Raw genomic sequence first — 57671 nt, forward strand, 5'->3', positions numbered from 1 at the left:
AATACTTATCCATAGTGATCCTGTATATTTTCTATATAGCTGCAAAGCAACCCCAAAAGTTAACAGCAATATAAAGTAATCTATAGTTACTGCAAATGGCTCATTAAAGATTATTGAATTCAATACCATCACCGCAATTGGCACACAAATAAAGATGAGCGGTTGCAAAATCAACGAGATGATAAAGCGAAACTTCTTATGCAATTCTTCAAATATCATTCCGCGAATAAAAACTTCTTCTGGAAATGCCTCATACATAAATGCTGTCACTGTATTGATTAAAATGGCAATTATAATACTCGGTGTCAAGTTAAATCTGACATTTTCAATGCCGCCAAATAAATAAGCTGTTAAAATTCCTGACACGAGTAAAATAAAAGGTAACGCGATACCAACAATCATCTTTGATGAGAATTTAACACTTTTCAAGCCGATGTTTTTGAACAACTCAGGGTCTTTCTCTTTGAGTATATAAAGTACACAAAGAGTTAACCCAGTAAAAATCACTCCTTGCAGAAGCATGCCTATTTGTCGATCCATGCCTTGCGTCCTTATCAAATATTGTCCGAAATTACCCGAAACAAAGAGAAATAATGATACAAGTACAAAGTATAAAAGTAACCGACTAATACTGAATTTTGACGTGTCCATTTGAGCCCTCCCCGTATGTCTATAAGTATTCTCAAACCATGCTTCGACAATCTCAAAGTATTTCTTTTGCTTTATAAATCCTTAGTGACAGTCCCCACGATAGGAGATAGAAAATAAACGAACTAGCGGCCAGCATACCCCAGAACAAGCCTATACTACTGGGTGTTATGACTGAAGAGCGAATCAAATAATCATATGAATAGTAAAGACCATAGACACCTGCAATGACCGATAAAATATATAGAATCACGAATGTGAATATAGATTTCTTCTCTGCTAATTTATAGACCAATGGAAAAAATAGGCTGGCGGAAATTGTCATCACTACAAAACTGCCGATCACTTCTTCCCATGTGGACATAAGAGATGGAGGAGAAGTAAATATAGTGCTCGGTATAAACGTAATCAATAAAACTACCGCTGCCACGATCGAGATATTAACGAGCAAGCTATAATACCGTGCGCTTACGATTTCCTTACGAGTAAAAGGCAGGGTGTTCCAAAGTCTGTGGCCATTTGCCAGTTCATCATAATAAAAAGTGTTCATTATAATGATGGCACTTATGAGAGCAATGACAAAAATAATATCCTTATTGAAACTCATAAAGAAGACAAGCATCGCGAAATAGAGCAGCCACGATAGTTTATGGATAGCCAAGTCTTTTTTAATTAATAGCAACATCACAATGTCCTCCTTCCATGTAATACATGATTTCTCCAAGGCTTGCCTTTTCTATTATAGTTTCTGCTTCAAAAATCTCTTCTACTGCTTTACGATTGGATGCGAGCCCTTCAAAACTGCTAGCTGTTTTTTTAATGGAAAGGAAAAACTTCTCGATATCGCTGTCAAGCAAGTCTAACCCGCCGCGTACGACAACATAATTGTCTTGTATGTCATGTATTTCTTTTGAAAAGATAATATTTCCTTGTCGAACATACGTAATATAGTCTGCAATTGAAGATAGATCACTCATGATATGGGTGGACAATACGATGGATTTTTCTCCGTCTAGCATGATGTCCTGTAAGATGTCCAGGATTTCTCTTCTGAAAACAGGATCAAGTCCTGCTGTTGGTTCATCCATAATAAATAATTCCGCGTGATGGGAAAGGGCAATAGCTAGTGTCGCTTTAATCTTCATCCCTTTCGAAAAAGTTTTCAACTTCTGTTTTAGCGGAAGCTTAAACATATCGCAATACTGGTAGAATAGCGCATCTTCCCAACGTGTGTAACAGGGAGCGATCAGCTTTTTCTGAGCCAACAACGTCAGCTCGTCATAAAGTACATCCTTACTGAATACGAAACCAATGCGATCCTTAATGCTTTTTTCATGTTGAGTATATTCTTCTCCAAAAATACGGACCATTCCCGAATCAGGTTGCATCAGGTTTAATATCATTTTAATCATCGTCGATTTACCTGCGCCATTTGATCCAATAATACCTGTGACAAATCCCTTTTTTATCTTCAGAGAAACATCTGATACACGAAAGCGATCATATGATTTGGTTACGTTTTCCAACTCAATAACATGCTCCATTTTTATCTACTCCTCGTATAGAATCGTTAGTAACTCTTCCAATTCCTTTAGTGACAATCCGATCTCCTTGCTGTTCGCGATAGCCTCTGTCAGCATTTCCTCTACTGCAGTGAACTTTCTCTCTTTAATCAGGTCGATATTTTGCTCTGCGACAAAAGAGCCTTTTCCAATGATGGAATAGATATATCGTTCTTTTTCTAGTTCTTCATAAGCACGTTTTGTCGTTATTACGCTAATATGCAAATCCTTTGCCAACTGTCGCATGGAAGGAAGTGAATCACCTTCTTGCAATTCACCGGATAGAATTTTCTTCTTTATCTGGTCTTTAATTTGATTATAGAGAGGCTCTTTAGAAGTGTTGGAAATCAAAATTTGCACGTCGGTTCTCCTTTCTATATAAATATTCAACTTTTAACTAATGTACATATACATTATATACACAGCGCGCATGAAGTCAATGAATAGTTTCATTTTGCTTTTCATCGGGGGGGTGGAGCATAAGATAAGGAGCAATCAGTTACTGAGAGTATAAAAAGCTTTTTGAATCAGCCTCTAGAAAAAGTACTGTTTTGTACGCTGCCTAGCTAGCTTAAGAATATTTTTACAAACTTTTAATTGTGTGAGGACCTGGTACCTAATAAATAGAGCCATTAAATATGGTATTTACTGATCGTACCAATGAAAAGTCCTAAATTGTCGAATAATGCTGTTGTACAATAGGGAAATATGAAAATTCATTGACTGTCATAGAAAAATAGTAAATAATGAAGAGAAACTAAACTTTTTTATCATTATACAATAATAGGTATTTCAGATTACCTTGTAGAGCATATTTCCCTTTTGTCACGGGTTTTGGGAGGTGGGCGGATTGTTTACACCACCAGACTACCAGCAATACACAGAAGTAGCAGGGACTTATTCGTTGAACGTGATCCTGCTCTCCTTTCTCATCCTCGGCTTTGCTTCCTATACGACGATTGCGCTCTATGACCGCATGCAGCAGGCGAGTTTCTTCAGGCGGGAAGTGTGGCTTGTGTTCGCTTCGCTGGCGCTTGGTTTCGGCATCTGGGCGACGCATTTCGTGTCGATGAACTCGCTGCTGTTTCCGATTGAAATGCATGTCGATTATCCAATCAGTTTTCTTTCGCTGCTTCCTGCGATCATTGCTTCCTTCCTGGCTTTCCAGCTCGTACAGGGACCGATGAAACCCTGCTGGCGACATGCAACCGGCGCGGCGCTGCTTGCAGAGGGAATGACGGCCATGCATATCATCGGCATGGAATCGATGAAGATGGACGCCATCTATCGTTTTGATTGGAAGTTGATGGTGGCTGCGAATATTATCGGCGGCTTGTTTGCCTATTTCACGCTGTGTTTGATCAGCAACCCGAATCGCTCCAAGGCGAATCGAAGGCTTGCGGTGTTCTTCCTGACGATCGGTCCTGCCATGATGCATTATATCGGGCTGTTCAGCATGACGTATTTTGTGGAAATCGGACAGCCGCTGGCGGATGAGTCGATCTCCCATATGCATTTCCTGAATGCCGTCATTGGCATCGGGGTCGGTCTGTTGCTGTCAGGTATGCTGCTGACGACATATATTGATGGGTATGTGGACCATTGGCTGAAGTATTTTGATGTATTGACGAAGTTGCCGAACCGGCGGAATTGGGAACGCCAGTTGTCGGATGAAACAGCGGTCGGTGATTTGGCCATCTGGAATTTCCCGGATCTGCAGCGGGTCAATCAGCTCTACGGATACGAAGCGGGGGACAAAATCCTTCAGCAAATCGGGGAGCTGTTGGCAAAATGGAAACCGAAGTTCGCGCAGTTGTATCGGGTCAGCGGAAATCGCTACTTATTCTATGTTACACAGGCCGGCCGTTCCGCTGACTTCTACAAAAGCTTGGTCATCATCCAGCGCGAAATCGATCAGCTGCTGCCCATCAAAAGGCAGGAGATGCGCTATACCTGCGCCCTATCGAAAGCGGATCAGCGTAAAACGAAGAAGCAGCTGTACAAAGAAGCGCTGATGGTCGTTGAGCAGGCATCCATGACTCGTAATTGGGGCTTGATCACATTCGACCCTGCTGTTTATGGCACGTCCTATGAACAGGAAGTGCTGCGCGACATTTCGAAAGCGATGGATGAAAAGCATCTGTACCTGGCCTATCAGCCGAAAATTGCGGGCCGGACGGAATCATTCATTGGCGTAGAAGCCCTGCTCAGATGGGACCATCCGGAAATCGGTCCGATCTCACCCGCTGTCTTCGTACCGTTTCTTGAGCAGGACGGCCGGATGGGTGAGGTGACGGATTGGATTATCCGCGAAGTGTGCAGGCAAATCCATCATTGGGACAGGCAAGGGGTCGATGTGCCGCAGGTAGCGATTAATATTCCGGGCGAATATATGACGGAGCCGCATTTGCTTGATGTCCTATGGAAAGAAACGAATTCCTACAGCATCGACCCGGGCCGTATCGAACTGGAGATTACGGAGACGAGCACAGCTAAATCGATTGCGCTCGCGACGGCTGCGACGAAACGTTTCAAGCGCTACGGGTTTGCGGTGGCTCTCGATGATTTCGGGACCGGCGTCTCTTCGCTGTCCTATCTGCAGCAGCTGCCGATCACGACACTGAAGATTGACAAGTCGTTCACGGATGTTGTGCCGGCCTCGCCGAAAGAGTGTGCGGTGCTGAACGCCATCCTCGCAATCGGACTGTCGATGGAACTGCAGATCATCATCGAAGGCGTGGAAACGAAAGAGCAGGTCGATTTCTTGCTGGACCTTCAGCCGGACTTGATATTCCAAGGTTTCTACTATGCAAGACCGATGGCCAGTGAACAGCTGATCGAGTGGATCGCAAAAGCGCAGGAATCCCGCGGGCTGGTGAAAATCGACAAATCATGAGATAAATGAAACAGTTGCCAGATTTCTCTTTATTGTCATAGATTGATTGGTTGTCTGTATGGTATAGTAGTCCTATAGCATCAAATGAATTTTGCTACTATGAATTTTGAATAGATAGATAGACCATATCGTCTGAGAGGGTGGAAGAAGTTGGCGAACGATTCAGGTATTTTATTGGAAAGCGGTACGAATGAGCTGGAGATTGTCGGGTTTGAAATGGGAGGCAATCGTTACGGGATCAACGTCATCAAAGTGAAAGAAATCATCATGCCGTTACCGATTACGCCGATTCCCCATGCGCATTTTGCAGTGGAAGGAATCATTCAGTTACGCGGCGAAGTACTGCCGGTTGTGAGTATGGAAAAAATCTTAGGGATGGCGCCTTCAGCGAATCCACAGGATGAAAAATATATTGTGGCTTCATTCAATAAACAGACGGTCGTCTTCAAAGTGCATAACGTCACGCAGATTCACCGGATTTCCTGGAACCAGATCGAGAAGCCTTCAGGGATTTACGCGGCAGAAAATTCCCAAGTCATCGGCGTCATCAAATTGGACGGCGAAATGCTGCTGCTGCTGGATTTCGAGAAAATCATCTTGGATATCAATCCGGAAGGCGGCATCAATGTCGAGCAAGTGAAGAAACTCGGTAAGCGCGAGCGTTCCGATAAGCGCCTGCTAATCGCGGAAGATTCCCCTTTATTGCGTAAGTTATTGAATGATACGCTGACGGAAGCGGGCTACGGCAATCTGGATTTCTACGAGAACGGCAAAGATGCGTATGATTATCTGGAAAGTATTGCGGATCAGGGCATCGACGTCCAGAAGGAAGTGCAGCTCGTCATCACGGATATCGAAATGCCGCAGATGGACGGCCACCACTTCACGAAGCGAATCCGTGAAAATTCGAAACTTGCGGAGCTGCCGATCATTATTTTCTCCTCGCTCATCACAGATGACCTGAAGCATAAAGGTCTCAGCGTCGGGGCGGACGATCAGGTAAGCAAGCCGGAAATCGCGGAGCTTGTGCTGAAGATTGATAAGTTTATATTGTAAGATGAAAACGCCCATGCATGCCGTAACGAGTTCGGAACATGGGGAGAAAACAGTAAATAGTATACTAATTGGGGACGCAATTCGCATTTGAATTGGTGTCCCCATTTTTGTTGTTGTATCAACGTTAGGGCTTCCGCTTCAAAAGAATGGGCATATTCATTAGCAAGGCGATTCGTAGCACCGCATAATAATTATGTGCCATTGCGAATTATGTGACTAATAAGTATGTTGATTGGTGAACGGAAAGTTATTTCAGAAATAACTGAGAACATGGAAGAGTGTCGATGGTTTGCAGTAATATAGAGAGATAAGAAGTTGGTTTATTCAACAAACGGGCAAATGATTCTGGGGGTGTGGAAATGAAAGGAATAATGGGATTATACGTTATTTTAATTGCAATATATTTTGGGAACCTAACAAATATCACATTGTTTAATGCCGAATGGAACGGTATAGCGATGTGGCTTAGTACAGGGTTATTTATAGCAGGCACAGCTTATTATTTAATGAGCCGAGAGTCCATTAAGAAAAAATAGCGATTACTGCAATCGGGCCAGATTATTGAAGAATAATCACAAGGAAATATAAACAGCTTATAGAGTACTTATTGAGAATATTATTTAAAATATGGCATAAAAACTGGAAGGTGAAGAAGTGAAAGAAAATAAAAAAATGCTCATATACATAACTATTCCATTAATCTATGGATTTGTATCTAACACCTTTATGCTAATAATACCTCCACTTTTGAGCCAAATTGTCTTTGGGGTCTTTTGGTTTTGGGTAGGTATGAAGTTTTCTTGTTTAAGTGGTCACAAAGTTAAACGTTTCTTTATTGGTAATAGTATTTGGTTACTTTCATTTTTATTATATTTATGGCAATTTGTACTTTTACATGATGAAAGTAGAAACATATTTTTAGCAGGTATTAGTCAATATTACATGCTACCATTTATTTGGTCGGGTATTAAATTGTCATTATTGTTTACAGGTATAATTAATGGAACAACCATAACGATTATTTCATATCTTTCAATGTTATTGGTATTTACGGTTGGTTTTATAGTAGGAAAGATAAAAGTGTGATGGAGGTTGTGAAAAAATGTACTTCAATTAATGGGCGCTTTTACGACATAAAGAAGGGTCGATTATTCAATAACGAGTTATTTTCTAAAAAGGGATTGTATATGTTTGCAGTTTTTCACTCTATTCTATCTGATAAGGTGATAGAATAGAATAAGCAGCTACATATCAGCGGATGGGCGGTTGGCACTCCCTTGTGAAAGGGGGTGTTTACATGGTGACATATGACGCAATGAACATGCTATTCCAATTCGGAATGTTCCTCGCAGCAATGGCAACAGCGATTGTGGCGATGATTGCTCTATTCATCAACAGAAAAAAGTAACCACCCTCCGCTTTCCGACCAAGTTAGCAGGGTAGTTACTCTTTTGTAAAGACTCTAGTTGTATTGGCCGACCGCACTTCAAGCGGATGTCAGCTGCGTTGACTGGGTGTTCACGCACCCGGTCTTCTTTAATATATCTTCACTTTACCACAATTATGCTGAAAAATACACTTGTTTAACCATTATAAGTTATTGTTCCTTGCCATTAGTGAGTAATCTAGGATCGGGCACGATTTTCGAATAAATCTCAATAGATTATGGCAAGAAAAAACGCAACGACAACACTGTGCGTTTTTTAATGCAATTTATCCTGTTAATTATGATGCGAATCGTATGCTGATTAGGATAGAAATTGATGTGCGTTTTAGAATTCTCTCCCCATCAACCCAACCCGCTAATCCATTCCGGGTTGGTGTTTTTTATTTGTTAGAAAAATGATTAACATAATGGATATCACCATGTTAGAATGATGAGAAGGATTGGAATATTCAGTTTTCCGAATTTTCTTTCGGGAAATATGGGAGGTGGCTGTACGCAGTATGACGGCTAAAATTAAGGAGTACGTACATGCGGGTATCATGGGAATCATCATTATAGCAGTGCTGTTCATTTTTGATTTGCCTAAAACGTCTATTATTACTCTCATTATCGTGATCCTGTTAATCATGGCCATGCAGGTGCTGTTTCCCCGCAAGAAGAAAGTGGGGAAGAAAAGGGAAGTCATTACCAATATCGTGCACTTTACGGTGTTTTGTCTGGTAATTTATGTGTTTGATCTGCCGCTGATGTTATATGCCGTGATGGCGATTTTATTCATTTCGAATATTTTACTGTCATTGTGGCTGGTTGAAGAATAGGTTTTAATTTCTGTTGGAAAATTGATGGAGGCGATGGTAATGGCGACAATAGAAGACTTTTTACAGCTGGATATGCGTGTAGGAACTGTGGTGAAAGCGGAACCGTTCCCTGAAGCGCGGAAGCCGGCAATTAAATTGGAGATTGATTTTGGCGAAATAGGCATCAAACAATCCTCCGCTCAAATTACGAAACGATATGTGCCTGAAGAACTAATCGGGACGCAAGTAGTTGCGGTGGTGAATTTTCCGCCGAGACGGATTGCGGGGTTCAAATCGGAAGTGTTGGTGTTCGGCGGTGTGCCGGGGGAAGATGACGTGGTGCTGTTGAGACCGGATCAGCCGTTGGAAAATGGGACACCGGTTGCTTAAATGAAAAAGGATAAAAATCACAGAGAGAAGTGATCGAATGAAGCAGCAGATCAATGAGTACGGCCAGCCGGTCGGAGAGGGGCTGACAGACTGGAAACAAAGAGAGTTCCCCGGTGATATGCACTATATAGGAAAGTATGCGATCATCACGAGATTGACCTCCGCGCATACAAAAGAGCTATATGAAGTATATACAAATTCCGACCCTGCCAATTGGACCTATTTATCCGACGGGCCGCCTCAGGAGTATGCGGCATTCGAACAGAATATCTTATCGAAGATCGCAAGTGCAACCAATGTTTTTTATGCAGTTTTGGATAAAGAGACAAACAAGCCGCTCGGTATCTTCAGTTTGATGCAGATCGATCAGGCGAACGGCGTCATCGAAGTCGGAAGCGTGAATTTCTCGGATGCGCTGCGGAGAACGAGGATCTCGACGGAAGCACATGTTTTATTGGCATCGTATGTATTTGACGAATTACAATACCGGCGCTATGAGTGGAAATGCGATTCCCTGAATGCTCCTTCCATCCGGACTGCGAAACGGCTCGGTTTTACCTATGAAGGGACGTTCCGGCATGCCGTGATCTATAAGGGGCGCTCGCGGGATACGGCCTGGTTTTCCATGCTGCAGGAGGAATGGCCGGAGCGGAAGCGGGCGTTCGACAGGTGGCTGGCGGAGGAGAACTTTGATGAGGACGGAATGCAAGTGGAGCAGCTGGAAGTGTTCGGGTATGGGGAAAGAGGATAAGTAATGAGAAGGCAGGAACAGCGACTTCACGTACACGCTTGGTTGTGGGGCATAAATAGTAATCCACTCTTTCTATCAAAAAAGCGTTTTCCCATAAGAGGGGAAACGCTTTTTTGAATTAGCCTATTTAGCTCATTTTTCATAAAATTAATTCTTCACCAAATTTTTTTTAGCCAGTGCTTCTTCACCAGCTTTTAAAACTTCGATAATCTTGTCGATATCATAGACGCTGCCTTTCCATGTGCCGCCGCTTACATTCTGCAGGGCAGCCCACAGACGGGTGTCGTCAGGAAGGCCGGCAGCAGGTGCTATATCAGGATTTTGGGTCCGGCCTTCGAGAACTGCCGCGCCTTCTTCAGGGGTCAGCTCAGATTCGCCGGTCCCCAGGAAGTGAAGATGGCCTTCCAGTTTTAAGGAGTCAATGCGGATTTCGATGATATCACCGTCACGCAGTTTGCCGATTGGTCCGCCAGCCAGTCCTTCCGGCCCGATATGGCCGATGCAGGCGCCGGTCGAAACGCCGGAGAAACGAGCGTCGGTCAATAGCGTGACATATTTGCCGTAAGATAAATGCTTAAGGGCGGACGTCAGTTGATACGTTTCTTCCATCCCCGTGCCAAGCGGTCCGCAGCCTGAAACAACCATGATATCGCCTTTTTGGATATCGCCGTTTTTAATGGCGGCAATCGCTTTTCGTTCGCTTGAAAATACTTTAGCAATATTTTTATGATAATATATTCCGTTTTCATCAATTACTTCAGGATCAATGGAAGTCGATTTGATAATTGAACCTTCTGGAGCAATATTGCCAACCGGGAAAGTGATTGTTGAACTCATGCCGCGTGCCTTTGCCTGCTGCGGATTCATAATGACTTCTTCCGGCTGAATGCCGTCGGCTTCGATTAGACGCTGTTTCATCTTCACTCTGCGCTCTGATTTTTCCCACCATACCAAGTTCTCGCCGAGCGTTTTGCCGGTGACGGTCATGACAGTCAAGTCAAGCAGGCCAAGATCTCTTAAATGAAGCATAACTTCCGGAACTCCGCCTGCGAGATATGCACGGATAGTTGGATGGTAATCCGGCCCATTCGGTAGAACACTGACAAGCCGAGGAGTTTCCCGGTTGACTTGAATCCAGTCCTCGACAGTAGGAATGGTGAGTTTTGCTGCATGCGCAATTGCCGGAATATGCAATAGCAGATTCGTTGACCCGCCAAAAGCAGCATGAACGACCATGGCGTTGCGGATCGATGCATCGGTGAGGATATCTTTTGTCGTAATTCCTGTGTTCTCCATGTAAATTACAGCTCGAGCTGATTGTCTCGCCATTTCTTTCCAGATTTCCTGGCCGGATGGAGCTAAGGCGGCATGAGGAACAGATAATCCCATCGCTTCGCTGACAACTTGTGCAGTTGCAGCAGTGCCTAAAAATTGGCAACCACCGCCTGAAGTGGCACAAGCTCGACAGCCAAGTTCAGATGCTTCTTTAAGAGTCAGTTCGTTATTGGAATAACGGGCACCAATCGTTTGGATTTTTCCGGCATCCTCACCGAAAAGCGGTGGCAGAGTAACACCGCCCGGAATGATGACGGTCGGCAGGTCATGCATTGCAGAAAGAGCCAGCATCATGGCTGGCAAACCCTTGTCACAAGTAGCAATGCCAATAACGGCTTTCCGTGTCGGCAGTGAGCGGATCAGCCGACGATAGACGATCGCCGCGTCATTGCGGTAAGGAAAAGAATCAAACATGCCGTCCGTCCCTTGGGATCGGCCGTCGCAAGGATCACTGACATAAGCCGCAAAGGGCATGCCATTCGCTTTTGTCACTTCACGCGCAGCTTCCTTCATCAGTAAATCCACTTCCCAATGTCCGGTATGGTAGCCAAGCGCAATCGGATCGCCGTTGCTGTCTTTCATTCCCCCTTGTGTACTCAAAAGTAAAACTTCCTTGCCAAGCAGCTTCTCCGGCTTCCAGCCCATTCCAACATTCTGCGACAAACCGAACAAATCGCCGCTTGGTGAAGTGCGCAGCATTTTATCCGTCAAAGGTAAACTTCCCTGCGCACCGAGGGCAGTCGTTTTAATATCATACATATCAACGGTCGGTGTCTGTAATAAGTCATCTAGGGATAAATTCATTAATATCTCTCCTCTTTTGAAGCGCTTACAAATTTTGTGTAAGCACGAATTGATTAGTAATATTTAAAGTAAATCCTTTCTGGGAAAAGAAATAGAATGCAGAAAGCCTTTCCATCGCGCAGTTTATTAAATTAATTCATTTAGTAGAACACATGTATAATCCAACGGTTGATGAGTCAGGCGATTAAAATCATTTGTTGAATTTATTTTATACATAGCTTTAATCTAGAATATAAAACCAGGTCCTACTATTACGAACATATTAAACCACATTTCTCCAAAAAACAAGCGTATTTAATGAATAAAATGCGGCGCTGAAAAGTGGTAATGTGTGCGCCGTGCAAAAAATGGCCTTGATTTTCTCAAGCACTATGCTCCAAATTACAAGACATCTGAAAGAGGTGCAGAAGGGCCTGGAATGCCGGTTGAAATAGCAAAAGTTCTATATTGATGATAAGATTTGGTATAGGGATTTATCCATTCTTTACGTGAGAGATAAACCACAATAAGTGCAAAGAAAAGGATGAGTTATATGCCAATTATACAATCAGTAGAACGGGCGCTTGGGATTTTGGATTTATTCGATGAGTATGATAAAGAACTGAAATTGACAGAAATAACAAAGCGGATGAATCTTCATAAAAGCACAGTCCATTCTCTGCTGAAGACACTGCAGAAGCACCATTATATTGAACAGAACAATGAAAATGGCAAGTATTATTTAGGAATGAAATTGTTTGAAAGAGGCCATTATGTTATCCAAAATTTAGACCTGCGAGCATTAGCGAGGGAATCTTTGCTTACTCTCGCTAAAGTCTCAGGGAGAACAATTCACCTTGTTATTTTAGATGGCAGAGAAGGAATATATATCGATAAGGTTGAAAATCCAAACGCCGCTATTTTATATTCTAGAATTGGCAGAAGAGTTCCGATTCATAGCAGCGGAGCCGGTAAAGCCCTTGTGGCATTCAAAGAGCCTGCTGAGCTGGAAAAAATACTGGATGGCTACGAGTATACTAAGCAGACAAAAAATACCTTAACCGATAAAGAAACTTTTTTACAAGAATTGAAGACGATTAAAGAACAAGGATATGCGATAGATAATGAAGAAAATGAACCCGGGGTATGCTGTGTGGCTTTGCCAATCCGAGATTATACAGGGCAGGTAATAGCGGCGATCAGTAGTTCAACTGCTGCAAACCATTTGACAAATGAAGAATTGGAGAAGATTATTGAAAGCTCAAAAACAACTGCCGACGAGTTGTCCAGAAAATTGGGATATGATTTTCATTCTATACTGATTAACTGATTATCATATTCCTTTTTTTTATTTAAAAAAGGAATACGGTAATTCATTTCAGAGGGAGAGGGAACTAATATATTGCGGACACACAAAGGCTAGTTGATATGTAAGTTGAACTATTGGCAAAACTTCGCGTTGCTCAGGGGTAATATGAAAAATCTTATGTTCCACTGAATAGGGTTGATCATATGCTTTGAATCGATTTCCCTCTCAAATTACCACTCTTTTACAATATTAGATAAATATTTGGTTATACATACCTAAAAATAAAAAAGTTTTATTAGAATGTTCTAAATAAATTGAAATATTTTTTAGTAGAGTTTATAATCATCATATATTAGTAGAAAAATCATTTATAATGTTAAATTCTTTGACTTCATGAAAGCGATTACATAATTTTATTCAAAGGTTTCCAATTTATTTGGGAAGATTAGGGAGAAATTGCAGACTCCTAAGGCTTCTAATTTTTTAGCGCATTAACAGAACGGGGTTCTATAATGTAGAACAAAGACAGACTACATAATTTTCCGTTAACCATATTGGTTAACTGTATATATTATTTCACCAAGGGAGCGATCGGCGTAAGGATTGCAGAAACTTGGGAAAGGCTGGGAAAAGGTACGGCAAAAGGTGTCGAATTGTCGGTTATATAGTTTAAATTTCATCTAGAAATTTTGACTTTATTTAAACTAGAGGGGGTTATGGAGACGGGACAGAAAATCGAAATACATTTTTCAGAGAAAGGGTGCATGTGTGCAAAGAAGTAAACGGTATGTTGATGTCCTTGATGAAATCATCAGATTAAGTTATTGCCTCAATAGGAATTGATCAGTAAATACCGACTTACCCTAAAAAACGAAGAAATGAAAGGGATGAATTTTATTGAAAAGAAAAGTTAAAAATCTATTAACGTATTTTATAGCTCTGGTTTTTACTATGGTTTTGTTGACCGATACCGCTTTGTCCGGAATGAGGGCTTCAGCCGCAGAGAATGCCAATGCTTCCTCACAAGAGGTTGTACCGTTAAAAGAAGTCTACAAAGACCATTTTAAGATTGGTAATGTGATCAATCCGGCTGACTTAAACAATGCAGCGAAGTATGACTTTATAAAGTTCCACTATAACGCGCTTACTCCTGAAAACGCTACGAAGCCGGACTCGGTATGGCCTAATGCAAGTGGCCAACCGAATTTCACATCAGCTGACAACATGTTAGCCAAAGTGAATGCCGATGGTTTCTATACAATAGGACATGCGCTCGCATGGCATAATCAGTCGGCCGGCTGGCCACCGAAAGACCTGAATCATGAAGAGGCAAAAGATAGCTTGGAAAGGTATATTTCGACAGTCGCCGGGCACTTTAATGAAAATAATAAATTCGACGCCTGGGATGTAGTTAACGAAGCATTCAGAGATAATCCAGAAAATCCGACCGACTGGCGGAACGCGCTTCGCTCCGGCATCAATCCGATGGAACGGCCGTCCAGATGGTTTGAAGCTTACGCTAACGGCGGAAATGGATGGGATTATATGTATGATTCCTTCGTATTTGCACGTGAGGCTGCCCCGGATTCAACTCTGTATTATAATGACTTTAACGACGAAGAACTCCCTAACAAAGCAATCGCGATTGCCTCAATGGTCAAGGAGCTCAACGCGAAATACGCAAAAGAACACCCCGAGGCAAACGGCAGAAAATTGATCGAAGGCATCGGGATACAGGGACATTACAACACACGACTTAATGTAGATAATTTGGAGGAAGTTTTAAAAATCTATAGCGAAACGGGGAGTGAGATTAGCGTAACTGAACTTGACGTACAACTCAACGGCACAACAGCCAATATTCTCCCTGCCGAAGCGGAATTGAAAGAGCAGGCGACGGTGTACGCCAAGCTGTTCATGCTATATAAGAAGTATTCCGATTCTATAGAACGTGTTACATTCTGGGGTGTCGCCGATAACAACAGCTGGCGTGCATCAGGTCACCCACAGCCATTCGACTCTAATCGTGCACCAAAAGAAGCATATTGGGCAATAATAAATCCGGAGGCCTATCTTGGACTCGAAAAGTCGCCTCCAAAGCTCACATCGTTTGACTTCGGCGGTGAAGAGTTCAACGTCGCAGATAAAACAGAATTTGATGTTAACGTGCCAAAGGACGTGTCAAATATTGATTTCACTGCAGCGAACGTAGCATACGATTATCCAAAAGATAATGTTGTCGTCAGTGTTGCGCTCAGCCCTGAAAATGGCGAAGTGAAAGCTGGGGAGCCAGCCGTGGCGACGGTAAAAATAGCCTGGAAGGAATCCTCGGATATATCGACGACGTATACAATAAACTTTGGACATATGAGCGCCGAGTGGGAGAAAGACCAAAACTATCCGGATACGGGCTACCGTTCATCCGTCAATATCCGCTTCAGCGATGGTAAAACGGAACCCAAACTATTTCAGTCGTTTACTACTGCGGACAACGGTAAATTGGCAACGCTCAACAGCAAAGAATTTAAGGCTTTGCCAAAACATACAAGCGGAACGCTCACGATCAATACTGACAATAATATAAAAGCGGATTATTTGAAAACAGTAACGTTGAAGAAATCGGTGTGGGATCAAAACTGGAAACCGATTGCTCCGACACGTGTTACAGATTTAAGTAAGCCGGAAAATTATTATAAACTGGCCAAAACGATTGAATCCGGTAAAACTTATATCGTTGTTCCCGTTAACTCTGGCCAGGCTTTAACCAATAAGAACGAAGCAGCCGTCAACCCGTCAGGAAAACGAGGGTTTGCGGGTACTCCTGTCACCATAGAGGACGATATTATTGTAGAGCCGAAGCTGATCCAGGACAATATGAGATTTATCTTTAATGAAAGAACCAGTCCTGATCCGGGACAATACACAAGTGCGAATGGATATACTGGCTACACAATGTTAAGTCTGGTTCACGGCGGCCTTGTCGCCCCTGGTATCATGTATCGGGATTTGGGCAGCGACGATACGCTTGCTTTACGCTCGGATGCAACGATTGCAAACAGTTCATTAGATCAAGCGGTATGGTTTAACACGGGAATCGATCCCAAGACAGGCCAGACGACCATATTCTCACATACTGGATCCAGTGATCTCACTTATGCACTGTACGGAAACGAGTATGGTTTCGTCACAAAGAAAGTCGATTCACTGGAGGACGATCCAGCACTTCGTGTGAAGTTGTATGAGTTTGTATCTAATTATTTAGACGAAGACATTGCGAGTCTGGGCACAGAAATTTCTCCGGCAGAGATGATTGTGAATGACCGCGACGCTAATATTCCAATCAAGGCGGATGTCCCGGACGGTTCCAAAGCAGTATTGGTTAAGGACGGGGCTTCAGTAGCTTCTGCAACATTTGCAAACGGCCAGGCAATAATCTCTGTTAAAGCCGGCGATGTTAATGGAGAAGCGAATTATGCTGTTGTTGTCTATCATGGTTCCAAAATACTTGGCGCCAAAATACTTCAAGCAGTGACTGTCGACAGTGCGACACCGTCGGCTGCGGTAGAGAAGCTCAAGGGCAATCAGAACAGACTGACAGTTAGCGTTACAGAACGATATTCCGATGGTTCCACAAAGAAGGCTTTCACTGAAGAGGTACTTATCAGCAACAACGCTGCAGGTGTCTATCAAGTGGGTCCATATAAAGTGTATGTGGATACCAAAGGAAATGACAAAATTCGTGAATGCTATATTGTGAAGTAATAATTAGCAATTTACCTTGATTGTTCACGCACCAATATAAAATCCCACTCAAAAGCATCCAGATCGGCTTTGAGTGGGATTCTTTTGTTCACCCTGAATGATGAAAAAAGAATCCGTTTCTGATAGCATGATTGCGACCAAATAAAACATAAGTTGAAAATACTATAAGAGATTGAACTGCTTAAAAAGTTATGCGAGAACGGAGATGAAGCCATGACCAATTATATTTGTTCTGTATGCAATCAAGTCTATCTAATTGAAGAAACCCGTTGGAAATGCGAGTGCAGCGGAGTTTTGGATTTGTTGAAACCGGAGACGGGTTCGGAAAGAGTTCATTGGACCGATCAGCCGTCGATGTGGCGCTATGTCTCTTCCATGGGGGCCGGTGAGGAACTGGTGGGCTGGCCGTCCGTTACTCTCGGCGAAGGACAGACGCCTTTGCTTGTATTCGATGAAGAAGTGCCGGATACATTTGTGAAAATGGAATATATGATGCCGACGCTTTCATTCAAAGACCGGGGTGCTGCGGTATTGGTCACTTTGGCGAAACAGCTGGGTGTCAGGAAGATGATCGCGGACAGCAGCGGGAATGCGGGGACGGCGATCGCTGCGTATGCGGCACGTGCCGGGATTGCCTGTGATGTCTATGTGAGTGCACATACTTCTCCTAAGAAACTGGCGCAGATTAAAGCGCACGGCGCGGAAGTCAGAGCCATTGAAGGCACGAGGGAAGAAGTGGCCGCGGCGGCGCAGTCAGCTGTTTTGGAAGAGCAGGTTTTTTATGCGAGCCATGTGTATAATCCGTATTTTTATGAAGGGGCGAAAACATACGCCTTCGAGATTTTCGAGCAGCTGCAGAAAGCGCCTGATACCGTACTGGTTCCTGTTGGGAACGGAACATTGGTGCTCGGTGTGTATTACGGTTTCAAAGAACTTTTGGAAACCAATAAAATTGGCCGGATGCCGAAGATCGTAGCCATCCAGGCTGAAAGATGCGCACCGCTTGCGAAAGCATTTGCCAATCAGGAACCGATCGCAAAGCCGGTTGTAAATGAAGGGACTTTGGCAGAGGGAATCGCCATCGCGGCGCCGGCCAGATCGAAACAGGTGCTGGAAGCGATTCGCGAAACCGGGGGAATGATTCTTACGGTCGGCGAGGAAGCGATACTGGAAGCCCGCGATACTCTTGCGAAGAGAGGGTTTTATGTAGAAGTTACTTCAGCTATTAATTATGCCGGATATATGGGGTATGCGAAGGCGAAAGATGAAGTGGTCGTCATTCCTTTGTGCGGTGCGGGGATTAAGTCGGATTAGAAATCGTTACTTCTGAAATAGTGAATTTTAATTGAGTATACGAGGTAATGCTAGTTTTCGAAGCGGATGAAATGAAAGAAAAAGTATGGATTGATGGTATAAAGCATAAACGAGAAGATGTTTATTGGAAAAAAGGCAAGTAGTTACTGAGAGATGCCTTTAGAAAGCGGGATGGTCCAAGCTGGCCGTCTATCGAAATAAAATAGTGTGAAAAGCCTGTTTCCCTGATTGCGCTGCGATCTTCGAGGCAGGTTTTTATTTGTTATCATACAATCTGGGGAAATTGAACCTATTTCCATCGGGGCCTCGTCTAATGGCTGAACGGGCAGAAAGGGGGCAAGGGATTGGACAGGGAAGAAAAAGATTTCGTCCTGGAGAAAGTGATGGTCGAATACGGTGACGAACTGGTGCGGCTGGCCTACTCCTATGTGAAGGACGCTGATACAGCGAAAGATATGGTACAGAATACGTTCATCAAATGTTATGACCACTTGGATGGATTCCGATATGATGCTCAAATGAAAACATGGCTCTACCGCATTACGATCAATGAATGCAAGGATTATCTGAAAAGCTGGAGCTATCGAATGATCCAGGTGAAAATTATGATCCAGTCAACTGCAAAGTCCGTGTCACCTTCAGTTGAAAAAACGGTGATGGACCACTACGACCGCGCAGCCTTGAAGGAAACGGTCTTTTCGCTTCCGAAAATGTATCGGGAAGTGGTGTATCTCTATTATTATGAATCGCTGAAGACAGAAGAAATAGCTGATGTGCTGGACCTTCCGTTGAATACGGTGAAAACACGGATAAGACGGGCAAAGCAGAGATTGAAGCTGAAGATTGAGGAGGCTGGACTGAATGGAAGATAAGCGGATGAAAGCCTGGTCTGATCCCGAATTACGGTTTACAAAGGCGGACCGCGATCAGGTATTTAAAAAGATTCAGAGAGTGGATGGAGCAGGCGGTCGAGAGAAGAAACAGAGCATGTTCTTTACGGGCCTTGTTCCGCTGACGGTTTCATTGGTTGTCGTAAGTATCTGTCTGATTCTATTCCTTCCATCGCTGCTTCAATGGAATGTTGCGGACCAGGCTGCGGTTTCTATGAAAGATCAAACAGCCCTGACCGGTGCGGCTGCGGGGAATCAAGACGTGACGACGGTGTTGTTTTCGATAAAAGACGAGGAGGACAGAGTGCCTGTCAATCTTTTATTTGCGTATCATCCAGATGGGGGAAAGTTGAAAGTATTATCGATTCCCCGGGATACGTATGCCTCGATCCAGCGTAAAAATGAAGCCGCTTCTTTTGATAAGTTGACGTTTGCTTATGCTGATGGCGACGGGGCTGAAGGTATTAGGGCGACGGTGTCCGGCTTGTTAAATCTGCCGGTCGATTATTATGCGGTCATGGAGATGGAGGACTTTTCGATGATGATCGAATCTGTGGGCGGGATCGATTACGATCTGCAGGGAGATTTGCGGGTAAGGGCGATCTCCCAGGCTTCATTCGAATTTCACAAGGGGGCAAATCAATTGAACGGGGAAGAGTTCCTGGCGTTAGTGATGGATGCTACGGTCGGGAATAGCCTGGGTGATGAGAAATTTCTGCAACTCATGTCGAAAATGATCACGAAGATGGCAGATGGAGTTGCACTGGCACAGTTCAAAACGGAAGGGAATATTCCTGCTGATGAAATCCTGGTTGACCCATTGAAGATTCATTCCATACAAACGGTATCCATGCTTGATGGGATACAGGATACTACCAAAGGCGGGAAATACTATATAGCGTTTGAGGAGGACTTTTTACAAACAGTTTCGGAGGAGCTAACTGTATTTAAGTGAAAAACGGGCAAATAAACACGTTCAGGAAACTGACCGTGTTTATTTGCCGTATGATCAGGCTGCCAAAGTCTCTGACCACTCCGAAAAGCCCATGAACTTCCTCAAAACATTCCACACCTCAGTCAATCCGCCTCCGCCCATACGGAAAAAGTCCTGTTTTCTGCTGCAATCAGACAGCGGTACAGGCGCCCCTCTTGTAATCTGCTAAAATAAGAGAAAAACGTATACAGACAGGTGAGGACATATGACAGAGCGTATTTTGATCGTAGAAGATGAAGAGAGCATCGCGCGTGTATTGCAGCTAGAGCTGGAATTTGAGAAGTATGAGACGGGTGTTGCGCATACCGGGACGGACGGATTGATTCTGTTCCGGGAAGAGAAATGGGATTTGGTGCTGCTGGATCTCATGCTGCCCGGGCTGAACGGGCTTGATGTGCTGCGCAGGATCCGTTCCCATGACGAGCATACGCCTGTCCTTTTATTGACGGCAAAGAATGATGTCGAGGATAAGGTGAAGGGGCTGGATCTCGGGGCGAATGATTATATTACGAAGCCTTTTGAAATTGAGGAGCTGCTGGCGAGAATCCGTACGGCGCTGCGCATTGCGGGGCATGAGCCCGGGGAAGCTGCGGATCCGGATTTGCTGGTGTTGGGCGATTTGTCGCTGCATCAGCTGTCGCGTGAAGTGCACCGGGGAGAGCAGTCGGTCGAACTGACGCCGCGGGAATTTGATTTGCTGCAGCATCTGCTGAAACATCCGAATCAAGTCCTGTCGCGTGAGCAGCTGCTGGATGCGGTGTGGGGTTATGATTATTTTGGAGATACGAATGTGGTCGATGTCTATATCCGCTATGTGCGCAAGAAGATTGACGGCGGTGAGGCATCGCTGATCCATACAGTGCGCGGGGTCGGCTATGTGCTGAAGGAGCCGGTGCATGAAGCTTAAGACGAAGATCCATCTGTTTTCGACGGTGCTGATGCTGTTCATCCTGGCGCTCAGCAATAGCGGGATTTATGTGATCTTTAAGCAGCTGGCCTATACGACCGAATATCAGCAGCTGATCCATCGTTCGAAGGAGCTGACGGAAGGCCTGAGCCGCGTGCATGATGAAGAGGAAGTCAGCGATGTGCTGCGGACGTACATCAATCCGGAAAGTATGCTGCGGGTAACGGATGAAGAAGGGAAAGAGATCAAGACGCTGGTTTCGACAAAAGAGCTCGAGAATTATGAGCTGTCGTTTGATGAGGATGACTATTCGATCGGCCAGGTCAATGGCGCGGCGGTGATGATGACGAAAGTACCGGTGATCTGGCTGGACGGGGACGTCGCCTATATCGAGATTGCCCAGATTTTGCGGGACTCGAGCCGCAGCCTTCATTTACTGAAATTCATCCTGCTCGGGGTGACGCTGCTGGCGATGATTCCGATTACGCTGTCGAGCATGACGCTCGGTAAAGTGGTGACGCAGCCGATCTTTAAGCTGATTGCGACGATGCGCGCGAGCAGGAAATCGGGAAAATATGAGAAGCTGGCGGCATTGGACGGCAAAGACGAGCTGGCGGAGATGAGCCAGACATTCAACGAAATGATGGAGCAGCTCGAGCAGAACTATCAAAAGCAAGAGAAGTTCGTGTCGAATGCTTCCCATGAGCTGAAGACGCCGCTGACCATTATGGAAGGATATGGGCGCTTGCTGAAACGGCAGGGCTTCGACAACAAGCAGGTTGCGGACGAAGCACTGACGGCGATTCTCAATGAAACGGCGCGGATGAAAGAGCTGATCGAGCAGATGCTGCAGATGGCGAAAAGCAAGGATCCTCTGGCCTTCACGTTTGCGCAGGCGGATGTGACGCAGATTGTCAAAGAGACGGTGGAGCCGTTGCGTGTCGCTTCGGGACGGACCATTACGTTCGCGGATCCGGGCAGGCTGCCGGTTTCAACGGACGAAAAGCGGCTGAAGCAGCTGCTGTTTATTTTATTGGATAATGCGAGAAAATACAGTGACGGGGAAATTCAGGTGCGTGCCTGGCAGGAAGAGCGGGCGGTCGTGATGGAAGTACAGGATCATGGAGAAGGAATTGACGCACAGCATCTGCCTCATCTATTTGACCGATTTTATCGGGTGCAGGAAGACCGTGCCCGCAAAACAGGCGGTACCGGACTTGGTCTTGCGATTGCGAAAGATCTGGCGAACGGGATCCGGGCGGAACTGCAGGTGGAAAGTGTGCGCGGAGACGGGACGACTATGCGGATCACGCTGCCTCGCTGATTCTCAGGGAATTCTAATGATTGCGGAATATAATGGAAGGAAATGAGGTGACGGATGATGAGTTGGTGGAAGAAGCCGTGGATGCTGCCGCTTTTATTGGCGGTGGTCATTGTGATGGGAAGCAACTGGTATATCAAGCAGATCATGCATCAGGACGCTGTGCCGAAAGAGGAAGTGAAGTCGCGTCTGGAGTCGATGTATCAGGGGTCGGTCGAGCAGCTGACAGAAGGGGCTGACGGCTATGAGGCGGAGATACGCAGGAACGGCGCGTTATACAGTGCGACGGTCGACCATAAGACGGGCAAGGTATTGGCGCTGACTTTATTGAGTGAAGCGGAACCGGAAGTGGCGGTGAAACCTGAACCTGAAGCAGAAAAGGCCGAGCCTGCTGGTGATGTTGCACCTGTGGAGAAACCTGCCGCGGTGCCATTGCCGAAATCGGAAGAACAGCCGAAACCTGCACCTGCGCCTGAACCTGCACCAAAGCCTGCAGAAAAACCGGTTGCGAAGCCACAGCCAAAACCAGCGCCGGCACCAGCACCAGCACCAAAACAGTCCGTGCTGCTGACATCGCAGCAAGCTGCAAATATTGCACTGAGGCAGTTGAACGCCAAGGTTCCTGTGGAAGTGGATGACATTGATTTCGTTGAGACACAGCAGGGCGGCTATTATTTAGTGGAGCTGGAGCTGGATACCGACGCCGATCTGGATGAGGTGGTCTATCAGATTCATGCGATCTCAGGCAAGGTCATGTCGGTGGAGTGGGATGACTAGGAATGGGAAATTCCTCCTTTACTGAGAATCTCTCATCATTTTCTAATGAAGTCCTTCCTCTTTTCTCAGAAACCCGGGGTACAGTGGGGGTAGAGAAGAAAGGAGGAGAATTCGATGAATAAATGGATGGCGTTTCCAGCTTTGGCGGGTATCTTAACAATCGGCGGAGTGGCGGCTGCAACAAGCAGTCCTTCAGCTGAACCGGTGGAAGAGCCCGTATTGAGTCACGAAGAAGTGAGCGGAATCGCACAGCAGCACGCCTCTGGCGAAGTCACGGAAGTGAAGCTGGACCGCGAGCAAGGCCGGGTAGTCTACGACATCGAACTTTCAGATTCAACCATCCAGACAGACATGGAGGTAGATGCGCAGACAGGCGATGTACTGAAGATCGAGAAAGAAGCGGCGGAAGTGGAACCTGAAAAGGGAATCCGGCAACCGGCAAGTTTTGATCAACCGGCAGAGCTGTCTGCGTCAACCAACCATACGCTGACCGTCGTTTCTTCATCTGACGAACAGCCTGCCCGGTCCTTGCTGACGAAAAAAGAAGCGATCGAAATTGCCAGGCAGCATGCAGTCGGCAAATTGACCGATGTGGACATTGAGAAGGAAAAAGAAGACGGTAAAACTTTTTATGAGATTGAACTGGAAGACGAGTTTTTCGAGTACGAAATTTTGATGGATGCCGAAACAGGCAGCATCATTTCATTTGAACAAGACTGAAACCACCCACAAACTATCAGTCAGCGGTAAAAGCATACAAACACACACATAAAACACAGAAGGCTGCGCGGGGAATGAATTCCTTGGGCAGCTTTTTCATTGCGCACAGTATCTGGGGCGGCTGAAGCTCATAAACACCCGACAAGTGATCATTGCGGCTGTGCAGGCGCTCATACTTCCCGGCCGTGCGCTCATACCGGTTCCGCAGGCGCTCATAGACAGCTGCTCCGTGATCATACACTCCTTTTAAGTGATCATGGAACGATGTTTCACCCTGAAAGACGGCAGTTTCAACTTGGAAAATGAAAACTCACTTTAATTTCTGCTACACTGAAACTAAAAAGAGGTGGAGTGCATGAAGATACTCATAGCGCCCGACGCGTTCAAAGGCAGCCTGACGGCGAATGAAGCGGCGGCTGCGATGCGGGCGGGTGTGGAGCGAGCCATGCCGGAGGCGGAGACGATATGCCTTCCTGTTGCAGATGGCGGGGAAGGGACGATGGCTGCGCTCGTATCAGCAACAGATGGAAATGTTAAGACATTGACAGTGAACGATCCGCTGGGACGGCAAACCGAAGCGCAGCTCGGAATTCTCGGCGACGGAGAAACTACGGTCATTGAACTCGCGCAGGCCTCCGGTTTGCTGTTGCTGGCACCCGACGAACTCAATCCGATGCACGCTTCTACATATGGTACGGGCCAATTAATTCGGCAGGCGCTCGACGATGGGTACCGTAAATTGATCATCGGCCTCGGCGGCAGCGCGACGAACGACGGAGGTACCGGTTTACTCGAAGCGCTGGGTGTGAAATTCTCCGATGCAGACGGAAATTTGCTGCAAATGAAAGGTTCGGCACTTCCGCAGATTGCGGGCATCGACTGCTCGCAGCTGGACGGACGTTTGAAAACGGCAGACATTCGGATTGCTTCCGATGTACAAAATCCTTTTGTCGGTGAAAACGGCGCTTCCTCTATCTTCGGCCCGCAAAAAGGGGCTGATGAACAGATGGTCAAAGCGCTGGACGACGGATTGCGTCATTTTGCCGATCTGACGGAACAGCAGACAGGCATGCGTCTTCACGATTATCAGGGAGCAGGAGCGGCGGGCGGCAGTGCGGGCGCTTTGCTTGCTTACTGCGGAGCAAATTTGGAAAGCGGCATTGAAGTCGTACTGGAAACAGCCGGCTTCGCGAAACATTTGGCTGCCGCAGATTTCATTCTGACGGGGGAAGGCAGGACAGATCTGCAGACGCTGGAGGGAAAAGCGCTGATGGGCATTGCGAAAACCGCGAAAGCGAATGAAGTGCCGGTAGCCGTCATATCGGGTTCGATTGAGGAGCAGGCGCGGCCGCTTCTGGAGCAATGGTTTTCCGTTCTGTGTGCTTTGGATGAAGGCGGACATCCTGCAACAGAGCTTATGGCGGACGCTGCAAATCATCTCGCCGCGAGGACCGCGGAACTGATGCCGAATTTACCTGCAGCTTTTCAGTAGTCAATTGCTATTATAATATAGTATAGTACAAGAACCTTGTTCATTTTCAGGCAAGGTTTTTTGTCTTGCCAAGCATAGACTGACGGCAGGCAGGGTATATAGATAACAGGAGGTGGTCAAATGTTTGAAAACGCTTTAAATTGGCTGGTGGGACCGGCGAATAATTTTATTTGGACGTATATTCTAATTGGACTATTATTGGCAGCTGGTCTGTATTTCACGATTCGCACGAAATTTGTACAAGTGCGTTTGTTCAGAGAGATGTTTCGTTTGATTGTGGAAAAGAAAGACAGCAATGACGGTGTGTCACCGTTCCAGGCATTTACGATCAGTGCAGCTTCACGTGTAGGAACCGGTAACGTCGCAGGGGTAGCTCTGGCGATCGGGATCGGCGGGCCGGGCGCGGTGTTTTGGATGTGGATCATTGCGTTCATCGGGATGGCGACCGGATTCATTGAGAGTACGCTCGCACAGGTCTATAAAGTGAAAGACGGCGAGACGTTCCGCGGTGGACCGGCGTATTATATGCAGAAGGCGCTCGGAATGCGGAAACTCGGTATTGTCTTCGCGGTATTACTGACCATTTGTTTCGGATTCATTTTTAATGCGGTGCAGTCGAATACTATCAGCCAGTCCTTTATGGATGTTTTTGGGATTCCTGACTGGACTGTCGGAATCGGCTTGATCCTGCTGACTGCAGTCATCGTGTTCGGCGGCGTGCAGCGGATCGTGAAAGTGACGCAGACAATTGTTCCTGTCATGGCGACCTTCTATATTATTGTCGCGCTGTTCATTGTCATCATGAACATTACGCAGGTTCCTGCGATGTTCATGCTCATTATCGAGCACGCTTTCGGCATCAAGGAAATGGTCGGAGGCGGTATCGGTGCGGCGATCATGCAGGGTGTCCGCCGTGGTTTATTCTCCAATGAAGCTGGTATGGGTAGTGTGCCGAATGCGGCAGCAACGGCGAACGTCTCACATCCGGCAAAGCAGGGGCTCGTTCAGAGTCTCGGCGTGTTCTTTGATACGATTATTATCTGTTCGGCAACGGCATTCATTATTCTGCTAGGCGGGCTGTATGAGTCCGGTGAAACGAACGGAATCTTGCTGACGCAGGCTTCCATGGCGGTGCACGTTGGTGCGTGGGCTCCTTATTTCATTGCCGTCGCGATCATGTTCTTCGCGTTCAGTTCCATTATCGGCAACTATTACTACGGTGAAACGAATATCGAATTCATCCATGCGAATAAAGGCTGGAAATATGCGTATCAGATACTCGTGCTCGGGATGGTATTTCTTGGAGCGGTTGCGAAGGTGCAGGTTGTTTGGGACATGGCAGATCTGTTCATGGGGCTCATGGCAATCATCAACCTCGTCGTCATTGTCCTGCTCGGTAAAGTTGCCTTCCAAGTGCTCGACGATTTTACCGTACAGAGAAAGGCAGGGAAAAACCCTGTATTTAAAGCTTCCACCATACCGGGACTAAAAGGTGCGGAGTGCTGGGAAGATACACCTGAAAAACCGGAAGAGCGATTGCGGCCATAAAAATCCGTCTCGATATCCATATGCCATATAGCACAGAAAACAGCTGTGATTTTATTTTCCGTCAAGGCATATAAAGTTTGATTTTGATAAAATATTTACCTGTAAAATGAAAGGATCTTAGTTCAGAAGGTACATTCTGAGCTGAGATTCTTTTTATGCTTTACAAGTTTAACCACTACATGTTAGGGTATTACTTGTACATAAGACACTATATATAGTATTTTCGATGAATCGGTACCATCAACGGTTTAAAAGGGAATCCGCTTAAAAACGGAGCTGCCCCCGCAACTGAGGGCATGGACGACTGTCTGGATTATACCCACTGCCCTCTAAGGCGGGAAGGGAGACAGGAGGACGATGTGCCAGCCAGGAGACCTGCCATTCTATCCGCAATACATTCTTCGGGGAGGAAGAATGGAAGCAACAGGCAAGGAACATTATCTGCCACTAGACTTCCATTTATTACCATTAGACTATAATGGCTCCCGGATGATTGGGAGTCTTTTTTAATACATAATTCATAAAAGGGAGCGAATGACATGGCTATAATTCACGAAACGGCTGGTCTTAATCTATTGCTGGAAAATCTGGAAGAAGAATTCGGAAAGAAAAAAATAGAGGCGCTGATCGAGGCAAGCGAGCGTTATCAAGAGCGTCATCCCGATAGTTCAGCATCTGACTGGACAAGCGCGATGGTGCTGGAATCATTGAGCAGAATCGATGAAGCGAACGCGTATTGGACTTTCGTTGCCGCACGTATTTACTTGTATGATGTGTATGCGAAGCAGAAAGCGCTGCGTGGTACGGATGTCTATAACGACTTTGCGAAAAATGTAGAAAAACTGGTTGCGCAGGGTCTTTATACTCCAATCCTTACTGAGAAGTACAGCCATGATGAACTGCAAGAGATCGGTCGTTTACTCGAGCCTTCACGCGACTTGTTATTTACCTATATCGGATTAAAAACGCTGGTGGACCGCTATGTGACAGTGAACTTCTCCAAGCAGCCGGTCGAGCTGCCGCAAGAACGCTGGCTGATCATTGCGATGACGCTGATGCAGGATGAAACGGAAGACCGCATCCACAAAATCGGCGAAGCTTACTGGGCGATGAGCAATCTCTATATGACGGTTGCGACGCCAACGCTTTCGAATGCCGGCAAGATGCACGGCCAGCTGTCGAGCTGCTTTATCGATACAGTGGATGATTCACTGCAGGGTATCTACAACAGCAACACCGATATCGCAAACCTGTCGAAGTTTGGCGGCGGCATTGGCGTCTATATGGGGAAAGTTCGTTCACGCGGCGCGTCCATCCGCGGATTTGAAGGTGCTTCAAGCGGAGTGCTTCCGTGGATTAAGCAGCTGAACAATACGGCAGTTTCTGTCGATCAGCTCGGTCAGCGGCAGGGCGCGGTGGCAGTGTATCTGGATGTCTGGCATCAGGATATCTTCACATTCCTTGATCTGAAGCTCAATAACGGGGATGACCGTCTGCGCGCGCATGATATTTTCACAGGCGTTTGCCTGCCCGATCTGTTCATGGAGAAAGTGGAGTCACGCGAAGACTGGCATCTGTTCGATCCGCATGAAGTGCGCACGAAGATGGGCTTTTCATTGGAAGACTTCTATGATGAAGAAAAGGGCAATGGCTCATTCCGCAAGAAGTACGAGGAATGTGTGGCGAATGAAGACCTGTCACGCGAAACCGTATCAGCGATCGAAATCATGAAACGGGTCCTGCGCAGTCAGCTGGAAACAGGCACGCCGTTCATGTTCTATCGCGATGAAGTGAACCGCAAGAACCCGAATAAACACGAAGGAATCATTTATTCGAGTAATTTGTGCACAGAAATATTGCAAAATATGTCAGCCAGCACACATGAATCGGTGACATTAGAAGACGATCTGGTCGTCACACGCACGAAGCCGGGTGACTTCGTTGTCTGTAACCTGTCATCGATCAATCTGGGGAAAGCGGTAGTTGCAGACGTATTGGACCGCCTGATTACGATTCAGGTCCGTATGCTCGACAACGTCATCGACCAGAACCAGATTCCTGTCGTCCAGGCGCAGCGCACAAACGCCCGCTATCGCGGGATCGGGCTCGGCACATTCGGCTGGCACCATTTATTGGCACTGAAAGGCATTCAGTGGGAATCCGATGAAGCAGTGGATTACGCGGACAAGCTGTATGAAAATATCGCCTATCTGACAATCAAGGCATCAATGGAATTATCGAAGGAAAAAGGCGCCTATCCATTGTTCGACGGCTCCGACTGGCAGACAGGCGAGTACTTCGAGCAGCGCGAATACGATTCGAATAAATGGCGCGAGCTGCGCATGGATGTGGCGATCAACGGCATGCGCAATGGCTATCTGATGGCAGTCGCGCCGAACAGTTCGACATCGGTCATCGCAGGCTCCACCGCTTCAATCGATCCGGTATTCAAGCCGTTCTACCATGAAGAGAAAAAAGATTATAAACTGCCGGTCATCGCACCGGATTTGAACCATAACACGTATGATGTCTATCGCCGTTCCGCGTACATCGTTGATCAGCGCTGGTCCATCAAGCAGAATGCTGCACGTCAGCACCATATCGACCAGTCAACTTCATTCAACATCTATGTACCGAACTCCATCCGTGCATCCGTCCTGCTCGATCTGCATATGCAGGCCTGGCAGTCCGGCATGAAAACGACGTACTATATGCGTTCCACAGCTTCTGAAATCGAGGAGTGCGAGTGGTGTCATTCCTGATTGCGTACGCTTCCTGGAGCGGCAATACGGAGGAAGTGGCGGAATTGATTGAGGAAAATCTGACCCGCGAAGGCATCCAAGTCGATACACACCGCATCGGAATCGGCGTTCTTCCGGATGTGAATGAATACGATGCCTTCTGTATCGGTTCATTCACCTGGGAAAAGGGCGCCACGCCGGATGAAGTGAAAGACTTCGTAGCGGACATCGGCTTCAAGCCGGAGCCGGTCTACGTCTTCGGAACAGGGGACACGCAATTCGGCGGAGATGAATTGTTTTGTCATGCGGCTGAAAAACTGGCGCGCTTTTATCATTCACCTTTTGAACCATTGAAAATCGAACAAAGCCCTCGCGGCATGCAAGAGAAATTAGTAACGAACTGGACGAAAGGAGTGCTCGACCATTGGCGACACTTACAAGAGTAAAAGTACTGAACCCGGCAAATCCAAATAAAGCAACAGCCATTTTCGGCGGGGAAGCTAGCGGCATCCTCAACTGGAATGATATCGCGCACCCTCATTTCTATACATTGCGCCAGCGCATCCGTTCGCTGTTCTGGACGGCGAATGAAGTGGATATGACACAGGACGTCAAGCAATTTTCACGTCTTTCCAAAGAAGAGCAATCCGCATTTTTGAAAATCATCGGATTGCTCGCTACACTTGACGGCCCGCAGACTGTCATCGCAATGAAAATTGCTGATTTCACGACGGATCCGTCTGTAAAGTCAATCATGGCAACGATTGCTGATCAGGAAAGTGAGCATAATCACAGCTATGCGTATGTGCTTTCATCGGTCACGAATCTTGATAAACAGATGGCTTCATTCGAAATGGGACGCACAGATGAGGTATTAATGAAGCGTAATGAGCGGATCGTGGAAGTGTATAATGATTTTGCGGAGAACCCGACAATCGAGACAGTACTGAAAGCAATGGTCTATACCACGCTACTCGAAGGCCTGTTCTTCTACAGCGGATTCGCATTTTTCTACAACTTGGCGCGCCACCAGAAAATGGTCGGCACGTCGACGATGATTTCCTATATCAACCGCGATGAACTGCAGCACGGCAAGGCAATCAGCGATATCTTCCGTGCGGCGCTGGCTGAAAACCCGGGGTACAACACCGACGAATTCACGGACTGGATCTATGATCAGTTCCGCCATTCCGTCGAACAGGAAGTCATCTGGAGCCGTTATGTGCTGGGAGAAATTGATGGTCTGGACCTCGATGAGATGGAAGGCTATATCAAATACCGCGCGAATAAAATGCTGCGCATGCTCGGCCTGAGCGAGATTTATCCAGAGTTCACGGACAATCCGATGAAATGGATCCGCGCATATGTCGATAACTTCGACGATACGAAGACCGATTTCTTCGAGCAGACGAGCCGGCAATATGTGAAAACTAGTGATTTGAATGGGTTTGATGATTTGTAAGCTATGGGAAGTGAACGCGGCTTTAAAGGTAACGGGTAGAAAATATTGAATAGCATAACAAGCAGGGACACGAATCGATTCTGGATTGGTGTCCTTGTTTTTGTTTTCTTGCTAGTTCTATTGTTAATCGTCTTTTAAAACGTTGACAAAGGTGTTCTTTGTTTGATTTGTTGATAGCTCTTTTCTTCCATGAACCGAGCCTATTACCTTAAACCCTGTGAACTTATTTAGATGTCTCGAACAATTGTCTATTGTTGAAACCTTTCTAGGATAGGGATTGAGCATGCAGGGAGATTTATTATCTGGAATGTAATGTGGCCATTATTCACTTCCAAAATAATTTGCCCATCATCTTCGCTATTGTCAATTAAGATAAGATTATCTACAAGGTAAGCATATTGATACAGATTATCAAATGAAGTTTTATCGCGTCTTATAATATCTTCAGTAGCGATATGGTGTCCTCCATTTCTCACACGCATTGCTACACGTTCTATATTTTGATTCACATGGCTGAGAGCCACATAAAACATGGTTATTTCATAACTTTCTCTTAATAGCATTCATTCCGGCTAATGTAGTCTCAATTGAAAAACTTTTACCTTCTTTAATATATTGGCGAACAGATCGAATAACTTCTTTACCAGCCGATATTCTTTTCTTTTCAGGGGTGGCAGGATCCATCCTTCTCGCAATAGCATCTGGATCTATGTTGATATCTAAGCCGATTTTGTCGATAATGAGGCTGCGTAATGTACTTTTACCGCTGCCATTGTTACTGGCAAACACGTATAGCGAGGGTTTATTTGTACTCATTAAGATTCACCAGTCTTCTTCAATGGAACTACTTTTCCGTTAGGGTATTCTTTACATAACACGCCGTCTTTTTCATAAATGATATATGTGTCGTTTGCCTTGGCATCAATTCTTGCGCGCTCGCCTGTCATTTTAACCCACTGTCGAGCCAACCATACTTTCTCTTTTGATTGGGATTAAGACCATCTTTCATTTGGCTCACCACCTTTATTTTCATCATATCATACTAGAGAAGAGCTGCACGGTAAAGGAATTACAGTGGAGGTAGTATCAGTAATTCACCGACAATCCGATGAAGTGGATTCGTGCGTATGTCGATAACTTCGACGACACGAAGACGGACTTCTTCGAGCAGACGAGCTAGCACCGGTGGAATGATTCAGAGAACTGAAGTCTATCACAGCATACTATCACAGCATAAGAAAAGAACAACTTCTGATTGAAAGACATCAGAGGGTGTTCTTTTTCTATGTCTATTACGACGAAAATGTTAGCTATCATTATCAAGATGCTGAGTGGAATGATGTTGGAAATGATCATCATTTTGGATAGAGGAGAAGAGACGTGCGGGATGACAGCTAAATATGCATAGGAAGGTCCGCGCTCATTGAATACGCACCAGCGCTCATGCCATACCCGCAAGTGATCATTGAAGGCCGCGGGGTGATCATTGCCGACCCGGCGGTGCTCATACACGGTATGCGAGTGATCATACCAACCCTGCCAGCGCTCATAGCCCCGCCGCGCAGCCGCCAACATCCTAATCAAAACAAAAAAACGAGCGGAAATTAATCCGCTCGCCCATTCACCCAACTTATTTCTGTGCTTCTGCCGCTTTATGCATTGTCTTGTTCTTCGCAAGATTTACGTGCCAGCTAAGTGCTTCTTCCAAGATGTGTGGAGTTTGTCCGCCAACTTGTTCTTTCGCACGGTTGTAGTAATCACGCAGCTCATCCTTGAAATCAGGGTGTGCACAGTGCTCGATCAATGCTTCTGCTTTTTGTCGTGGAGCCAGGCCGCGAAGATCCGCATAACCTTGTTCCGTAACAATCACGTCTACGTCATGCTCTGTGTGGTCTACGTGTGAACAGAAAGGTACGATCGATGAAACATCTCCACCTTTTGCGTACGACTTCGTTACGAAGATCGCAATACGCGCGTTACGTGCGAAGTCACCGGAACCGCCGATACCGTTCATCATGCGTGTACCGCTGACATGTGTAGAGTTCACGTTTCCGTAGATGTCCAGCTCAAGTGCTGTGTTGAATGAAATGATGCCCAGACGTCGGATCACTTCCGGATGGTTAGAGATTTCCTGTGGACGGAATACTAACTTATCACGGTATTTACCGATATCTTCTTTCAGGCTGTCCAGACGTTTCTTGGAAAGAGTCAAAGAAGTAGCGGAAGCGAATTTCACTACGCCGTCGTCGATCAAGTCGAAGATTGCGTCTTGAAGTACTTCGGAATATACTTCGATGTCTTTGAACTCAGAAGTTCTCATGCCGTCAAGTACTGCGTTTGCTACAGAACCAACACCTGATTGAAGAGGCATCAATGTTTCGTCCATGCGGCCCTTCTTGATTTCGTCACGGAAGAAGTCGAGTAAATTGTTAGCAATTTCCTGTGTCTCTTCATCCGGAGGAACGATTGGGGATGGAATATCCATCTTCTCTGTAATAACGATTCCGCGTACTTTTGCAGGATCTACTTTGATTCCCGGAGTACCGATCTTATCCGTCACGCTATAGACAGGAATCTCTTTTCTATCGCCTTGGTATTCAGGAATATAAATATCATGAAGTCCTTCATATTCAGCAGGTACGTTAACATTTAATTCAATGATGACATTCTTTGCTTCCTGTACGAAAATCGGTGAGTTACCTACAGAACCAGTCGGAATAATCTGGCCGTCTTCCGTAATTGCAGCTGCTTCAATAATTGCATAATCAATCGGTCCGATCACGCCTTGGCGCACCCATTCAGACGTATGGGAAAGGTGTTGGTCAATATAGAAAGATTCGCCGGTATTGATCTTGCCGCGCATCACCGGGTTGCCCTGGTAAGGAATACGCATGTTGATCAAGTTTTCTCCAGCCATCAGCTCATCTACGTTCGGTCCGAGAGAAGCACCTGTGAAAACGTTTACTTTGAACTTTTCGTTTTTACCTCTTTCAGCTAATGCCAATGGAACCGCTTTCGCATCTCCTGACAAAGTAAAGCCACTCATACCTAAAGACATGCCATCCTCGATCCAAGATGCTGCTTCTTCAGCTGTAACAATTTTGTCTTTCAGTGCTTCACAACGAAGAACTTTGTTTAATTCGTTTGACACGGTATCATCCACCTAACCTTTCATTTTAACTATAATTCTAACACCTATCTAAATAAAATCAACATAATATTATGAGAAGTATAGTGAAATTGTCAGAATGTGAGATTTTTCTCTTGAAGCCGGTGCTGGATGTGTATTTCATGCTGTTTTTTTGCAGAGTGTGAATATAGTTGCCGTGGTCTTCGTTTCTTGACTTGGCGGGAAGTTTAATTGAATTATGTGTTTGCAGTTTAAACTCGCTTCGGCGCTGGGGGATTGCCTTACGCTATGAGCCTACTGGCGAAGAGCATGCCAGCAGTCTCACAGCCACGGCCGACCCCGCAGATGCGCCTTCGCTAGTGTGGAGAAGGTATATCATGCTGCTTTTTCGCAGAAGCAGATTTAGTTGGTGTACGTTCCAGTTTTTCGACTTTGCAAATGCACTGATCACAAGAATCTTAGCCTTTGCAGAATAATAAGTAGTGCATGAAATACCTCACCTATCGTAATAGTCTCAAATAATATGCTCATACTTCCACTCACATAAAAATTATTGAAAAACCAGCCTAGTGTACCGGAGTGGAAGGCGGCGACTCTGGGAGGATTAGCCCGACAGGTGAGACGACTTGCGGGAGCTTGCGACCAAGTCGGCTCACCGCGGGCCCTCCAGAACGCGTCCGCCTGGAACGCAGGGAAACGGTCTCCCTCTACTCACCCGCACTTTCACGCAAACAAACTGAATGAAGCAACACAAAGCAGGGTGTTTTGACGGGAGAAAAGGGAAAACCCTAATAGAGTTTGCCGGGAAACGGCGTATACTTAAGAAGTAGATAGCAGAGTACTAGATTTCATGACATAAGTCTTACGTGATAAAAACAAAACTAGGGAATACCCTTAGTTTAATTCCGATTAATTAGTTTATTTTAGGGTAAGTTGATGAATATGTCTGTGTTCATTTGAAGCGACATTCTGAGAAGGAGTGGAAATGTTCGATGAAAAAGAGATTTGGACTGAATTATTTTAAACCTGTTGAAAGTTACTCTGGGAATTGGTCGGTGCTTGAAGAAAAGAACCGTGACTGGGAAAACATGTATCGCCAGCGCTGGTCGCATGACAAAGTGGTGCGTACAACACACGGCGTAAACTGTACAGGCTCCTGCAGCTGGAAAGTGTTCGTCAAGAACGGCATCATCACATGGGAAAATCAGCAGATCGATTATCCATCCTGCGGTCCCGACATGCCGGAATTCGAACCGCGCGGCTGTCCGCGCGGTGCATCATTTTCCTGGTATGAATACAGCCCGCTTCGCGTCAAATATCCATATATAAGAGGGAAACTGTGGCGCATGTGGAACGAAGCACTTCAGGAAAAGCAAGATCCTGTTGCAGCCTGGACTGCGATTGTCGAAGATCCCGCAAAAACGAAAGAATACAAAAGTGCACGCGGTAAAGGCGGGCATGTCCGCATTCATTGGCGTGATGCGACGATGCTGATCGCGGCGCAGCTGATTTATACGGTGCAGAAATATGGTCCCGACCGCGTGGCAGGGTTTACCCCTATTCCCGCGATGTCGATGGTCAGCTACGCATCCGGTGCGCGTTTCATTTCATTACTGGGCGGCGAAATGCTGAGCTTCTATGACTGGTACGCGGATCTTCCGCCATCTTCTCCGCAGATTTGGGGCGAGCAGACGGATGTTCCTGAATCGAGTGACTGGTTCAATGCCGGTTATATCATCATGTGGGGTTCGAATGTTCCTTTGACGAGAACGCCCGATGCGCACTTTATGACTGAAGTACGCTATAAAGGAACGAAAGTAGTTTCCGTGGCACCGGATTATGCGGAAAGTGTCACACATGCAGATGACTGGATCGCGGCAAATCCAGGAACCGATGCAGCGGTTGCGCAGGCAATGACTCACGTAATCTTGGACGAGTTCTATGAGAAGCGCAAAGAGCCAACCTTCTTAAACTATGCCAAACAGTACACAGATATGCCGTTTTTAATTCTATTAGACCCGCATGAAGATTCATATAAAGCCGGACGATTCCTCAGAGCAAGTGATCTGGGCCAGCAGTCGGAACACGCAGATTGGAAACCGGTGCTGTTAGATGAAGCGAAAGATGAAATCATTGTGCCGAATGGGACGATGGGACAGCGCTGGGAGAAAGACGTCAAGTGGAATTTGAAGCTGGACAATGAAGACGGCACACGTGTCGAGCCGGCTCTTTCTGTCGAAAAACATGCAGCAGAATGGAAGGAAATTCATTTCCCTTACTTTGATCAGCGGGGCAACGGCACATTCAAACGTCCGATTCCTGCAATGAAAGTACAGTTTGCGGACGGAAGCGAGCGTCTGGTGACGACGACATATGATGTCATGCTGAGTCAATACGGAGTCAACCGGATCGACAGCGAGCTGGAGGCGACTGGATATGATGATGTTACTTCTATTTATACTCCGGCCTGGCAGGAATCAATCACGAATGTGAAGCCTGAACTGGTTACGCAAATTGCAATGGAATTCGCCCAGAACGCCATCGATACCGGCGGACGTTCGATGATCATCATGGGGGCGGGGATCAATCACTGGTTTAACAGTGATACAATTTACCGCGCAATCCTGAACTTAGTCACATTGACTGCATCACAGGGAGTGAACGGCGGAGGCTGGGCGCATTATGTCGGCCAGGAGAAATGCCGCCCGATCGAAGGCTGGAGTACGATTGCCTTCGCGAAAGACTGGCAGGGCCCGCCGCGTCTGCAGAACGCGACTTCGTTCTTCTACTTTGCAACGGATCAGTGGAAATATGAAGAGGCCGGCGCTGACACACTCATGTCCCCGCTTGGCGGAGAGGCGAGATACCAGCATCCGGCGGATTACAACATACTGGCAGCAAGACTTGGCTGGCTGCCGTCATACCCGCAGTTCAACCAGAACAGCCTGAAGCTCGTGGAAGACGCGGCGAAGCTTGGCAAGACGGAAACGAGTGAAGTCGTCAGTCATGTTGTCGATCAGCTGAAGTCCGGCGAATTACAATTTGCGGCAGAAGACCCGGGCGCTCCGGAAAACTTCCCGCGGTCGCTCTTTATCTGGCGTTCCAATCTGATCTCGAGTTCAGCAAAAGGACAGGAATACTTCATGAAGCATTTGCTTGGAGCATCCGACGGCTTGCTGGCCAGCCCGAATGAAGACATGAAGCCGGAAGAGATGGTCTGGCGTGATGAAGTGGAAGGAAAGCTGGATCTGATGGTGGCACTGGATTTCCGGATGACGGCCACGCCGCTGTATGCGGATATCGTCTTGCCGGCAGCGACATGGTACGAAAAAGTGGATCTTTCTTCCACAGACATGCACCCGTTCGTCCACCCGTTCAATCCTGCGGTCAATCCGCTGTGGGAATCGCGTTCGGACTGGGATATTTACCGGTCAATCGCTGAAACATTCTCAGAACTGGCGAAAATTCATTTGCCGGGCGTCTACAAAGATTTGGTAACATCACCGCTTGCGCATGATTCGATTCAGGAGATTGCCCAGCCGTTCGGTGAAGTGAAGGACTGGAGTAAAGGCGAAATCGAAGCAATTCCGGGCAAAACCATGCCGGGTATGACGATTGTCGAACGTGACTTCACGAAGATCTACGATAAGTACATTACGCTCGGGCCTTTATTGTCGACAGGGAAAACCGGCGCGCACGGAGTCAGCTTCTCGGTTGCCGAAGAGTATGAAATGATGAAAGGCATCAACGGCGTCTATGAAGATGACACGATTAAAAATGGCCTGCCGAAACTGTTTACGGCGAAGCACGCGGCAGAAACGATGCTGACTCTGTCTTCCGCCACAAACGGACGTGTGTCACAGCGGGCATTTGAAGCAGCGGAAGCAGACACGGGAGTCGAGCTGAAGGATATTTCAGCCGACCGTGCAGCCGAGCGCTTCACATTCGCGAACATCACCGCGCAGCCGCGTGAAGTCATTCCGACGCCGGTCTTCAGCGGTTCGAATAAACTCGGACGCCGCTACTCGCCGTTCACGACGAATATCGAACGGCTGGTTCCGTTCCGGACATTGACGGGCAGACAGCATTTTTATTTGGATCATGAATTTTTCCTTGGATTCGGGGAAGCACTGCCTGTCTATAAACCGACACTGCCGCCGATGGTGTTCGCGGATCGTGATAAGGAGATTGTCGGAGGTCAGGATACGCTCGTTTTGCGTTATCTGACGCCGCACGGCAAGTGGAACATCCACTCCACTTATCAGGATAATCAGCATATGCTGACATTATTCCGCGGAGGTCCTACGGTATGGATTTCAAATCTGGACGCCGAGGAGCACGGAATCGACGATAACGCCTGGCTCGAGGTCTATAACCGCAACGGTGTCGTCAATGCGCGCGCTGTTGTCAGTCACCGGATGCCTAAAGGTACGATGTTCATGTATCACGCACAGGATAAGCACATTCAAATGCCGGGCTCGGAAATTACCGAGCAGCGCGGAGGAAGTCACAATGCACCGACGCGTATTCATATGAAGCCGACTCAAATGGTAGGCGGCTATGCTCAGCTCAGTTATGGATTCAACTACTACGGACCTATCGGAAATCAGCGAGATGTGTATGTCGCGGTCCGCAAGATGAAGGAGGTCAACTGGCTTGAAAATTAAAGCGCAGGTTGCAATGGTGATGAACTTAGACAAGTGTATCGGGTGTCATACGTGCAGTGTGACATGTAAAACGACATGGACGAACCGTGAAGGTGCGGAATATATGTGGTTCAACAACGTAGAGACGAAACCGGGGATCGGCTATCCGAAACGCTGGGAAGACCAGGAAGTCTATAAAGGCGGATGGCAGCTGCGGAAAGGGAAACTTGAGCTGAAATCCGGCTCGAAGCTTTCCAAGATCGCACTCGGGAAGATCTTCTACAATCCGGATATGCCGGAAATGAAAGATTACTATGAGCCTTGGACGTATGACTACGAGAAACTGACAGCTGCGCCGGATCAGAAGCATACGCCGGTTGCGCGTGCGAAATCTGTCGTTACGGGCGAATACATGGATCCGGAATGGGGTCCGAACTGGGAAGATCAGCTGGCAGGTGCTCACATCACAGGCCCGACTGACCCGAATATCGAGAAGATCGAAGAAGAAATCAAATTTAATTTTGAACAGGCATTTATGATGTACTTGCCTAGACTTTGTGAACACTGCCTGAACCCGAGCTGTGTTGCATCCTGTCCTTCAGGCGCAATGTATAAGCGCGATGAAGACGGTATCGTGCTGGTTGACCAGGAAGCTTGCCGCGGCTGGCGTTACTGCATGACAGGCTGTCCTTACAAAAAAGTCTACTTCAACTGGAAGACGAATAAAGCGGAGAAATGCACATTCTGTTTCCCGCGTGTCGAGTCTGGACTTCCTACCGTCTGTTCCGAAACATGTACAGGCCGAATTCGCTATCTGGGCGTTTTGCTGTACGACGCAGACCGTGTGCAGGAAGCGGCGTCTACACCGGACCCGAAAGATTTATATCAGGCACAGCTTGATCTGTTCCTTGATCCGAACGATCCGGACGTCATGGAGCAGGCGATCAAAGATGGTATTTCCGAAGATTGGATTCAGGCAGCGCAAAGTTCTCCGGTCTATAAACTGGCTGTTGAATATAAGCTGGCATTCCCGCTTCATCCGGAATACCGTACACTCCCAATGGTTTGGTATGTACCGCCGCTCAGCCCGATCATGAACTATTTTGAAGGGAAAGACTCCATCAAGAATCCGGATATGATTTTCCCGGCGATCGAAGAAATGCGTATACCGCTTCAGTACCTGGCGAATATGCTGACGGCAGGAGACGTGGAAACGGTGAAAGGAGGCCTGCAGCGTATGGCGATGATGCGTTCTTACATGCGTGCGGTTTCTTCCGGCAAAGAGTTCGATGAATCAAAACTGGAGCGTGTCGGCCTGACCGCTTCACAGACGAAAGCCATGTACCGCCTGCTTGCGATTGCGAAGTATGAAGACCGCTTTGTGATCCCGACGTCCCATAAGGAAGGCCAGATGAACGTCTACCGTTCGCAGGGATCTGCCGGTTATGACGGCATGGGTACGTACGGCGAACAGGCACCGGCACAAAACCCGTATTCCTATTCAGTCATGGGCTCGGATGGAGGTTGTGACGGCTGCGGACCAGTAACTCCGGGAGCTTCTGTGAAGACAGGCAAAGAAATTTATGAAGAGAATTTCTATGGGGGGATCTGGCGTGATTAATCTTGATCTTCTATATGAAAAGAAACAGATTTTCGGTTTTTTCTCGAATCAACTGAACTACCCAGAAAAACTGACGTTTCATCCGTCAGTCTGGGAGGAATTCGTACCCGCTGATGCAGCGGGTTACGAAGATCTTCAAACGTACTGGCGGGCGATGCAGACGTACAGTCTCGACGATATTCAGGAGCTGTACACCTATACATTTGATTTTCAGAAAGACGCGACACTCTTTATGACTTTCGTGAAATTTGAGGATTCTAAAGAGCGCGGGCAAATGCTGGCACGGCTGAAAGTGCTGTATGAAATGTTCGGGTTAGAGATGCCGGACGAGGAACTGTCTGATCTGCTTCCATTGATGTGTGAATTTATTTACGCAGCGGAATGGAAGGGGGATCCGCGGGCGCAGCAGAGTTTTTCCATGCTGCTGGCGGTTATGGAAGACGGCAGCTATTCTTTGATGAAAGCGCTGGAAAAGTATGAAAGCCCTTATTTTCATTTAGTTCGGGCACTGCGGGAAACTTGTAAATCGTGCATTCAACGGGAGGTTCCAACCAATGACTAGTCAATTTCTCTGGGTCATTTTTCCTTATATCTGTATTGCAGTATTTATTGTAGGCCATATTTTCCGTTATCGGAACGATCAGTTCGGCTGGACAGCCAAGTCAAGTGAATTCATTGAGAAAAAGCAATTGATGATCGGCAGTCTGCTGTTCCATATTGGAATATTTCCTGTAATTCTGGGTCACGTCGCGGGTCTCGGGATTCCGAGAGAATGGACTCGTGCAATGGGCGTCAGTGACCATATGTATCATATCGGCGCAGTATGGGGCGGCGGATTCTTCGGAGTTGTCACGCTGGCCGGAATGATTATCCTGACGGCACGCCGGTTCACGAAATCAAATGTCCGTAAGCTTTCATCCAATTCGGATCTGATTGTCAATTCTTTGCTGTTGTTCATTGTTTTCATCGGTGTCTACAGTTCACTGATCACGAACACGATGACGCCGGGGTTTGATTACCGTGCAACGATTTCCGTCTGGTTCCGCTCGCTGCTCATTTTCCAGCCGGAAGCTGCCTTTATGTCAGCGGTCCCTATAGCGTTTAAACTGCATATTCTGACAGGATTCCTCATTTTCGCGATGTGGCCGTTTACTCGTCTCGTCCATGTATGGAGTGTACCGTTGAATTATGTAGGCAGAAGTTATATTCTATATAGAAAACATCAGCCGACGAAACATACACCTCGATGAGCGAATGATGAATAATAGGAGAGCGTGCTATGAACGGACAACAGAATTTTCATTTTCATTCGGCGATTGAACAGCTGAAGGAGACGCTGAAAGCAGACTTCATTGGACTGGCGCTCGTGGATTTCAGCAAGTACCGGCATGAGCTGAAGTGGCGTTATGTCACTGGAAACTTGAGTTTGAGCTATCGGAGAATTGTCCTTACGTCAGGAAAAGGGATTGCGGGACTGGTTTTTAAAACAGGTAAGCCGATGATGGTGAATGATGTGAGTGAACATGTAGAGGCGAAAGATCTTTACAATTATCCCATTCTCATTTTCGAAAAGCTGAAGAGTTTCGGCGCCATTCCTTTATTCCAGGAGGATCATGTACAGGGCGTGCTGCTGGTCGGGTACCGCGAATCGAAGAAGATGACTGCAGAAAGATTTGAACACTTCAAGCAGGCTGTCGGTTCGCAATTCGGACCGTTTTATCATAAGGAGCGAATGAAAGATGACATTATCGAACAGTGAAAACCTAACAGATTTGCTGCAGAAACTATATGAGCGCACAACAGAAGCGATGTTCTTTTTTGCGGCAAACGGTGAGATCCTGTCGATGAATGAAGCCGCCAAAGAGATCGTCGAACCGGAAATTTACGAAAAAATGCTCGAAGGGGAAGCAAACTCCATTTGTCTGACCTGCCGGGGATTTACAAGTGAAGACGAGCAGATGACCTGTGTTTCCTGTTTCATGTCGAAGCCTCAGGAGACACTGACTTCATTCCAGCTGTTTCTGGAGACAAAAGATCTTGGTCTGCAGCCTTTCAGCGCAACCTATCAAGTGATTGATGAAGCGCAGGGGACTTCTGTATTGATGCTGCGCAACTTAACACGCCAGACACAGACAGCGGAAGTGCTGAATCAGAAGATGCGGATGCAGCAGGTGATTCAGGCGCAGGAAAATGAACGCAAGCGCATCTCCCGGGAACTGCATGACAGTGTGGCGCAGGAAATGCTCAGTTCGCTCGTCGATTTGCGCGTCCTGAAGTATATGGATGTCAATGACAAGGCACTGGAAAAACTGCGTCAGACAGAAGGTTCCTTGATGCGTTTATTGGATGAAATCCGACATTTATCCGTTGAATTGCGTCCGGCGGTTTTGGATGATTTTGGACTTGAAGCAGCTTTTCGCACCCATATAAAAGGGCTGGAGAAAAATTACGGTCTGATCGTGCATTTGAGTTCCGATCTGAAGCAGAAACGCTATGAAGGGGAAATTGAAACCGTCATCTACCGGATCGGGCAGGAAGCTATGCTGAATGCCATGAAATATGCGGAAGTGGAAGAAGTGTTCCTGACCTTGAAAGACGAGCAGGGGATTTTGCAATTGGAGATAGAGGACGAAGGAGTAGGCTTTGACGTCAATGATTTTGCCCCTCAAGGAACAGGACTCGGTCTTTTCGGAATGAAGGAACGCGTGGAACTGGTCGGCGGGAATATAACGATTGTTTCCCGTGCAGATGAAGGGACCAAAATTCAAGTAGAAATTCCAGCAGGAAAGGGGCGGGCAGCGAGTGAGAATCATAATAGCTGATGACCATGCAGTCGTCCGGACCGGATTTATGCATATCTTGAATTATCAAGAGGATATGGAAGTCGTAGCGACCGCGGCGGATGGATTGGAAGCATATGAACTGGTTGCCAAGCACCGGCCTGACATCATTTTGCTGGATTTAAGCATGCCGCCCGGTCAGAGCGGATTGATTGCGACAGGTAAAATACACGAAGATTTTCCTGAGACGAAAATTGTGATTTTAACAATGTATGATGATGAAGAGTATATGTTCCATGTTTTGAAGAATGGTGCCTCCGGGTATATTTTAAAAAATGCGCCGGATGAAGAGCTGATCAGTGCGCTTCGTGAAGTGTATGAGGGCGGCACCTATGTACATCCTTCGATGGCGACGTCGCTTATTCGGGAGTTTGTCCAAAAAGGACCCAGAGCAAAAAACGAAGATGATCCGTTCAAGATTTTATCCAAACGGGAAATTGAAATTTTGCCGCTTGTTGCGAAAGGGTACGGAAATAAAGAAATTGCAGAAATGCTTTATATTTCAGTGAAGACAGTAGAAGCGCATAAGGCGAAGTTGATGGATAAACTTCAATTGAAGAACCGTCCGGAACTGGTCGAATATGCGCTGCGCAAGAAGTTCTTGAATTTCTGACGGGAGGCGAAGTGAGATGGTTAATCCGGGGTTTACCCATACATTGCCGGTCTTGCGTGTTCTGGAAAATGAACATCAATTCCTGATGCATGAAATGAACCAATGGCATGCGATTGTGCTGAATTTTGAAAAAGAGCTGTATTCCCGTGAAGAAGGGCTGGCTGCGCTGAAGCAATTGCGCAAGATGGTCGTCGCATTCATTGAACCGTTGAAAAACCATACGGAAAAGGAAGAAACGTATCTGTTTCCGATGCTGGCACAATATGTCGGCAGCGATCAGGGACCGGTCCAGGCGGTGCAGGAAGAACATGATGAAATCGATGCGTATATCGGACATTTCCTCCATCATACGAGAGGCGATCTGTCGTCATTCAGCTTAGAGATGATGCAGGACGTCGTGAAAGACGCGGGCGAAGCGTTCGAAGTCATCATGATTCATTTCGTTAAGGAAGAGAATGTGATTTTTCCGATGGTCATAAATGTCCTGCGGGCGAAAGAGCAGGATGACTTGTTCGAGCAAATGTATACATCGATTTTGCCAGAGTAAGAAAGAGTGATAGAGAAACATAGTAATGTAACTAACTTCAGAATGGATGGATTCCTATGACACAAAAGATCCAGTTGCCGTTACAGACGGCGAATCTAGTTGTCGGTTTCATGGTTTGGGTGCTTATTTCTTCATTGCTGCCGTTTATCAGTGAAGACATCTCGATCCCGCCTGAACGCGTGGCCATCATTACAGCAATTCCAGTAGTACTTGGTTCGATTTTGCGTATTCCGCTCGGTTATTATGCGAATGTCTATGGCGCGCGCGTCATGTTTTTCGTCAGTTTCATCGTGCTTTTATTTCCTGTCTACTACATAAGTGAAACATCGACAGTGACAGGACTGTTGATCGGCGGTACATTGCTTGGGGTGGGTGGCGCGATTTTCTCGGTGGGTGTTACTTCGCTTCCGAAATACTATCCGAAAGAAAAGCATGGTCTGGTCAATGGGATTTACGGAATGGGGAATATCGGAACAGCCATTACGACGTTCTCCGCACCGGTACTGGCCATGAAATTCGGCTGGTCACTGACTGTTAAGATGTATTTGATTTTGCTGCTGGTGTTTATCGCACTGAATTTCTTCTTCGGTGACCGCCAGGAGAAAAAAGTAAAGGCGCCGATTGTCGAGCAAATAAAAGGTGTCTACAAGAATGAGAAACTATGGTTCTTCTCTTTATTCTATTTCATTACATTCGGTTCATTCGTGGCGTTCACCATATTCCTGCCGAACTTTCTGGTCAATTACTTTGGACTTGAGAAAGTGGACGCGGGGCTGCGGACTGCCGGTTTCATCGTGGTTGCCACGTTATTGAGACCTGTAGGCGGATGGCTCGGGGATAAATTCCAGCCATTGTTCCTGCTGATGGGCTGTTTTGCCGGTTTGACATTCGCTTCAATTATTCTGGCGTTTTCTCCGGATATTGCGCTGTATACAGTCGGCAGTATTATCATCGCTGCAGCAGCAGGTATTGGAAACGGCGTCATCTTTAAACTGGTTCCGCTTTATTTCAGCAAGCAGGCGGGAACAGTGAACGGGATTGTTTCGATGATGGGCGGCCTGGGCGGATTCTTCCCTCCGTTATTGCTCGCAACAATCTTCTCGATGACAGGTTCCTATTCAATCGGCTTCATGGCATTCTCCCAAGTGTCGCTTGTGAGTCTCGTGCTGGTTGTCTGGCTCTATTATATGGATCGTGTCAGCCTGTCAAAAGAGGTGTTCGACTCTACAGGACAGGGAATCCTGGTAACCAATAAAAATGACGAGATCGTTACGGTCAATCCGGCATTTACCAGCCTGACGGGTTACAGTGAGGAAGAAGTGCTCGGTAAAAGTCCAAGTATCCTTAGTTCCGGACGCCATGACAAAGCCTATTACGACGAGATGTGGAGTCAAATCGCCGAGCATGGTGAATGGCAAGGTGAAATTTGGAATAAGAAGAAAAACGGCGAAGAATATCTGGAGTTTTTATCCATCAGTGCGGTGAAAGACGGCACAGGCGATGTGGTCCGTTATGTTGGATCATTCAGCGATATCAGCCCCGTAACAACAGAAGGCAATCGGTTACCATAACCGATGCCTTCGTTTCTGGTTGAATGAAAGGAAGTAGATGAAGTGGAAAATCGTTACTCAAGACAAACGCTGTTTCAGCCGATCGGAGTGCCTGGCCAGCAGAAACTTTCGGAGTCACACGCCGTCATCATCGGCTGCGGCGCGCTCGGTTCTGCGGTTTCTGAAACGCTCGTGCGTGCGGGGATCGGTAAAATAACGCTTGCAGACCGAGATTATGTCGAATCATCCAATCTGCAGCGCCAGCAACTGTTCACGGAAGCAGATGCGGACAACAGTGTTCCGAAAGTAGTCGCTGGAAAACAGCGCTTGCTTTCGGTCCGCGGTGATGTGGAAATCCGTACTGTGCTTGACCACGTAGACGGACCGTTGCTGGAAGAGATGGCAGCCGGCGCTGATCTGCTGATCGATGCGACTGATAACTTCGAAACGCGCCTGCTGATCAACGATGTCTCCTGGAAGATGGAGATTCCATGGATTTATGGAGCCGTTGTCGGAAGTTCCGGCAGCGTCTTTCCTTTTATTCCTGGGAGGACTCCTTGTTTCCGCTGTTTACTGCCGGTGTTGCCGGCGGTCAATGAAACATGTGATACAGTAGGGGTGATTGCGCCTGCTGTCCAGATTTCTTCGGCGCATCAAAGTGCGGAAGCGTTAAAATGGCTGACTGGAAATGAAGCAGCCATGCGCACGAAGCTCCTGCATTTTGATGTGTGGAACAATACATCTGTTGAGGCGGGAATCAGCCGAATGAAGAACCCGGATTGTGAAACATGCGGGAACCATCCGGTGTATCCTGCGCTGCATCAGCAGTCGGGTACGCAGTATGCTGTGCTCTGCGGACGCGATACGGTACAGATCATTCCGGATGCGAGCCGGGAATTGACAGTGGCTGACGGCGTGCGGGTGGCACAGCAGCTGCAGACGCCCTATCGCGAGACGCCGTTTTTCGTGGAGTTTCATGCGGAAGGGTACCGCTGTATTTTATTCGGCAACGGACGCCTGCTGATTCACGGGTTGAAAAATATGCAGGCGGGCCGCAAAATCTATCATTCATTATTCGGTTAGGGGGCAGTTGAAATGGAAGAGTCTCATTTGCCGCAGGAAGCACGCAGGAAGTCCATTGCGGTGGCAGTATTGACGATCAGCGACACACGGACGGAAGCAGATGATAAGAGCGGAAAAATTATCCGGGAGAAGCTGGAAGACGCCGGGCATCGCGTACAGGAACACGGCATCTGTCTCGATGAAGGCGAGCATATCGTGCGTCAGCTGTCGGACTGGCTGTTGGATCCGGCAATTCAGGCAATGATTTTCACGGGCGGCACGGGCATTGGTGCGCGGGATGTAACGGTGGAAATGGTGACGCCGTATTTCACGAAGCCGCTGGACGGTTTTGGCGAGCTGTTCCGTTTTCTGAGCTATACGGAAGATGTTGGTTCGAAAGCTTTGCTGAGCCGCGCAGCTGCGGGGACAGTCGGCGAGCAGGCGGTGTTTTTGCTGCCGGGTTCCTCAAAAGCTGTGACGCTCGCAATGGATAAACTGATTTTGCCCGAGCTTCCGCATATTGTGCATGAATTGACGAAGCATTTGGAAGGCTGAATGGCGGCGTATGAGCGGTTGGACGGGGTGAATGATCACGTGAGCGCAGGGTATGAGCGGATATGGAGTCGTTATGAGCGCTGGCGCGGACTGAATGAGCGGTTGCCGGTTCGCTATGAGCGGTTGGGCAGGGTTTATGATCATGCGGCAGCAGGAATGGTTCGTGTGGATAGCGGATTGGCGCGGTCGGCAGCATGTTTGGCTCGTTCCGCCGAGCCGCCCTGCTCAAATAAATAAAAAACACGCAGAACTCAGTCTGCGCGTTCGTAATCCCCGTTTTTGCCACCGGTTTTTGTCTGCAGCATGGTCGGACCGATGATCATCTCTTTGCCGGCGGCTTTGCACATATCGTAAATCGTCAGCGCAGCGGCTGAAGCGGCTGTCAGGGCTTCCATTTCGACACCTGTGACGCCTTTCGTTTTCACTTCTGCTTCGATCAGCACTTCGTAATGCGGCTGTGCTACATCAATTTTCCAATCAAACCGGACATCCACGCCGGTCAGCGGCAGCGGGTGGCACATCGGAATGATCGTTGCGGTATTTTTCGCGGCCATGATGGCTGCGACTTGAGCAACCGCGAAGACGTCCCCTTTTTTATTCGTGCCGTGAGTAATCTGTTCATGGATCGATTCGTTGACGATGATCGAAGACTTGGCGACTGCGGTGCGCAATGTCACGGATTTATCGGATACATCGACCATTTTCGCGCGGCCCTGTTCATTGAAGTGAGTCAGTTCGGACATACAATTCATCCTTTCGTTTCATTCATTGTACTCGTTAGTATAACAAAAGAAAGAGGAGATGTAAGTGGTAGAAATTCGAAAGCCTATTCAAGTGGCGGAAGCCGTGGAGCGCGTCATGGCCCACGTACATAAGCTCGGGACGGAAATCCTTCCGTTAGAAGAAACGTATGGCAGAGTGCTGGCGGAGCCGATTATCGCAAAGCATGACGTGCCGCCTTTTGACCGCTCACCTTATGACGGTTTCGCAATTCGTGCGGCGGACTCGGCGGGTGCATCCGGTGAAAAACGCAAAGCATTTCGAGTAATCGGTGAAATCGGTGCCGGACATGTGGCGGACCGTGCAGTTGAGGCGGGTGAATCGTACCGCATCATGACAGGCGCAATTATTCCGGAGCAGGCGAATGCGGTCGTTATGCTCGAGCAGACCGTGGAGAATGAAACGGGCTTCACACTGCGCAAACCGTTTGAAGCGGGGGAGAATATCTCGCGGCAGGGCGAAGATGCAAAAAAAGGTGAGCAGCTGATTGAAGCGGGAACCGTCATCCACCCCGGAACGATCGCTTTGCTTGCGACGTTCGGCTATTCAGAAGTGAAAGTCGCCAAACAGCCGGTGGCAGGCGTGCTGTCAACAGGCACAGAATTGCTCGATGTTTCCGATGAACTCGTACCCGGCAAGATCCGAAACTCGAACGGGCCGATGATCCATGCGCAGCTGACACGGATGGGCATTGAATCGAAAGCGTACGGCATGATGGAAGACGACTTGGATGCATGTATGGAAATCGTGGAACATGCGCTGAAAGAAACGGATCTGCTCATCACGACAGGCGGTGTTTCGGTCGGTGATTATGATTATTTGCCTGCGATTTACGAGCGTCTCGGTGCGGAAGTTTTATTCAATAAAGTAGCGATGCGCCCCGGAAGTGTAACGACTGTGGCAGTGCTCGGCGACAAATTGCTGTTCGGACTTTCGGGCAATCCGTCTGCATGCTTCAGCGGTTTCGAGTTGTTTACGCGACCGGCAATTCTTTCGATGATGGGCTGTACCGCTCCTTACTTGCCGCGCATTCAGGCAGTTCTCGGAGAGGATTTCGAGAAGCCAAATCCTTTCACCCGTTTCATTCGGGCATCATGGGACATGACGCCTCAGGGAATTACGGCGACCCCTGCAGGTTTCAATAAATCGAGTGCAGTATCTTCGATTGCGCGCGGCAACTGCATCATCGTGCTGCCGAGCGGAACGAGGGGCTATGAGAAAGGCACGCAGGTCGATGTCTTGCTGCTCGGGACGGAACAAGGGACGGAGCGCTGGGAATTATGAAGACGCTGCATGTGACAGGGTTCAAGAACAGCGGCAAGACAGCGCTGATTTCCCACTGGATTACCGTGCTTCGGAGTGAGGGGCTTGAAGTTGCAGTGCTGAAACATCATGGACATGGAGGAGCGCCTGAACTGCCGCCTGTTCATACGGATACGGTGCAGTTTCTGGAAGCCGGGGCCGTCTCGACCCTCGTGGCAGGCGGAAATATGATACAATTGATTCAACAGAAATATCAGTCATTTGAAGAGCTAAAGACATTGACGGCGTCAAATCAGCCGGATGTTTTATTGATAGAAGGCTATAAGCAGGAAGTTGGAGAAAAGATTGTGCTTCTGCGCAATGAAGGCGATTGGGAAGATTTGAAGCAGCTGCAGGGCATCATCCGTAAAGCGTATACAGAAGATATTTTCGCGGATATTTCCTCATTGGATGAATGGATTCTGGACTGGGTGCAGGGAGGCGGGGGCAAATGAAACAGTATGAAATTACGGATCAGCCGATCAATACGCAGAGGTACAGCGACTTTGTCCTGCATCCTGCCGCCGGCGCGGTGACGGTCTTTACAGGGCATGTGCGGGAGTGGACGCACGGAGTCCGGACGCTGTATCTGGCATATGAAGCATATATTCCGATGGCAGAGAAGAAACTGGCGGAAATCGGCGCGGAAATGGAAGCGAAGTGGCCCGGTGTCCGCGTTGCGATGGCGCATAGAATCGGTGAATTGAAGATTTCCGATATCGCAGTAGTCATTGCCGTGTCTTCTCCGCACAGAAAAGAAGCATACGAAGCGAATGAATATGCAATTGAGCAGATCAAGGAAGTCGTGCCGATCTGGAAGAAGGAAATCTGGGAAGACGGCGAAGAGTGGATCGGCGCACAGAAGAAATATCCAGAGAAAGGGAGCGGGTTACAGTGATTACAGTTCATTATTTTGCAAGATTGCGGGAGTTGACGGGTAAGGGAGAGGAATCATTGGAACGCGCTCCTTTAACGGTCGGTGAACTTCTGGATTGGGCGGAAACGACGTATCCGGGTTTTGGCAGAGACACGATTCATGTCGCGGTGAATGAAGAATACGCGAGAAAAGAAGATGTTATTCAAGCGGGTGATGTGTGCGCGTTCATTCCGCCGGTGAGCGGGGGATGAAGCAGACGGCCGGCATTCTGCTTGCGGGGGGCCAGTCGCGAAGATTCGGTTCTCCGAAAGCATTTGCTGATTATCAGGGACAGCCTTTCTATCAGTATTCGCTTCAGGCATTGCAGCCTTTTTGCGAAGAAATCGTAGTAGTGACGCGCTCTGAATTCCTGGAGAAACTGCCGAATGAAATTCATTTGACGACGGATCTGGAAAGGTATGCGGGAATGGGGCCGTTGGCAGGCATACTTTCCGGTATGGAAGCTGTCGAAGCGGAACGTTACGCCGTGCTGCCCTGCGATATGCCGTTTATGGAAGAGCAGGTAATCGGCCGGCTCCTCAACAAGCATCAGGGAGATGTTTCGGCAGTAACGGTGGAAGGCAAACGCCATCCGTTGGTTTCTGTCTGGCAAGCGGCGGCGAAACCGGCCATACGTCAGGCGTTGAATGAAGGCAACCGCCGGGTCATGCACGCCCAGGCTCAGCTTGGAGGGCAGTGGATTGAGGGCGGACTGCTGACGGAACAGCCTGAACTTGTATTTAAAAATGTCAATACGCCATGTGAATTGGAAAGGAGATGAGGCAGATGGATGCCATCGTCGATCAGCTCGGACGGCCGATTCGGGATTTGCGGATTTCAGTGACAGACCGCTGTAATTTCCGCTGTACGTATTGTATGCCGAAAGAAATTTTTGGAGATGATTATTTATTTTTGGCAAAAGATCAGCTGCTTTCATTCGAGGAATTGGAACGTCTGGCGCGTATTTTCGCAAAGCTGGGTGTGAAGAAGCTTCGATTGACAGGCGGCGAACCGCTGATGCGCCGGAATTTGCCGGAGCTGATCCGCAAGCTTCATGACATCGAGGGAATCGAAGACATCGGACTGACAACGAACGCGGTGCTGCTCGGACAATATGCGCAGCCGCTGTATGATGCGGGGCTGCGGCGCCTGAACATTAGCCTGGACGCGCTGGATCCCGAATTATTCGGCCGGATCAACGGACGCGGCATCACGCCTGATCTCGTTCTGAAAAACATTAAAAAGGCAAAAGACATTGGTTTTGCAATCAAAGTGAATATGGTCGTACAAAAAGGAGTCAATGAAAGCGAAATTCTGCCGATGGCGGCCTATTTCAAGGATCTCGGCATCACGCTTCGCTACATCGAGTTCATGGATGTCGGCAATGACAACGGCTGGAGCTTCGATAAAGTCGTGACGAAGAAGGAAATCTATGACATGCTGTCGTCCGTCTATGACATGGAACCGGCGGAAGAAGAGTATTACGGCGAAGTGGCAAAACGCTATCGCTACCTGGATTCCGATGTCGGCGCGCAAGTCGGCTTCATCACGTCCGTTTCGGAATCGTTCTGCTCGACATGCACGCGTTCCCGGCTGTCTTCTGAAGGCAGACTCTATACGTGTTTATTCGCGTCGGACGGGTTTGACATACGGGAATTGATCCGTTCGGGCAAAACGGATGAAGAGTTGTTTGAAGCCATCGCGGACGTTTGGAGAGGCAGAAAAGATCGCTATTCAGACGAGCGCTCGGAACAGACAGTAAAGAACCGCAAGAAAATCAATATGAACTATATCGGCGGCTGAGGAGGAAATGTCTGTGAAACCTGTATTGTTTATTTGCCGGGAAATGCCGGAAGAGATTGTGGCTCCGCTCCGTGATGTCTATGAAGTGGATATGTGGCCTTCTGCAAGTGAAGCGGTGCCGCGTGATGTACTGCTGGAAAAAGCGGCGTCTGCGCATGCATTATGGACGATGATTTCTGATCAGATCGACGAAGAGGTATTCAATGCTTCGCCTAACTTGAAAATCATCTCGAATATGGCGGTCGGCTACAATAATATCGACGTGAAAGCAGCGAATGAAAGAGGCGTGATCGTCACGAATACACCCGATGTGCTGACGGAAACGACGGCGGACCTGGCATTTGCCTTATTGATGGCGACAGCCCGGGACCTGATGGGTGCGGAACATGCATTGCGTGGCGGCAAGTGGACTTCATGGGAGCCGCTTGGTTTTACCGGGATGGATGTCTACGGCGCAACGCTCGGCATCATCGGCATGGGCCGGATTGGTGAAGCGGTGCTGCGACGGGCAAAGGGCTTCGACATGAATGTCCTGTACCATAATCGCAGCAGAAAGTCGGAAATGGAAGATATGTACGGCTGCCGCTATGCCGAACTTCCTGACTTGCTGGCTCAATCTGATTTCGTGCTGGTACTCGTGCCTTTCAGTGAGGAAACGAGAGGATTGATCGGCAGGGAACAGCTCGGTCAAATGAAAGAAACAGGAATTCTGATCAACGTCGCACGCGGAGGCATTGTGGACGAAGAGGCGCTGTTCGAAGCACTGCAGACGAAACGGATTCATGCAGCAGGCCTGGATGTCTTCGAGACAGAGCCTGTTCCGCTCGACAATCCATTGCTGACGCTGCCGAATGTGACGGTATTGCCGCATATCGGCAGTGCGAGCCTGCCGACACGTTTGGCGATGATGAAGCTGAATCAGCAGGCGCTGCTTGCATCGGCGAATGGCGAAGAACCGAATCATCGAGTGTGGTAACTAGAGAAAGCAGGGCTGTCCGGGACGTCACCGCGGACAGCCCCTTTTTTATTTGCGGCCGGTCCCGGTCACGCGCGATTGGTGCGTTGCGGCGGCGGATTGGCGCGCGTCCGTACTTTTCATTGGAATCAGAACGTAAAAAAGCTGTCCGGAGACATGCCCCGGACAGCTTTTCAGCATTCTGTCTTATCGATAAACAGCCAGACTGCAGCCGACAGCTCCACTGCCTGCAGCTGAAAATCCGTACCTTCAAATGACTGGCGGAACGAACGGACAACAGATTCCAGCAAATAGATCCGCGGCGCATCTGCCGACAGTTCGTCGAGCAGGAACTGACTGTATAATTTACTTGCACTCTCGCCGTCAGGCAGTTGCCCGATGAATTCCCGCAGTTTCCCGATGAGCACTTCCTGGGTCATCGGGTAATGCTCCGCGCCTTTTAGAATCGTCTCGATCAGGCCTTGTGACAGGAAATGTTCATCCTTGTCGATGATGTCCGGGATGACGACTTTCATTCGCTGCATGACAAAGTCGATGAGATGTTTTGTATCAAGCTGTTCAGGCGTGGAACTCTTCCAGACGTTCAATGAATGCTGAATGAAGGCGAAAATCAGCGACGCACAATCATACGCATACGGCTTCACCTGATTCCCATAAATATCAGCGAGCCGTTTCGCAATCCAGGCAAGTTCCCGGTAGTGCATTTGTTTGACAAATTGCCGCAGTTCATCGTCTGGCGAATGAACGACAGTTTCAAATAAAGGCAATAGGTTTTGCTCCCGGTTCATTGTCAGCCGGATATGGATCTGATCCGAAAGAAGCTGCGGATCGGATAAGTCTTGACCGATCGCGAGTTCATTCCTGCGCAGGAACGATAAATGGTAGGCGTCGCGCAAAATCGCCATCAGGCATTCATTTTTCGAAGAGAAGTAGTTATAGAATGTTCCTTTTGATATATGGGCTTCATCCAAAATATCTTGAATGGACGTCGCCTGAAAACCGTTCTTGATGAACAGTTGCTTAGCAGTATGCAAAACATGCTTTTTTCGATCGTTCATTAATTCCCACCTGTATCTGTAACTTATTTTGTACTGTCGGTATACTGCTAATAGTAAACAATTAACCTTGTAATATCAACGTTTTTAATTTTTATAAGTTTATTGGTTGAATTAATTAGACTAACGGTATAAAATAAATCTCTGTTACTATTTATCGGGAAATACAGGAGGATGAAATGGAAGAGACATTAGATATTAAGAAATTACATGCAAACCCTCCATACGGGGTTATTGCGATTTTGTTCATTGGGGCCTTTGTCGCCATCTTGAACAACACATTGCTCAATATTGCACTGCCCGTCATTATGAATGAATTTTCGATTCGCCCGTCAGATGTTCAATGGCTGACGACAGGTTTTATGCTTGTGAACGGGATTTTAATTCCGGCAAGCGCATTTTTTATTACGAAGTTTACGAATAAAAAGATATTCCTGACAGCGATGGTACTGTTTTCATTAGGTACATTCTTAGCGATTGTCGCACCGACATTCAGTCTGCTCATCGTCGCGCGTATGATTCAAGCTTCAGGTTCTGCATTGATGATGCCGCTCTTGATGAATGTCATGCTGACTGCGTTTCCGATTGAGAAGCGTGGTGCAGCACTCGGTATGTTCGGTCTGGTCATGTTTACCGCACCGGCAATCGGCCCTACATTATCCGGCTGGGTAGTGGAGCACTATTCGTGGCGGATGCTGTTTATCATCGTCTTGCCGATTGCGCTGATCACGATCGTGTTTGCACTGTTTAAAATGAAGAACATTACGCCGAACCGGGATGTGAAACTGGATGTAACTTCTTTAATTCTATCCAGTATCGGTTTCGGAAGTCTGCTTTACGGTTTCAGTTCTGCCGGTGACAAAGGCTGGGGCACACTTGAAGTGTATGGAACCATTGCAGTCGGTACAGTATCGCTCATTATCTTTGTGTTAAAACAGCTGCGTATGAAAGAACCGCTGCTGGATGTCAGGATTTACAAGCATCCGATGTTCGCACTGGCTTCTATTATTTCTGTCGTGCTGTCTGTCGCCATGTTCTCGGGGATGATTCTGACACCGCTGTACGTACAGAACGTCCGCGGAATATCACCATTCCATGCAGGACTGCTCATGCTGCCGGGTGCAATCGCGATGGGTGTCATGTCGCCGATTACCGGTAAATTATTCGATAAATACGGTCCGCGTGCGCTTGCTTATACCGGACTGACAATTGCCGCGGTCACGACCTATTTCCTCAGCCGTCTGGAGCTTGATTCGGGTTATTATTATTTGATGATGCTCTATACGATCCGGATGTTCGGTCTTTCTATGGTGACGATGCCGATCATGACGAACGGTATGAATTCACTGCCGATGAAATCCAATCCGCACGGTACTGCAATGAACAATACATTGCAGCAAGTGTCCGGCGCGATCGGCTCCGCGATATTGTTGACCATCATGACCAACCGGCTGGATAAATCAGCAGCTGCCCAGGCGCAGGATTTGATGGCTTCGGGCGTCGATGTTTCATCAATGAAAGAGGAGATTGGCCGGATGGCGATGCTCGACGGCATCAACCACGCCTTCTTTATCTCTACGCTCATTACGGTAGGAGCTCTGGTACTGGCACTGTTCATTAAACGTGTCGTTCCGCCGAAATTTGAACCTTCCGAAGAAGTCAGCGAGAAATTCAAGTCCTGAATATGAGGTTCCGTGTAATGCGGAGCCTCTTTTTTTTATGTTATGATAAAAAGAAAAAGGTTGTGTTCGATGTGATAGGAAATAAAGAGAACTGTCCATGCGGCAGCGGGGAAATCGTGCAGAATTGCTGCGGCAGGACAAACGAACCGGGCACGAATCAAATTCAGCTGGAATTGCGGAATGTCCTTAACCAGTATTATGAAACAGCTTTACCGCCTGGAGAGGTTCAAGAATTGCAGGGAATTTTAGCGGAGTGGAATCAGCGGCTTGGTGAGTGGATGGAACAAGAGGAATTAATGTCGAATGTCAGCGATTATTATTTCTTCGTTGTTCGCAGAGATCTTTGGCGCCGCCACTTGGTGAAAGCACTGAACCGTACGCAGAATAAAGCGGTTCGAAATATACTGAAGAGCTGGCAGAATTCATTCGTCACATTTGCTGAAGTGACTTCATCCGACGAGCAGGTCTATCATATGAAAGAAATCCTCGGTGAAGGGGAATATAGGCTGGCGAGGGAAGCCGGCGAGCCGGAAGATGTCCGTGTAGTTCTCGCGATCGTGCTGGAAGAATGGCGCAATGACGAGCGCTGGGTTATGCCGATTTCAGCGGTTGCCGTCAATAAACATATGAGTGATGAATTGGTGAAACAAGTCCGCAGTCTAGCAGAAAGCAGCGAGGAACAAAATAGTTTTGAATTCTTTAAAGACTATCTGCTCGATATTTACGAGTTTGTCTGCAAGCTCGATGCACAGACACTGTCGGAAGTCGTGGAACAGAACTTCACGCCGCTTCAGCAGGAAGTGGTCGAGATTTTGGATGCGCAGCTGGAAGATGTCGAATTGCTGCCTGGTGCTTATGAAATGCTACTTTCCTTGATGGCCTATTACTTCGTGGAAAAACAGCCGAAATTCCGCAAGCCTGAAGTGCTCGCGGCTGCTGCGTTCCAGCTGGCTTCTGATGTCAGCATGATGCAGGAAACCTATACTCAGGGCGGAGTTGCCAACCTATTCGGAGTTTCCGTTTCTTCATTCAAAAAACATACCGATGCGCTGTATGGCAAAATCGGCGAGTTGGAAGAAATGATGGCGCAGGGCAACGGCTCAGGTGCCCCTTACTATATTGGAACTGATCCGCGTCCCGACGAGCAGACAAGCTGGCAGATCCATATGCTTTCTGCAAATCAGAATTTCGATACGATGGAGGAAGCGCAAGCCTATATCCAGCAGGCGGTGCAGAAGCCGTTCGAGCCGGAAAATCGTCAGCAGGAATCCCAGATGCTCTGCTACATGGCCTATCATGCGGAGACACCGGAACAGCGCACAGACTTCGCCGAGATGGCGTACGGCGCGGATCCGACGAACGTCGACGCATTATTGCTTCGTGCGGAGATGACCGATTCTGAAGAAGAACAGGACAAGCTGCTGAAACAGGCTATATTCTCCGGCGAGAAACAGTTTGACGATCGTGCAGAAGACACGTGGGCATTCGTTACGAACCGTCCGTATTTGCGCGCTTTACTGACTTATGGTGTTTGGCTGTATGGTCAGGAACGCTACGGCGAATCAAGTGAAATCCTCCTCATTGCGCTGACCAGCGATCTGCACGATCACCAGAGTGTGCGCTATCTGGCCATTTCATCGCTGATTTATCAGAATGAAATCAAGCAGGCTGAGCAAGTGCTGGCTGCGTGT

Annotated in this window: 54 protein-coding genes and 1 riboswitch (1 of these 55 running past the window's edge); of the genes, 43 read left to right on the plus strand and 11 right to left on the minus strand. The window is 47.4% G+C overall.

What is annotated here, in order from left to right:
• From GDZ68_RS02330 to GDZ68_RS02345, 4 genes are all read right to left on the minus strand, one after another.
• A partial coding sequence (locus GDZ68_RS02330) for a CPBP family glutamic-type intramembrane protease (protein WP_194841031.1) occupies positions 1-540 on the minus strand: 540 nt, incomplete at its 3' end.
• A gap of 163 nt (positions 541-703) precedes the next feature.
• Positions 704-1333 carry an ABC-2 transporter permease gene (locus GDZ68_RS02335; RefSeq protein ID WP_153720682.1) on the minus strand — a complete coding sequence of 210 codons (630 nt, stop codon included), beginning with the start codon at positions 1331-1333 and terminating at the stop codon, positions 704-706.
• Positions 1317-2192, minus strand: a complete 876-nt coding sequence (locus tag GDZ68_RS02340) for an ABC transporter ATP-binding protein (protein WP_153720683.1) — start codon at positions 2190-2192, stop codon at positions 1317-1319. Before GDZ68_RS02340 ends, GDZ68_RS02335 begins: the two co-directional genes overlap by 17 nt.
• Before the next feature lie 6 nt (positions 2193-2198).
• Positions 2199-2570 carry a GntR family transcriptional regulator gene (locus GDZ68_RS02345; RefSeq protein WP_153720684.1) on the minus strand — a complete coding sequence of 124 codons (372 nt, stop codon included), beginning with the start codon at positions 2568-2570 and terminating at the stop codon, positions 2199-2201.
• 490 nt (positions 2571-3060) lie between these two features.
• Between GDZ68_RS02345 and GDZ68_RS02350 the strand changes: the two genes are divergently transcribed.
• The 8 genes from GDZ68_RS02350 (at position 3061) to GDZ68_RS02375 (ending at position 9547) form a co-directional block, all read left to right on the plus strand.
• Positions 3061-5106, plus strand: a complete 2046-nt coding sequence (locus GDZ68_RS02350; protein WP_153720685.1) for a sensor domain-containing diguanylate cyclase — start codon at positions 3061-3063, stop codon at positions 5104-5106.
• Positions 5107-5256: 150 nt separating this feature from the next.
• The gene (locus GDZ68_RS02355; RefSeq protein WP_153720686.1) at positions 5257-6162 is read left to right on the plus strand and encodes a chemotaxis protein; all 906 of its coding nucleotides are present in this window, start codon (positions 5257-5259) and stop codon (positions 6160-6162) included.
• 359 nt (positions 6163-6521) lie between these two features.
• A complete protein-coding gene (locus GDZ68_RS18040) occupies positions 6522-6698 on the plus strand; it encodes a hypothetical protein (RefSeq protein ID WP_194841032.1) in 177 nt (58 codons plus the stop codon).
• A 118-nt stretch (positions 6699-6816) separates the two neighbouring features.
• Positions 6817-7248 (plus strand): hypothetical protein, encoded by a 432-nt coding sequence (locus GDZ68_RS02360; protein ID WP_153720687.1) that lies wholly within the window; start codon positions 6817-6819, stop codon positions 7246-7248.
• 211 nt (positions 7249-7459) lie between these two features.
• On the plus strand, positions 7460-7570 hold the full coding sequence (locus GDZ68_RS18150; RefSeq protein WP_228550975.1) for a putative holin-like toxin: 111 nt from the start codon (positions 7460-7462) through the stop codon (positions 7568-7570).
• A 539-nt stretch (positions 7571-8109) separates the two neighbouring features.
• Complete coding sequence (locus tag GDZ68_RS02365) at positions 8110-8427, plus strand: hypothetical protein (RefSeq protein WP_153720688.1); 318 nt, start codon at positions 8110-8112, stop codon at positions 8425-8427.
• A 39-nt stretch (positions 8428-8466) separates the two neighbouring features.
• Positions 8467-8796 carry a chaperone CsaA gene (gene csaA / locus GDZ68_RS02370; RefSeq protein ID WP_153720689.1) on the plus strand — a complete coding sequence of 110 codons (330 nt, stop codon included), beginning with the start codon at positions 8467-8469 and terminating at the stop codon, positions 8794-8796.
• Between the two features lie 37 nt (positions 8797-8833).
• Complete coding sequence (locus tag GDZ68_RS02375) at positions 8834-9547, plus strand: GNAT family N-acetyltransferase (protein ID WP_153720690.1); 714 nt, start codon at positions 8834-8836, stop codon at positions 9545-9547.
• Between the two features lie 147 nt (positions 9548-9694).
• On the opposite strand, the gene GDZ68_RS02380 is transcribed toward GDZ68_RS02375, so the two are convergent.
• Positions 9695-11686, minus strand: a complete 1992-nt coding sequence (locus tag GDZ68_RS02380; RefSeq protein WP_153720691.1) for a YjhG/YagF family D-xylonate dehydratase — start codon at positions 11684-11686, stop codon at positions 9695-9697.
• A 532-nt stretch (positions 11687-12218) separates the two neighbouring features.
• Here GDZ68_RS02380 and GDZ68_RS02385 point away from each other — a divergent pair.
• The 14 genes from GDZ68_RS02385 (at position 12219) to GDZ68_RS02450 (ending at position 30902) form a co-directional block, all read left to right on the plus strand.
• On the plus strand, positions 12219-12995 hold the full coding sequence (locus tag GDZ68_RS02385) for an IclR family transcriptional regulator (RefSeq protein ID WP_153720692.1): 777 nt from the start codon (positions 12219-12221) through the stop codon (positions 12993-12995).
• A gap of 876 nt (positions 12996-13871) precedes the next feature.
• Entirely contained in the window at positions 13872-16736 is a 2865-nt protein-coding gene (locus GDZ68_RS02390; RefSeq protein WP_153720693.1) for an endo-1,4-beta-xylanase, read from the plus strand.
• A gap of 213 nt (positions 16737-16949) precedes the next feature.
• On the plus strand, positions 16950-18050 hold the full coding sequence (locus GDZ68_RS02395; RefSeq protein ID WP_153720694.1) for a threonine synthase: 1101 nt from the start codon (positions 16950-16952) through the stop codon (positions 18048-18050).
• 344 nt (positions 18051-18394) lie between these two features.
• Positions 18395-18922 carry a sigma-70 family RNA polymerase sigma factor gene (locus tag GDZ68_RS02400; protein ID WP_153720695.1) on the plus strand — a complete coding sequence of 176 codons (528 nt, stop codon included), beginning with the start codon at positions 18395-18397 and terminating at the stop codon, positions 18920-18922.
• A complete protein-coding gene (locus GDZ68_RS02405) occupies positions 18912-19895 on the plus strand; it encodes an LCP family protein (RefSeq protein ID WP_153720696.1) in 984 nt (327 codons plus the stop codon). The genes GDZ68_RS02400 and GDZ68_RS02405 overlap by 11 nt, the downstream gene beginning before the upstream one ends.
• 244 nt (positions 19896-20139) lie before the next feature.
• Positions 20140-20841, plus strand: a complete 702-nt coding sequence (locus tag GDZ68_RS02410; protein ID WP_153720697.1) for a response regulator transcription factor — start codon at positions 20140-20142, stop codon at positions 20839-20841.
• Positions 20831-22165: a HAMP domain-containing sensor histidine kinase gene (locus tag GDZ68_RS02415; protein WP_153720698.1), complete on the plus strand. Its 1335-nt coding sequence runs from the start codon at positions 20831-20833 to the stop codon at positions 22163-22165. The genes GDZ68_RS02410 and GDZ68_RS02415 overlap by 11 nt, the downstream gene beginning before the upstream one ends.
• Before the next feature lie 54 nt (positions 22166-22219).
• Positions 22220-22939 (plus strand): PepSY domain-containing protein, encoded by a 720-nt coding sequence (locus GDZ68_RS02420; RefSeq protein WP_153720699.1) that lies wholly within the window; start codon positions 22220-22222, stop codon positions 22937-22939.
• 114 nt (positions 22940-23053) lie between these two features.
• A complete protein-coding gene (locus GDZ68_RS02425; RefSeq protein ID WP_153720700.1) occupies positions 23054-23659 on the plus strand; it encodes a PepSY domain-containing protein in 606 nt (201 codons plus the stop codon).
• Between the two features lie 355 nt (positions 23660-24014).
• Positions 24015-25151, plus strand: coding sequence for a glycerate kinase (locus GDZ68_RS02430; protein ID WP_153720701.1), 1137 nt, complete (start codon positions 24015-24017; stop codon positions 25149-25151).
• Between the two features lie 120 nt (positions 25152-25271).
• The gene (locus GDZ68_RS02435) at positions 25272-26699 is read left to right on the plus strand and encodes an alanine/glycine:cation symporter family protein (RefSeq protein ID WP_153720702.1); all 1428 of its coding nucleotides are present in this window, start codon (positions 25272-25274) and stop codon (positions 26697-26699) included.
• Between the two features lie 215 nt (positions 26700-26914).
• A riboswitch (cobalamin riboswitch) is annotated at positions 26915-27096 on the plus strand.
• A 142-nt stretch (positions 27097-27238) separates the two neighbouring features.
• The gene (locus GDZ68_RS02440) at positions 27239-29461 is read left to right on the plus strand and encodes a ribonucleoside-diphosphate reductase subunit alpha (RefSeq protein WP_153720703.1); all 2223 of its coding nucleotides are present in this window, start codon (positions 27239-27241) and stop codon (positions 29459-29461) included.
• On the plus strand, positions 29449-29886 hold the full coding sequence (locus GDZ68_RS02445) for a flavodoxin (protein ID WP_153720704.1): 438 nt from the start codon (positions 29449-29451) through the stop codon (positions 29884-29886). Before GDZ68_RS02440 ends, GDZ68_RS02445 begins: the two co-directional genes overlap by 13 nt.
• Entirely contained in the window at positions 29865-30902 is a 1038-nt protein-coding gene (locus GDZ68_RS02450; protein WP_153720705.1) for a ribonucleotide-diphosphate reductase subunit beta, read from the plus strand. Before GDZ68_RS02445 ends, GDZ68_RS02450 begins: the two co-directional genes overlap by 22 nt.
• Positions 30903-31150: 248 nt before the next feature.
• Here the strand turns inward: GDZ68_RS02450 and GDZ68_RS18155 are convergent, their stop codons facing one another.
• The 3 genes from GDZ68_RS18155 to GDZ68_RS02460 are packed head-to-tail and all read right to left on the minus strand — an operon-like array spanning position 31151 to position 31870.
• Positions 31151-31465 (minus strand): hypothetical protein, encoded by a 315-nt coding sequence (locus GDZ68_RS18155; protein ID WP_228550976.1) that lies wholly within the window; start codon positions 31463-31465, stop codon positions 31151-31153.
• Positions 31443-31718 carry a hypothetical protein gene (locus GDZ68_RS18160; RefSeq protein WP_228550977.1) on the minus strand — a complete coding sequence of 92 codons (276 nt, stop codon included), beginning with the start codon at positions 31716-31718 and terminating at the stop codon, positions 31443-31445. The genes GDZ68_RS18155 and GDZ68_RS18160 overlap by 23 nt, the downstream gene beginning before the upstream one ends.
• Positions 31718-31870 carry a hypothetical protein gene (locus GDZ68_RS02460; RefSeq protein WP_153720706.1) on the minus strand — a complete coding sequence of 51 codons (153 nt, stop codon included), beginning with the start codon at positions 31868-31870 and terminating at the stop codon, positions 31718-31720. Before GDZ68_RS02460 ends, GDZ68_RS18160 begins: the two co-directional genes overlap by 1 nt.
• A gap of 317 nt (positions 31871-32187) precedes the next feature.
• Between GDZ68_RS02460 and GDZ68_RS18290 the strand changes: the two genes are divergently transcribed.
• A complete protein-coding gene (locus tag GDZ68_RS18290; protein ID WP_255425124.1) occupies positions 32188-32310 on the plus strand; it encodes a hypothetical protein in 123 nt (40 codons plus the stop codon).
• A gap of 222 nt (positions 32311-32532) precedes the next feature.
• Here the strand turns inward: GDZ68_RS18290 and GDZ68_RS02465 are convergent, their stop codons facing one another.
• Positions 32533-34053 (minus strand): succinate CoA transferase, encoded by a 1521-nt coding sequence (locus GDZ68_RS02465; protein WP_153720707.1) that lies wholly within the window; start codon positions 34051-34053, stop codon positions 32533-32535.
• 971 nt (positions 34054-35024) lie between these two features.
• On the opposite strand from GDZ68_RS02465, the gene GDZ68_RS02470 reads away from it, so the two are divergent.
• Genes GDZ68_RS02470 through GDZ68_RS02520 form a run of 11 tightly spaced genes read left to right on the plus strand, consistent with a single transcriptional unit; the run spans position 35025 to position 47466 of the window.
• Positions 35025-38699 (plus strand): nitrate reductase subunit alpha, encoded by a 3675-nt coding sequence (locus tag GDZ68_RS02470; RefSeq protein WP_153720708.1) that lies wholly within the window; start codon positions 35025-35027, stop codon positions 38697-38699.
• On the plus strand, positions 38689-40299 hold the full coding sequence (gene narH / locus GDZ68_RS02475) for a nitrate reductase subunit beta (RefSeq protein ID WP_153720709.1): 1611 nt from the start codon (positions 38689-38691) through the stop codon (positions 40297-40299). Before GDZ68_RS02470 ends, narH begins: the two co-directional genes overlap by 11 nt.
• Positions 40292-40861, plus strand: a complete 570-nt coding sequence (gene narJ / locus GDZ68_RS02480) for a nitrate reductase molybdenum cofactor assembly chaperone (protein WP_153720710.1) — start codon at positions 40292-40294, stop codon at positions 40859-40861. Before narH ends, narJ begins: the two co-directional genes overlap by 8 nt.
• Positions 40854-41549 carry a respiratory nitrate reductase subunit gamma gene (gene narI, locus GDZ68_RS02485; RefSeq protein ID WP_153720711.1) on the plus strand — a complete coding sequence of 232 codons (696 nt, stop codon included), beginning with the start codon at positions 40854-40856 and terminating at the stop codon, positions 41547-41549. Before narJ ends, narI begins: the two co-directional genes overlap by 8 nt.
• A gap of 29 nt (positions 41550-41578) precedes the next feature.
• Complete coding sequence (locus GDZ68_RS02490) at positions 41579-42058, plus strand: GAF domain-containing protein (RefSeq protein WP_153720712.1); 480 nt, start codon at positions 41579-41581, stop codon at positions 42056-42058.
• Positions 42039-43121 carry a sensor histidine kinase gene (locus GDZ68_RS02495; RefSeq protein ID WP_153720713.1) on the plus strand — a complete coding sequence of 361 codons (1083 nt, stop codon included), beginning with the start codon at positions 42039-42041 and terminating at the stop codon, positions 43119-43121. The genes GDZ68_RS02490 and GDZ68_RS02495 overlap by 20 nt, the downstream gene beginning before the upstream one ends.
• Positions 43102-43752, plus strand: coding sequence for a response regulator (locus GDZ68_RS02500; RefSeq protein ID WP_153720714.1), 651 nt, complete (start codon positions 43102-43104; stop codon positions 43750-43752). Before GDZ68_RS02495 ends, GDZ68_RS02500 begins: the two co-directional genes overlap by 20 nt.
• A 16-nt stretch (positions 43753-43768) precedes the next feature.
• Positions 43769-44299, plus strand: a complete 531-nt coding sequence (locus tag GDZ68_RS02505) for a hemerythrin domain-containing protein (RefSeq protein WP_153720715.1) — start codon at positions 43769-43771, stop codon at positions 44297-44299.
• Between the two features lie 56 nt (positions 44300-44355).
• Positions 44356-45870 (plus strand): nitrate/nitrite transporter, encoded by a 1515-nt coding sequence (locus tag GDZ68_RS02510; protein ID WP_153720716.1) that lies wholly within the window; start codon positions 44356-44358, stop codon positions 45868-45870.
• Positions 45871-45912: 42 nt separating this feature from the next.
• Positions 45913-46932: a ThiF family adenylyltransferase gene (locus tag GDZ68_RS02515; protein WP_153720717.1), complete on the plus strand. Its 1020-nt coding sequence runs from the start codon at positions 45913-45915 to the stop codon at positions 46930-46932.
• A gap of 12 nt (positions 46933-46944) precedes the next feature.
• On the plus strand, positions 46945-47466 hold the full coding sequence (locus tag GDZ68_RS02520; RefSeq protein WP_153720718.1) for a MogA/MoaB family molybdenum cofactor biosynthesis protein: 522 nt from the start codon (positions 46945-46947) through the stop codon (positions 47464-47466).
• Between the two features lie 251 nt (positions 47467-47717).
• On the opposite strand, the gene moaC is transcribed toward GDZ68_RS02520, so the two are convergent.
• Positions 47718-48209, minus strand: a complete 492-nt coding sequence (gene moaC / locus GDZ68_RS02525; protein WP_153720719.1) for a cyclic pyranopterin monophosphate synthase MoaC — start codon at positions 48207-48209, stop codon at positions 47718-47720.
• Between the two features lie 64 nt (positions 48210-48273).
• On the opposite strand from moaC, the gene GDZ68_RS02530 reads away from it, so the two are divergent.
• Genes GDZ68_RS02530 through GDZ68_RS02560 form a run of 7 tightly spaced genes read left to right on the plus strand, consistent with a single transcriptional unit; the run spans position 48274 to position 53243 of the window.
• Positions 48274-49530 carry a molybdopterin molybdotransferase MoeA gene (locus GDZ68_RS02530; protein WP_153720720.1) on the plus strand — a complete coding sequence of 419 codons (1257 nt, stop codon included), beginning with the start codon at positions 48274-48276 and terminating at the stop codon, positions 49528-49530.
• Positions 49527-50003, plus strand: a complete 477-nt coding sequence (gene mobB / locus GDZ68_RS02535; RefSeq protein ID WP_153720721.1) for a molybdopterin-guanine dinucleotide biosynthesis protein B — start codon at positions 49527-49529, stop codon at positions 50001-50003. Before GDZ68_RS02530 ends, mobB begins: the two co-directional genes overlap by 4 nt.
• A complete protein-coding gene (locus tag GDZ68_RS02540; protein WP_153720722.1) occupies positions 50000-50446 on the plus strand; it encodes a molybdenum cofactor biosynthesis protein MoaE in 447 nt (148 codons plus the stop codon). Before mobB ends, GDZ68_RS02540 begins: the two co-directional genes overlap by 4 nt.
• Positions 50443-50676 carry a molybdopterin converting factor subunit 1 gene (gene moaD, locus GDZ68_RS02545; RefSeq protein ID WP_153720723.1) on the plus strand — a complete coding sequence of 78 codons (234 nt, stop codon included), beginning with the start codon at positions 50443-50445 and terminating at the stop codon, positions 50674-50676. The genes GDZ68_RS02540 and moaD overlap by 4 nt, the downstream gene beginning before the upstream one ends.
• On the plus strand, positions 50643-51245 hold the full coding sequence (gene mobA, locus GDZ68_RS02550; protein WP_153720724.1) for a molybdenum cofactor guanylyltransferase: 603 nt from the start codon (positions 50643-50645) through the stop codon (positions 51243-51245). Before moaD ends, mobA begins: the two co-directional genes overlap by 34 nt.
• A complete protein-coding gene (moaA, locus tag GDZ68_RS02555; RefSeq protein WP_194841033.1) occupies positions 51242-52267 on the plus strand; it encodes a GTP 3',8-cyclase MoaA in 1026 nt (341 codons plus the stop codon). The genes mobA and moaA overlap by 4 nt, the downstream gene beginning before the upstream one ends.
• 13 nt (positions 52268-52280) lie before the next feature.
• The gene (locus tag GDZ68_RS02560) at positions 52281-53243 is read left to right on the plus strand and encodes a 2-hydroxyacid dehydrogenase (RefSeq protein ID WP_153720726.1); all 963 of its coding nucleotides are present in this window, start codon (positions 52281-52283) and stop codon (positions 53241-53243) included.
• A 173-nt stretch (positions 53244-53416) separates the two neighbouring features.
• Here the strand turns inward: GDZ68_RS02560 and GDZ68_RS02565 are convergent, their stop codons facing one another.
• Positions 53417-54301, minus strand: a complete 885-nt coding sequence (locus tag GDZ68_RS02565; RefSeq protein ID WP_153720727.1) for a TetR/AcrR family transcriptional regulator — start codon at positions 54299-54301, stop codon at positions 53417-53419.
• A 176-nt stretch (positions 54302-54477) separates the two neighbouring features.
• Between GDZ68_RS02565 and GDZ68_RS02570 the strand changes: the two genes are divergently transcribed.
• Together GDZ68_RS02570 and GDZ68_RS02575 are read left to right on the plus strand one after the other, a co-directional pair.
• Positions 54478-55980, plus strand: a complete 1503-nt coding sequence (locus GDZ68_RS02570; RefSeq protein ID WP_153720728.1) for a DHA2 family efflux MFS transporter permease subunit — start codon at positions 54478-54480, stop codon at positions 55978-55980.
• A 71-nt stretch (positions 55981-56051) separates the two neighbouring features.
• Positions 56052-57671, plus strand: partial view of a hypothetical protein gene (locus GDZ68_RS02575; protein ID WP_153720729.1) — the 5' portion only. 234 nt of this gene lie beyond the right edge of the window; the window shows 1620 of its 1854 coding nt (coding positions 1-1620); its start codon is at positions 56052-56054; its stop codon lies off the right edge, out of view.

Source organism: Sporosarcina cascadiensis, assembly GCF_009650995.1.
Lineage (GTDB): Bacteria > Bacillota > Bacilli > Bacillales_A > Planococcaceae > Sporosarcina > Sporosarcina cascadiensis.

Coding starts and splice junctions, on each gene's coding strand:
- GDZ68_RS02335 (WP_153720682.1), bottom strand. CDS start 1,333: ATGTTGCTATTAATTAAAAAAGACTTGGCTATCCATAAACTATCGTGG.
- GDZ68_RS02340 (WP_153720683.1), bottom strand. CDS start 2,192: ATGGAGCATGTTATTGAGTTGGAAAACGTAACCAAATCATATGATCGC.
- GDZ68_RS18040 (WP_194841032.1), top strand. CDS start 6,522: ATGAAAGGAATAATGGGATTATACGTTATTTTAATTGCAATATATTTT.
- GDZ68_RS18150 (WP_228550975.1), top strand. CDS start 7,460: ATGGTGACATATGACGCAATGAACATGCTATTCCAATTCGGAATGTTC.
- GDZ68_RS02365 (WP_153720688.1), top strand. CDS start 8,110: ATGACGGCTAAAATTAAGGAGTACGTACATGCGGGTATCATGGGAATC.
- csaA (WP_153720689.1), top strand. CDS start 8,467: ATGGCGACAATAGAAGACTTTTTACAGCTGGATATGCGTGTAGGAACT.
- GDZ68_RS02375 (WP_153720690.1), top strand. CDS start 8,834: ATGAAGCAGCAGATCAATGAGTACGGCCAGCCGGTCGGAGAGGGGCTG.
- GDZ68_RS02380 (WP_153720691.1), bottom strand. CDS start 11,686: ATGAATTTATCCCTAGATGACTTATTACAGACACCGACCGTTGATATG.
- GDZ68_RS02385 (WP_153720692.1), top strand. CDS start 12,219: ATGCCAATTATACAATCAGTAGAACGGGCGCTTGGGATTTTGGATTTA.
- GDZ68_RS02395 (WP_153720694.1), top strand. CDS start 16,950: ATGACCAATTATATTTGTTCTGTATGCAATCAAGTCTATCTAATTGAA.
- GDZ68_RS02405 (WP_153720696.1), top strand. CDS start 18,912: ATGGAAGATAAGCGGATGAAAGCCTGGTCTGATCCCGAATTACGGTTT.
- GDZ68_RS02410 (WP_153720697.1), top strand. CDS start 20,140: ATGACAGAGCGTATTTTGATCGTAGAAGATGAAGAGAGCATCGCGCGT.
- GDZ68_RS02415 (WP_153720698.1), top strand. CDS start 20,831: ATGAAGCTTAAGACGAAGATCCATCTGTTTTCGACGGTGCTGATGCTG.
- GDZ68_RS02420 (WP_153720699.1), top strand. CDS start 22,220: ATGATGAGTTGGTGGAAGAAGCCGTGGATGCTGCCGCTTTTATTGGCG.
- GDZ68_RS02425 (WP_153720700.1), top strand. CDS start 23,054: ATGAATAAATGGATGGCGTTTCCAGCTTTGGCGGGTATCTTAACAATC.
- GDZ68_RS02430 (WP_153720701.1), top strand. CDS start 24,015: ATGAAGATACTCATAGCGCCCGACGCGTTCAAAGGCAGCCTGACGGCG.
- GDZ68_RS02435 (WP_153720702.1), top strand. CDS start 25,272: ATGTTTGAAAACGCTTTAAATTGGCTGGTGGGACCGGCGAATAATTTT.
- GDZ68_RS02440 (WP_153720703.1), top strand. CDS start 27,239: ATGGCTATAATTCACGAAACGGCTGGTCTTAATCTATTGCTGGAAAAT.
- GDZ68_RS18155 (WP_228550976.1), bottom strand. CDS start 31,465: ATGCTATTAAGAGAAAGTTATGAAATAACCATGTTTTATGTGGCTCTC.
- GDZ68_RS18160 (WP_228550977.1), bottom strand. CDS start 31,718: ATGAGTACAAATAAACCCTCGCTATACGTGTTTGCCAGTAACAATGGC.
- GDZ68_RS18290 (WP_255425124.1), top strand. CDS start 32,188: ATGTCTATTACGACGAAAATGTTAGCTATCATTATCAAGATGCTGAGT.
- GDZ68_RS02470 (WP_153720708.1), top strand. CDS start 35,025: ATGAAAAAGAGATTTGGACTGAATTATTTTAAACCTGTTGAAAGTTAC.
- narI (WP_153720711.1), top strand. CDS start 40,854: ATGACTAGTCAATTTCTCTGGGTCATTTTTCCTTATATCTGTATTGCA.
- GDZ68_RS02490 (WP_153720712.1), top strand. CDS start 41,579: ATGAACGGACAACAGAATTTTCATTTTCATTCGGCGATTGAACAGCTG.
- GDZ68_RS02495 (WP_153720713.1), top strand. CDS start 42,039: ATGACATTATCGAACAGTGAAAACCTAACAGATTTGCTGCAGAAACTA.
- GDZ68_RS02505 (WP_153720715.1), top strand. CDS start 43,769: ATGGTTAATCCGGGGTTTACCCATACATTGCCGGTCTTGCGTGTTCTG.
- GDZ68_RS02510 (WP_153720716.1), top strand. CDS start 44,356: ATGACACAAAAGATCCAGTTGCCGTTACAGACGGCGAATCTAGTTGTC.
- GDZ68_RS02520 (WP_153720718.1), top strand. CDS start 46,945: ATGGAAGAGTCTCATTTGCCGCAGGAAGCACGCAGGAAGTCCATTGCG.
- moaC (WP_153720719.1), bottom strand. CDS start 48,209: ATGTCCGAACTGACTCACTTCAATGAACAGGGCCGCGCGAAAATGGTC.
- mobB (WP_153720721.1), top strand. CDS start 49,527: ATGAAGACGCTGCATGTGACAGGGTTCAAGAACAGCGGCAAGACAGCG.
- GDZ68_RS02540 (WP_153720722.1), top strand. CDS start 50,000: ATGAAACAGTATGAAATTACGGATCAGCCGATCAATACGCAGAGGTAC.
- moaA (WP_194841033.1), top strand. CDS start 51,242: ATGAGGCAGATGGATGCCATCGTCGATCAGCTCGGACGGCCGATTCGG.
- GDZ68_RS02565 (WP_153720727.1), bottom strand. CDS start 54,301: ATGAACGATCGAAAAAAGCATGTTTTGCATACTGCTAAGCAACTGTTC.
- GDZ68_RS02570 (WP_153720728.1), top strand. CDS start 54,478: ATGGAAGAGACATTAGATATTAAGAAATTACATGCAAACCCTCCATAC.